The 57,671-nt window shown below is 64.3% G+C and carries 49 protein-coding genes and 2 pseudogenes (1 of these 51 only partly in view); 20 read left to right on the forward strand and 31 right to left on the reverse strand.

Features of this window, described 5'->3' with window-relative positions:
- The first annotated feature begins 318 nt into the window (after nt 1-318).
- Nucleotides 319-558, forward strand: coding sequence for a hypothetical protein (locus tag V7E00_RS18285; RefSeq protein ID WP_333574081.1), 240 nt, complete (start codon nt 319-321; stop codon nt 556-558).
- A 214-nt stretch (nt 559-772) separates the two neighbouring features.
- Here V7E00_RS18285 and V7E00_RS18290 read toward each other — a convergent pair whose 3' ends face one another.
- Both V7E00_RS18290 and V7E00_RS18295 read right to left on the reverse strand, forming a co-directional pair.
- Nucleotides 773-1,354, reverse strand: a complete 582-nt coding sequence (locus tag V7E00_RS18290; protein ID WP_333574082.1) for a hypothetical protein — start codon at nt 1,352-1,354, stop codon at nt 773-775.
- A gap of 234 nt (nt 1,355-1,588) precedes the next feature.
- The gene (locus tag V7E00_RS18295) at nt 1,589-1,864 is read right to left on the reverse strand and encodes a hypothetical protein (RefSeq protein WP_333574083.1); all 276 of its coding nucleotides are present in this window, start codon (nt 1,862-1,864) and stop codon (nt 1,589-1,591) included.
- Between the two features lie 431 nt (nt 1,865-2,295).
- On the opposite strand from V7E00_RS18295, the gene V7E00_RS18300 reads away from it, so the two are divergent.
- A complete protein-coding gene (locus V7E00_RS18300; protein ID WP_333574084.1) occupies nt 2,296-2,541 on the forward strand; it encodes a hypothetical protein in 246 nt (81 codons plus the stop codon).
- A gap of 42 nt (nt 2,542-2,583) precedes the next feature.
- On the opposite strand, the gene V7E00_RS18305 is transcribed toward V7E00_RS18300, so the two are convergent.
- The 5 genes from V7E00_RS18305 to V7E00_RS18325 all read right to left on the reverse strand — a co-directional run bounded on the left by V7E00_RS18305 (nt 2,584) and on the right by V7E00_RS18325 (nt 6,447).
- A complete protein-coding gene (locus tag V7E00_RS18305; RefSeq protein ID WP_333574085.1) occupies nt 2,584-2,739 on the reverse strand; it encodes a hypothetical protein in 156 nt (51 codons plus the stop codon).
- A 591-nt stretch (nt 2,740-3,330) separates the two neighbouring features.
- Nucleotides 3,331-4,362, reverse strand: coding sequence for a DUF2493 domain-containing protein (locus V7E00_RS18310; protein WP_333574086.1), 1,032 nt, complete (start codon nt 4,360-4,362; stop codon nt 3,331-3,333).
- 77 nt (nt 4,363-4,439) lie between these two features.
- The gene (locus V7E00_RS18315; RefSeq protein WP_333574087.1) at nt 4,440-4,958 is read right to left on the reverse strand and encodes a DUF736 domain-containing protein; all 519 of its coding nucleotides are present in this window, start codon (nt 4,956-4,958) and stop codon (nt 4,440-4,442) included.
- A 1,104-nt stretch (nt 4,959-6,062) separates the two neighbouring features.
- A complete protein-coding gene (locus tag V7E00_RS18320; RefSeq protein WP_333574088.1) occupies nt 6,063-6,260 on the reverse strand; it encodes a hypothetical protein in 198 nt (65 codons plus the stop codon).
- Between the two features lie 16 nt (nt 6,261-6,276).
- Nucleotides 6,277-6,447, reverse strand: coding sequence for a hypothetical protein (locus tag V7E00_RS18325; protein ID WP_333574089.1), 171 nt, complete (start codon nt 6,445-6,447; stop codon nt 6,277-6,279).
- Between the two features lie 147 nt (nt 6,448-6,594).
- On the opposite strand from V7E00_RS18325, the gene V7E00_RS18330 reads away from it, so the two are divergent.
- On the forward strand, nt 6,595-7,053 hold the full coding sequence (locus V7E00_RS18330; protein ID WP_333574090.1) for a hypothetical protein: 459 nt from the start codon (nt 6,595-6,597) through the stop codon (nt 7,051-7,053).
- Nucleotides 7,054-7,061: 8 nt separating this feature from the next.
- On the opposite strand, the gene V7E00_RS18335 is transcribed toward V7E00_RS18330, so the two are convergent.
- Nucleotides 7,062-7,256, reverse strand: coding sequence for a hypothetical protein (locus tag V7E00_RS18335; RefSeq protein WP_333574091.1), 195 nt, complete (start codon nt 7,254-7,256; stop codon nt 7,062-7,064).
- A gap of 209 nt (nt 7,257-7,465) precedes the next feature.
- On the opposite strand from V7E00_RS18335, the gene V7E00_RS18340 reads away from it, so the two are divergent.
- From V7E00_RS18340 to V7E00_RS18360, 5 genes are all read left to right on the forward strand, one after another.
- Entirely contained in the window at nt 7,466-7,729 is a 264-nt protein-coding gene (locus V7E00_RS18340) for a hypothetical protein (RefSeq protein WP_333574092.1), read from the forward strand.
- 174 nt (nt 7,730-7,903) lie between these two features.
- A complete protein-coding gene (locus V7E00_RS18345) occupies nt 7,904-9,322 on the forward strand; it encodes an ISNCY family transposase (protein ID WP_333574093.1) in 1,419 nt (472 codons plus the stop codon).
- Between the two features lie 233 nt (nt 9,323-9,555).
- Entirely contained in the window at nt 9,556-10,575 is a 1,020-nt protein-coding gene (locus V7E00_RS18350; RefSeq protein ID WP_333574094.1) for a hypothetical protein, read from the forward strand.
- A gap of 52 nt (nt 10,576-10,627) precedes the next feature.
- Nucleotides 10,628-10,978 carry a PEP-CTERM sorting domain-containing protein gene (locus V7E00_RS18355; RefSeq protein ID WP_333574095.1) on the forward strand — a complete coding sequence of 117 codons (351 nt, stop codon included), beginning with the start codon at nt 10,628-10,630 and terminating at the stop codon, nt 10,976-10,978.
- A 290-nt stretch (nt 10,979-11,268) separates the two neighbouring features.
- Nucleotides 11,269-12,075: a CatB-related O-acetyltransferase gene (locus tag V7E00_RS18360; RefSeq protein ID WP_333574096.1), complete on the forward strand. Its 807-nt coding sequence runs from the start codon at nt 11,269-11,271 to the stop codon at nt 12,073-12,075.
- Between the two features lie 77 nt (nt 12,076-12,152).
- Here the strand turns inward: V7E00_RS18360 and V7E00_RS18365 are convergent, their stop codons facing one another.
- The 3 genes and pseudogenes from V7E00_RS18365 to tnpC all read right to left on the reverse strand — a co-directional run.
- Entirely contained in the window at nt 12,153-12,614 is a 462-nt protein-coding gene (locus V7E00_RS18365; RefSeq protein ID WP_333574097.1) for a hypothetical protein, read from the reverse strand.
- 665 nt (nt 12,615-13,279) lie between these two features.
- A complete protein-coding gene (locus tag V7E00_RS18370; protein ID WP_333574098.1) occupies nt 13,280-13,435 on the reverse strand; it encodes a hypothetical protein in 156 nt (51 codons plus the stop codon).
- 2,102 nt (nt 13,436-15,537) lie between these two features.
- Nucleotides 15,538-16,542, reverse strand: a pseudogene (gene tnpC / locus V7E00_RS18375) (IS66 family transposase); the annotation flags it as partial.
- 52 nt (nt 16,543-16,594) lie between these two features.
- Between tnpC and V7E00_RS18380 the strand changes: the two are divergent.
- From V7E00_RS18380 to V7E00_RS18395, 4 genes and pseudogenes are all read left to right on the forward strand, one after another.
- Nucleotides 16,595-16,780, forward strand: coding sequence for a hypothetical protein (locus V7E00_RS18380; protein ID WP_333574100.1), 186 nt, complete (start codon nt 16,595-16,597; stop codon nt 16,778-16,780).
- Between the two features lie 98 nt (nt 16,781-16,878).
- Nucleotides 16,879-17,433: an ankyrin repeat domain-containing protein gene (locus V7E00_RS18385; RefSeq protein WP_333574101.1), complete on the forward strand. Its 555-nt coding sequence runs from the start codon at nt 16,879-16,881 to the stop codon at nt 17,431-17,433.
- Between the two features lie 102 nt (nt 17,434-17,535).
- On the forward strand, nt 17,536-17,871 hold the full coding sequence (locus V7E00_RS18390; RefSeq protein WP_333574102.1) for a hypothetical protein: 336 nt from the start codon (nt 17,536-17,538) through the stop codon (nt 17,869-17,871).
- A gap of 3 nt (nt 17,872-17,874) precedes the next feature.
- A pseudogene (locus V7E00_RS18395) lies at nt 17,875-18,365 on the forward strand (IS66 family transposase); the annotation flags it as partial.
- A gap of 239 nt (nt 18,366-18,604) precedes the next feature.
- Here the strand turns inward: V7E00_RS18395 and V7E00_RS18400 are convergent.
- Nucleotides 18,605-19,186 (reverse strand): class I SAM-dependent methyltransferase, encoded by a 582-nt coding sequence (locus tag V7E00_RS18400; RefSeq protein WP_333574103.1) that lies wholly within the window; start codon nt 19,184-19,186, stop codon nt 18,605-18,607.
- 1,359 nt (nt 19,187-20,545) lie between these two features.
- On the opposite strand from V7E00_RS18400, the gene V7E00_RS18405 reads away from it, so the two are divergent.
- The gene (locus V7E00_RS18405; RefSeq protein WP_333574104.1) at nt 20,546-22,333 is read left to right on the forward strand and encodes an SLC13 family permease; all 1,788 of its coding nucleotides are present in this window, start codon (nt 20,546-20,548) and stop codon (nt 22,331-22,333) included.
- Between the two features lie 171 nt (nt 22,334-22,504).
- Here V7E00_RS18405 and V7E00_RS18410 read toward each other — a convergent pair whose 3' ends face one another.
- Both V7E00_RS18410 and V7E00_RS18415 read right to left on the reverse strand, forming a co-directional pair.
- Nucleotides 22,505-23,452, reverse strand: a complete 948-nt coding sequence (locus V7E00_RS18410) for a HoxN/HupN/NixA family nickel/cobalt transporter (RefSeq protein WP_333574105.1) — start codon at nt 23,450-23,452, stop codon at nt 22,505-22,507.
- A gap of 486 nt (nt 23,453-23,938) precedes the next feature.
- A complete protein-coding gene (locus V7E00_RS18415) occupies nt 23,939-26,089 on the reverse strand; it encodes a TonB-dependent receptor (RefSeq protein ID WP_333574106.1) in 2,151 nt (716 codons plus the stop codon).
- A 374-nt stretch (nt 26,090-26,463) separates the two neighbouring features.
- On the opposite strand from V7E00_RS18415, the gene V7E00_RS18420 reads away from it, so the two are divergent.
- Nucleotides 26,464-28,824 carry a TonB-dependent receptor gene (locus V7E00_RS18420; protein ID WP_333574107.1) on the forward strand — a complete coding sequence of 787 codons (2,361 nt, stop codon included), beginning with the start codon at nt 26,464-26,466 and terminating at the stop codon, nt 28,822-28,824.
- A gap of 358 nt (nt 28,825-29,182) precedes the next feature.
- Here the strand turns inward: V7E00_RS18420 and cobA are convergent, their stop codons facing one another.
- The 4 genes from cobA to nirB are packed head-to-tail and all read right to left on the reverse strand — an operon-like array spanning nt 29,183 to nt 35,439.
- A complete protein-coding gene (gene cobA / locus V7E00_RS18425) occupies nt 29,183-30,034 on the reverse strand; it encodes a uroporphyrinogen-III C-methyltransferase (RefSeq protein ID WP_333574108.1) in 852 nt (283 codons plus the stop codon).
- Nucleotides 30,027-32,612: a molybdopterin-dependent oxidoreductase gene (locus V7E00_RS18430; RefSeq protein WP_333574109.1), complete on the reverse strand. Its 2,586-nt coding sequence runs from the start codon at nt 32,610-32,612 to the stop codon at nt 30,027-30,029. The genes cobA and V7E00_RS18430 overlap by 8 nt, the downstream gene beginning before the upstream one ends.
- On the reverse strand, nt 32,609-32,935 hold the full coding sequence (gene nirD, locus V7E00_RS18435) for a nitrite reductase small subunit NirD (protein ID WP_333574110.1): 327 nt from the start codon (nt 32,933-32,935) through the stop codon (nt 32,609-32,611). Before nirD ends, V7E00_RS18430 begins: the two co-directional genes overlap by 4 nt.
- Before the next feature lie 5 nt (nt 32,936-32,940).
- Nucleotides 32,941-35,439, reverse strand: coding sequence for a nitrite reductase large subunit NirB (gene nirB / locus V7E00_RS18440; RefSeq protein ID WP_333574111.1), 2,499 nt, complete (start codon nt 35,437-35,439; stop codon nt 32,941-32,943).
- A gap of 244 nt (nt 35,440-35,683) precedes the next feature.
- Between nirB and V7E00_RS18445 the strand changes: the two genes are divergently transcribed.
- A complete protein-coding gene (locus V7E00_RS18445; protein WP_333574112.1) occupies nt 35,684-35,995 on the forward strand; it encodes a hypothetical protein in 312 nt (103 codons plus the stop codon).
- 39 nt (nt 35,996-36,034) lie between these two features.
- On the opposite strand, the gene V7E00_RS18450 is transcribed toward V7E00_RS18445, so the two are convergent.
- The 5 genes from V7E00_RS18450 to V7E00_RS18470 form a co-directional block, all read right to left on the reverse strand.
- Nucleotides 36,035-37,240, reverse strand: a complete 1,206-nt coding sequence (locus tag V7E00_RS18450) for an alginate export family protein (protein WP_333574113.1) — start codon at nt 37,238-37,240, stop codon at nt 36,035-36,037.
- Nucleotides 37,241-37,297: 57 nt separating this feature from the next.
- Nucleotides 37,298-38,545, reverse strand: a complete 1,248-nt coding sequence (locus V7E00_RS18455) for a nitrate/nitrite transporter (RefSeq protein WP_333574114.1) — start codon at nt 38,543-38,545, stop codon at nt 37,298-37,300.
- 220 nt (nt 38,546-38,765) lie between these two features.
- Nucleotides 38,766-39,980 carry a CmpA/NrtA family ABC transporter substrate-binding protein gene (locus V7E00_RS18460; RefSeq protein WP_333574115.1) on the reverse strand — a complete coding sequence of 405 codons (1,215 nt, stop codon included), beginning with the start codon at nt 39,978-39,980 and terminating at the stop codon, nt 38,766-38,768.
- On the reverse strand, nt 39,977-40,561 hold the full coding sequence (locus V7E00_RS18465; protein WP_333574116.1) for an ANTAR domain-containing response regulator: 585 nt from the start codon (nt 40,559-40,561) through the stop codon (nt 39,977-39,979). The genes V7E00_RS18460 and V7E00_RS18465 overlap by 4 nt, the downstream gene beginning before the upstream one ends.
- A 126-nt stretch (nt 40,562-40,687) precedes the next feature.
- Nucleotides 40,688-41,527 carry a metallophosphoesterase family protein gene (locus V7E00_RS18470; RefSeq protein WP_333574117.1) on the reverse strand — a complete coding sequence of 280 codons (840 nt, stop codon included), beginning with the start codon at nt 41,525-41,527 and terminating at the stop codon, nt 40,688-40,690.
- A gap of 173 nt (nt 41,528-41,700) precedes the next feature.
- Between V7E00_RS18470 and V7E00_RS18475 the strand changes: the two genes are divergently transcribed.
- On the forward strand, nt 41,701-42,141 hold the full coding sequence (locus V7E00_RS18475) for a hypothetical protein (protein ID WP_333574118.1): 441 nt from the start codon (nt 41,701-41,703) through the stop codon (nt 42,139-42,141).
- Between the two features lie 91 nt (nt 42,142-42,232).
- Here V7E00_RS18475 and V7E00_RS18480 read toward each other — a convergent pair whose 3' ends face one another.
- On the reverse strand, nt 42,233-43,228 hold the full coding sequence (locus V7E00_RS18480) for a phosphatase PAP2 family protein (protein WP_333574119.1): 996 nt from the start codon (nt 43,226-43,228) through the stop codon (nt 42,233-42,235).
- A gap of 249 nt (nt 43,229-43,477) precedes the next feature.
- Between V7E00_RS18480 and V7E00_RS18485 the strand changes: the two genes are divergently transcribed.
- Nucleotides 43,478-44,032: a hypothetical protein gene (locus V7E00_RS18485; protein WP_333574120.1), complete on the forward strand. Its 555-nt coding sequence runs from the start codon at nt 43,478-43,480 to the stop codon at nt 44,030-44,032.
- Nucleotides 44,033-44,053: 21 nt separating this feature from the next.
- Here the strand turns inward: V7E00_RS18485 and V7E00_RS18490 are convergent, their stop codons facing one another.
- On the reverse strand, nt 44,054-45,499 hold the full coding sequence (locus tag V7E00_RS18490; RefSeq protein ID WP_333574121.1) for a hypothetical protein: 1,446 nt from the start codon (nt 45,497-45,499) through the stop codon (nt 44,054-44,056).
- Nucleotides 45,496-46,230 (reverse strand): ABC transporter ATP-binding protein, encoded by a 735-nt coding sequence (locus V7E00_RS18495; protein ID WP_333574122.1) that lies wholly within the window; start codon nt 46,228-46,230, stop codon nt 45,496-45,498. The genes V7E00_RS18490 and V7E00_RS18495 overlap by 4 nt, the downstream gene beginning before the upstream one ends.
- 115 nt (nt 46,231-46,345) lie before the next feature.
- Between V7E00_RS18495 and V7E00_RS18500 the strand changes: the two genes are divergently transcribed.
- Nucleotides 46,346-46,555, forward strand: a complete 210-nt coding sequence (locus V7E00_RS18500) for a hypothetical protein (RefSeq protein ID WP_333574123.1) — start codon at nt 46,346-46,348, stop codon at nt 46,553-46,555.
- A gap of 114 nt (nt 46,556-46,669) precedes the next feature.
- A complete protein-coding gene (locus V7E00_RS18505) occupies nt 46,670-50,404 on the forward strand; it encodes a LamG-like jellyroll fold domain-containing protein (RefSeq protein WP_333574124.1) in 3,735 nt (1,244 codons plus the stop codon).
- A gap of 40 nt (nt 50,405-50,444) precedes the next feature.
- Here V7E00_RS18505 and treF read toward each other — a convergent pair whose 3' ends face one another.
- From treF to V7E00_RS18525, 4 genes are all read right to left on the reverse strand, one after another.
- Nucleotides 50,445-52,064, reverse strand: coding sequence for an alpha,alpha-trehalase TreF (gene treF, locus V7E00_RS18510; protein ID WP_333574125.1), 1,620 nt, complete (start codon nt 52,062-52,064; stop codon nt 50,445-50,447).
- Between the two features lie 73 nt (nt 52,065-52,137).
- Nucleotides 52,138-54,825, reverse strand: coding sequence for a TonB-dependent receptor (locus V7E00_RS18515; protein WP_333574126.1), 2,688 nt, complete (start codon nt 54,823-54,825; stop codon nt 52,138-52,140).
- A gap of 103 nt (nt 54,826-54,928) precedes the next feature.
- Nucleotides 54,929-55,945 carry a FecR family protein gene (locus V7E00_RS18520; protein WP_333574127.1) on the reverse strand — a complete coding sequence of 339 codons (1,017 nt, stop codon included), beginning with the start codon at nt 55,943-55,945 and terminating at the stop codon, nt 54,929-54,931.
- A complete protein-coding gene (locus V7E00_RS18525; RefSeq protein WP_333574128.1) occupies nt 55,935-56,477 on the reverse strand; it encodes an RNA polymerase sigma factor in 543 nt (180 codons plus the stop codon). Before V7E00_RS18525 ends, V7E00_RS18520 begins: the two co-directional genes overlap by 11 nt.
- Nucleotides 56,478-56,861: 384 nt before the next feature.
- On the opposite strand from V7E00_RS18525, the gene V7E00_RS18530 reads away from it, so the two are divergent.
- On the forward strand, nt 56,862-57,113 hold the full coding sequence (locus V7E00_RS18530) for a hypothetical protein (protein WP_333574129.1): 252 nt from the start codon (nt 56,862-56,864) through the stop codon (nt 57,111-57,113).
- Nucleotides 57,114-57,292: 179 nt separating this feature from the next.
- On the opposite strand, the gene V7E00_RS18535 is transcribed toward V7E00_RS18530, so the two are convergent.
- A protein-coding gene (locus tag V7E00_RS18535) for a tryptophan halogenase family protein (protein ID WP_333574130.1) crosses the window boundary here: on the reverse strand, nt 57,293-57,671 show its final stretch. Its footprint extends 1,112 nt past the window's final position; only the last 379 of its 1,491 coding nucleotides appear in the window; its start codon lies beyond the right edge, outside the window; the stop codon is at nt 57,293-57,295.

Below are 57,671 nucleotides of genomic sequence, written 5' to 3' on the forward strand. Positions count from 1 at the left end.
ACATGTTGATAATAGGGAAAAACTCCAGCACCTCGGTGCGTAGGGTGTGCTCTCTGAAGTCCCAAATTTTGGGTGGAGTTGATCCTGCTGCTGATCGATTCAGATCGATGGGAATGGAACGCGGATTCCGCAGGGCACCTGCTCGCCAAGTGGCGAAACTGGCCATGAAAGCGCTTCGCGCGGGCGGGTTTCATCCGCCGAAAAGCGGTCGACATGTGCGATGATCCTGTAGGGGGATAGGGGGTCTTTTCCGGCCAATCTGGAATGGATATGATGGGCCTGTTCAGAGCCCGATCAGCCTGACCGAAAGGCAAGGAAATGGCGAAATCACTGGACGCTGAATGGGCCGCGATCGAGGCGGAAGAACGCAAGCTGGCGGAGCGCCGAAAGGCGCATCAGGCCAAGCTTCGGGAAGCTTCGATTGCCGCGGTTGAGAGGGCCGGAATGCTACGGCTTCCGATCGACCGTCTTGAGGGCCTCATGAAGGCAGTGAAGAAGCTGGGCTGGGACGAAGTGGAGAAGAGGCTGGACTGCGGCCCGATCTCTGCGGGCGCCTAGCAATGCGGCGGCCGCACGCGACAGGAACCCGCGTGCGGCCGTTTGCTTTTCCGGCGATGTGAGGCAACGGCAAGCGCTATAGGCGCGATGACGGAAGCCGAGCGAGCAGGGCAGGGGCGTGGCTCCGCCGGCGCGGCGGTATCAGGCAAAAAAATGGGAAGCGTGGCCGCCAGGCCAACGCTTCCCATTTTGCTTTTCTGAAGGTGTGCGAGGGTCAGGCCCAAGCGAGGTGCGGAGCTCCATCGAGCGCCCGCACGCGAGCCATTTCATTGAGGTGCGGAAGATAGGATTCCAGCTCCGGCTCACTCGATATTCGGCGGTGAAGGCTCGGATCGGAAAGGCGGCCACGAAGCTCGTCCAGCGGGATCGCGCCAACCGTCTCGGAGCCGTCGAGCCCGAGCATTTCGAGGATCGCGGAGCCGCTCTCGGTGGATACCTCCAGCGCTGGCGCGGCATCGGGATCGGACGAAAGGCCGAGCCAGATGTCACGGTCATCCGAGCGCCACAGACGGATCCTTCGTCCGCGAAACTGGGCTTCTTCGAGCACCACGATCACGCCGGGATAATGGTCGAAGCAGGCCGACACGGAGGCGAGGGCGAGGGGGCAGACGCGGGCACTGAACGAGAAGCTGCGGTCAACGATCGTGCCGTGCTCCGCGATAAGGAGCTGGATATCGAGGCGGGTGCTCTCTCGGTTCAGCAATCGGCATAGTTCGACCAGCTGATCGGGGTTGATGATTGCGGGCGTGATGGTGAGGGGATTGAAGCCGTCGTCGACGCGGAACCTGATGGACATTGCCACCTCCTTCGGTTGAACCGCTTCTCCCTTTCTCCCTCCTCTCTAGCGCCCTGTGGGCGCGCCTGATCGTCGCGGTTTAGCCGGCGATGCGTAGTGCCTCGCGATGCCCGCCAGGGCGTCGCCAGAGGCCGAGCGAGCAGGCGGGAGCGCCCCGGCAGCAGGCATGAAAAAGGGCCACGAGGTTGCCCTCGCAGCCCTGAAAAACAGAGGAGCAGAGCGCTCCCCTCGATGCTACTTCAAGAACGGTGCCACAGCGGCCGCGGACGCACCTACAAGCGCCACGATGCCGATGATGCTCGTGATGATAATCATCCACACCCGCATCTGGTCGACGCCCTTGTTGACCGCGTCCACGCTCATCTTGATGCCGTCGAGCTTCGCTTCCAGCGCCTTGTTTGCCTGACCGATAGCCACGTCGATGTGCTCCTCGAGCGCTTCCACCACTTTGGCGGCAGTTTCCTCATCGATATTAGCGCTCTTCAGAGCACGAAACAACAGAACCTCCATGATGATCCTCCTAGATCGTCGAAAAGACGGTCTCTCGCGTTGAGTGCGGCGGCGAGGGTCAAGGATCGCGCAGCGACCGCGTAAGCGGCGGTGGGGGCAACGATTTTCCCGCAGGGAAAATGGTGGGGCCCCGCCGTCCTTGAGGCTCGCCGCCGCGCCCAACACACTGGGACATCTTTGAGAAAGAGATCCCCACACGCGCCCATGGCGTGGGCCGGGGCTCGATGCCCCGGCTCGCGCCTTTTCGCGGCAATGCGTAGCCAGGGGAGGCCCGAAGGGGCCGTACCGACGCGAGCGAGCCGGATGTTGATCGTTGGGTTAATCCATCGCTGCTTTCGAAGTGCGGATTCCACCCGAATTGTGAGCTGGTGGATCCGCGGATAAAGCCCACGAGACACCGCCGGGGAACTAGCGGGCACGTAGAGGACGCGATGAGTTCGGAAGACGCTAAAGCTGGCCGTGAGATCGTCGATCGGGCCGATCAGGCGCTTAGGGAAGGCGCAAAGGTCTTCCTGCAAACGCGCAGCCGAGGCGAGACGTTCGCCGCCACTCGCGTGACCGCCGGACCCTCGACGGTACGGATCGTTACCGAAAGCGGTACCAGCTATGATCTGGCCTACAGCGCCATTGAGGCGGCGCGGTATGTATGGGGTGAGAACCGCAGGGTCGGTGCTTAACCCCCTGCTTGGGGGACGCGGCCGCAATGTCGTTCAAGGCGCTCACGCCGGAACCGCGGCGAGCAGGAGATGCGGCGGAATGACGAAGCGGGCGAACATCTCGATCGGGCCGTCGCCCTCACGCGCGAGGCGGGAATCGAGGTGCTGCAGGTAGCTCCACGCCTCGGCGGATTCGAGGTCGACCCACTCGTCTGCCATCGAGGTTCGGCGGCAGAATTCGGGTGTCATTTGCGACCAGTCCAAGCCGTCCAAGAACCGCGCTCGGCGCTCGGCATATCGGGCAATGCGGGCATAGTCTGAGGCGATGATGGCGATACAGTTCGAGAGGAGCATGGGATGCCCTTTCAAGCGGTTGAGACCGCCTCTCTCTTCCCCTCTCCACTCTCGGCCGAAGGCCGACAGGAGCGCGCGAAGCGCGGCGACCGGCGAGGCGTAGCCGGCGCGCCCAAGCCGAAGGGCTTGGCCGCGCCGCGAGCGAGCCGAGAGGGCGGCAAAAATTGCCGGGTGTCCGGCTGTTTCTGGCGCGCCAGATCGGCGATCCAGAGTTTGCGGCAGCGCCTTACCGGAGGGGGGAAGGTCGCCGCGCGTGCTGCCGCTTCCGAGCCCCGACGGGGGCGAGGCGGGCGGCGGCGCGCGCGGCGACCTGGCGTGGGGGGAACCAGTAGGGTTCACCCCACTCCCGAAGGCACGACAAAGGGCCAGCGCCGGGAGGAAAGCCCCCGAAGCTGGCCAGTCATTTCCTGCCAAGGAAAACAGGGGAGGGCGGCCCGAGGGGTGCCGCCCTAGACCTTATCCCCACATGCTGCGCTGCGGGGCGGGGGCTTGGTTCGCGTATCGGAATGCGTGGGTCGGGACGCCAGCGGCTTTGAGGCTGTCGAGCAAGTTTGCCTGAATGCCGGAGCCTTCACAGACGATTGCCTCAACCGCGCGAAGGCCTGCAAGCTGATCGTTGCGGACGAACCCCGCGCGGTTGCCATGGCGGGCGCTATTCGGGGCGAACGCGACAACCGGAACCTTGCGGCTTGCGGCCCATGCCGTGGCGATCGCGTCGGCACCTTTCCGCTGTGCGGTGGTGCAAAGCGTCATGCTGGGCACGCGCTCCTTGATCTGATCAAGGCGGGTCCAGATTTGTTCGTGGTCGTGCCACTCCTGCCCGCCCGAAAAGACGACAAGCGGGCCGCTGGGCGCGCGCTGTTCCCGTAGGGCGGTGGCGCGGGCTTTGAGGAAGTCGGCGGCGGCGATCTGGCTTGCGGTGGTGGCGCTGGAAACGCGGGTTCCGCGCGCGCTGCTCCAAGGGCGGCCGGTCTGGGCGCGGTAGCATTCGGCGGCATAATCGCGCATGCACTCGATTGCGGCTCGCTGCTCCATTTTGGTTTGGGTGCGGATCTGCAATTCCTCGACTTCCACCGCATAGATTTCGGAGGAATCCGGGTGGCGGATCATCTCGCCAAGCTCGAGCGAAAGCGCGTCTTCCTCGCGGGCCAGCTTGGCGGCTTCAAAGTGGAAGCTGTTGACGAACCCCCACGCAATCGCCTGCGCGCTCGTCTCTAGGCGGGTATCGCGGAACACGTCGAAAAGGGTGACCATGATTGCGTGGCAATCGTGCTGCGCCTCGGCGGGCTCGGGCATGTCGAGTTCCTGCGCGGGTGCGCCCGCTTCCACGATGGAAAGCGCGCCGACGTCGCCGAACGCTTCGACAAACTCGGCGGCGGCGGTTTCTTCGGTGAACACCGCCGCAATGGCCTGTTCCCGCTCGATGCGGAGGGCTTCGCCAAGCTGGGCAAAGCTGGTAAGGCGCGTGGAAGTCGTTTCCTTCGTCATGGCGTCGATCCTTGGCAGTGGTTGCGATCAGGGTCGGGGGAGCGGTTCCAGCGCTCTCCCCGCCCGTCTGACGGTCGTTAGAAGGGGACTTCTTCGTCCAGCTCGCGCGGGTCGATTAGCTGGCCACCTTCCGTGGCGTTGCCCGCGAAGTCGTCCGAACCGGAGCGGCGCGCATTGCCACCCATGCCGCCCAGCGAGGGGAAGCTATCGTCGGTCGCTTCTTCCTGACGGTTCCGGCGGCGGCGATTGCCATCCATGTCGCGATTGCCGCGTTCGGGGCGGTTCCACACGACGCGGTAACCATCCTCGACGTTGCCGAACAACAGGATGGGGAGCGGTGCCGAAAAGCTCGGATCTTCGAGGCGTCCCTGATAGAAAACCTCGCCGGTGGTGTTGCTTTCCTGCTCCCACAGCGCGCCGACCTGGACCCAACGGCGGGCGACGTTCAGGGCCATGATCTCGAACGCGGGCGCGCACTCATTGTTGCTGTTGGTCGGGCGGAGGCCGAGGCGGGGAAGGTCGATGCTGACCGAGGCGATCGAACCAAGAAGATCACCGTTCGGGGCGCGCTTGAATTCACCGATGTTCATGGTCATTACTCCAGTAGGCGGGGGCTTCTCCCCCCTGTCTGGTCCGGGGCGTCTCCCCTTCCCTTCCGACATCTTCCTTTTACTCTCTCCTCTCTAAGTATTGAAGCGCATTGTTTTCTTGACGAAAACTCATCGTACATGGTGAGTCCGAGCAAGAAAAAGGCCCCGACTAGGGGCCGCAAAGAAAAATGCAAATAACGCATTGGCCGCCCATGCGGCCAATTCTTCTTCTATAGCTGCGTTGAGCGCGGCTCGCCCTTGATCTCGTCGCACCTGGAGCCGTCCTCGCAGGGGCTCAAGGCGCAGGCCTGTTCGGCGCGGGCAACAGAAATGACGGAGGCTCCGACGCGCTTGCGCGTTGGATACCGTAGGGCCTTCAGGCCCGGTATTTCTGTTGAGGGGGCTACCAACAAACAAAAGCATCGGCCGCAGGCCGATACCCTATTGCCCCCGACCGCGGCGGGCAGGGCTGTAACGCGGAGACACTGAGAGGCGGCGAAAGGTGCGATGAGATCATGGGCTCACAAGCAGCCCATGACGCGCCGATGCGCGTCATTCGACAGCCGAAGGCTGCTGGGGATGCACGGTCAGCGGGCGATCAGGTGCGGGGCAGGGGAGTGCGGGCCGCAGCGAATCCCACGATAGGTGGTCGTCACCCGACAGGGCCGAGACCGCTTGCGGGCTCGGTCGGAGCGCCTTCAGGCGCGGAGATAGGGCACCGGTGCCGGCCCAAACGAACAAAAGCATTGGCCGTAGGCCAATTCAAACGCCGGCAATCGCCAATCACAAGGCTCTCGGCACAGGTCTTGCGGAAATCCCGCAAGGGGAAACCGCGCTGACGACCTGCGAGGCGATCTTTGCCAGCGCTAGGGTGCTGACGGCGGTAACGCCGCCGGCGTGCCCTGAGTAGCTCGGCTGTGCAGCTATTCTCAGGAGAAGCACCTTGATCACCGTGTATGTCGATAGCCAGATTTTGAAGGATGCCGCGGTCTTCATCACGGCAGCAGCCCCTATCGTTATCGCCCTCATCAACCGGGGCAGGGGACCGCGGAATTGACCTCCAGGACCGTCTGCTTCAGCCCGGCGCGTGCAGAATTCGGCTATTGAGCGCTATTCGGCGTCGCGCGCCTTGCTGACACCGGAGGTGAGCAAGGGATATGCGGCCACGGTGAGTAGGGCGAGCGTCATGCTCAATCCGAAAAATAGAAAGGCGGCGGGGCGGTCCCCGATGCCAATCGAAAGCCCCGACTCCGCTGCGCTGGCGACGATCGCCAGTGCGCAGATCTTCAGGGTGAAGCTCTTAGGCATTCCGTCCTCCCGTCAGTCACAGGTCGATGTTCCGGATCTCAAGCTCGGCCGCCAATGCGTCCTGCAGCGGATCTCCGGCGTCGGCGGTGTTGCTCAGATACTCTTGGCGCAGCTCCTCGTCGGAGAGCGCAGCGATACGCTCTGGCAGACAGAGCGCTAGGCGCTCAGCATCGTCGGCGCGGCTCATGCTTCATCCTTCCGCAAAACAGATCCTCAACATCGCTGGAACGCTGGAACGCACGAACGTTGCAAGCATAGGGCTAAGCAACGTCAAATAGTGCTAGCGCTTGTTCTTTGTTTGTTCTATACCTCACGGCCGCAAAGGAGAGTAGCCATGGACATCAACGAGGTACTGCGCGACTTCGATTATGATCTGTCGCTTCGTGATGCTTTCGAGGATCGGAAGCTGAGCCATTCTCGTCGTATGCTCGCCGGCGCGTCGATCGGCATCGACCTGGCCACGGCGTACTACTCCGTTGCGCAGCTGGCAGAGGCATTCGTGGAGCTGGCCGCGGATCATCGGAATGGCGAGCGCTTTGGCCCGGGATATCTGGCGATCGAGGACATCCTGAAGGATGGCAGCCCGTTTCAGATGCGGATCTGGCACCTCGTGTGCGACCTGCATCTGTCGCAGGCGATGGTCGATCTGAGTTGGCTGAAGGCCATCCTTTATGCGCGCGGCAGCATGGCCAAGGCGGCATCGAAGCAGGTATTCGCGACCTACATCACGCACGCGCAGACTGTGGAGAGCCCGACGGCGGCGGAGCTGATGCAGGCGAACGCCTTCAGCTGAGACGTTTCTCAAGCGACCAGCGCGAGGAATCTCTCCTGGCCGATCGGAGCAACTTCGGTGACGCGGAAGGGCTGGAACGGATCGCCTGTGGCGACGACGAACTGCTCGGCGCCGCGTGCTTCCCGAATCTGCACGGCGACGGCGTAGGCGTTCTCGAAGGAGGCGAGCTCGCCGCGCAGCGGCGAGAGATTGGGGATGCTCATACGGGGTATCCGTCAATGGAGTTGAAAGGGTTGATCAGGTAGAGCTTGCAACCTGGTTCGGTCGGTCAGCGTTTGGACTGGACTATACGCATTGAGTCTTCCTTGAGACTGGGGTCGCGGATTCTGCCGGTCCGCGGCCCCGTTTTCGTTAATGGAAGTCAATTCGGGGCAACTGGCACGCGACCGCTGCCGCCGTTATATGCACGCGAATGCGGGCATTCATGACCTCGGCGATTGTACTGGGCGGTTATCTGCTGCTGCTGTTCGTGCCGGAGCTGCTCCAGACCAACCTCAGCTTCACCGGCTTCCTAGCACTCGATCTTGCTTGGTTCGCCGTGTCCACCTGGCTGGCGTGGTTGCTCACAACGCCGGCGGTCGCATGCGCGATCACTGGTCTCAGCATCGTTGGAGTGGTGTCGGCGCCGGTCAACATGATCGCCGTTGGCTGCTATATATTTGGTCAATGTCCCTGAACCGGCACCATCGCTAAGTCTTTGACTTTACATAATCTCCATTATCGTTGCGCATCCGTAATTAGCCTTGTAAGCGCAACGTACAAATGTCACTCTTCCGCCAGATAGAGATGTCACAATCTCTGGTCGGCGCCTTTCGAGTGGCATGCCGCCCGAGCAATTGGGGGCACGCTGATGACGGTGGTCGCGATGAGCCGGAGCGAGTTGTCACGGTACGAAACGCTGCAGCGGGTCGAGCGCGGCGAGATTACCGCAAGCGAGGCTGGCGAGCTGCTCAGGCTATGCCGTCGCCAGGTGTATCGGCTGCTCGACCGGTTCCGTGCTGACGGCGCTGCTGGCCTGATATCCCGGAAGCGCGGTCGGCCGAGCAACCGCCGGTTGAGCGAAACGTACCGCGAGCAGATCCTCGGCATCGTCCGCGAGCGCTATGCCGATTTCGGCCCGACGCTGGCGGCCGAGTACCTCGCCGAGCGCCACGGCATCACGCTCTCGCACGAGACGCTGCGGCAGCTGATGATCGGCGCCGGCCTCTGGAAGGCCAAGGCTGCCAAGCGCGCCAGGCTCCACCAGACCCGCAACCGGCGCGAGCGCCGCGGCGAGCTCATCCAGGTCGACGGCTCGGACCATGACTGGTTCGAGGGTCGAGGCCCACGCTGCAGCCTGCTGGTCTATATCGACGATGCCACCAGCGAGCTGATGCACCTCGAGATGGCGGAGAGCGAGAGCGCCCTCTCCTACCTGCAGGCGACGCGGAACTATCTCGAGCGGCACGGCAAGCCGATTGCCTTCTATTCGGACAAGCACAGCGCCTTTCGGAACAACCGAGCGACGGCCGACGGCGACGGCATGTCGCACCTGGGCCGCGCGCTCGACAAGCTGAGCGTCGAGATCATCTGTGCCAACTCCCCTCAGGCCAAGGGGCGGGTCGAGCGGGCCAACAGCACACTCCAGAACCGCCTCGTCAAAGCGATGCGGCTCGAAGGCATCTCCTCCATCGAGGAAGCCAACTCCCTCCTCCCCTCTTACCTCTTGCGCCACAATGCTCAGTTCGCCTGCCCACCTGCGGACCCTCGGGACGCCCATCGGCTCCTCGCTCCGCACGAGAATGTGGAAGCCGAGATGGTCTGGCGTGTCGAGCGCTCTGTCACCGGCGCTCTGGCGCTCCATTACAACAAGGCGATGTTCATCCTGGAGCCGACGCCGCTGGCGCGGACGCTCGCCCGCAAGCGCGTCCACGTTTGCGAATTTCCCGATGGGCGCATTGAGGTGCGGCACGGTGAAGTGGTCCTGCCCTACCGCGTCTACGACAAGATGCAGCGGGTCAACCAGGCCGAGATCGTCGAGAACAAGCGGCTTGGCGCTGCCCTGGCCATGGCGCAGGCCTTGCAAAGCGCCAACCCGCACCACCGGCAGCGGAACAACAATGCGCCAGCTCGCAGCTCACAGTCGGTGAGCGTTTTCGCTACGCCGCGCGTGGCTCTGGATGACGGTCGATTGGGGAACGAGCGCCCAAAGCAACGGGGAAGACCGCCCCTCCCCCGCGTTAAGCGTCAGCTGGACACCGCCGCCGGGGAAAAGCAGACTGTCCGCTGATGATGGAAAAGCTGCCGGTCCGCTCCCGCCCAATAGCGGACGTCCGCAAGAGGCCTCTCCGCCGCATCGGGATATTCCACAGAGAGCGCTGCCGTTTAGTTGCGTTGTACCCACACGATTACCGACGTTGCGCCCTGCGAAAAGGCCATCCGTATCAAGGTTGAGTACGAAGGCTGCGACGCTTGCGCCACAATCATCTCTTACGTTAAGCATCACGAAACAAGGGGGACATTATGAAGCTGCTGATCACTTTACTGGCAACCTGCGTTGTCTCTGAAGCTTCGTTCGCACAATCCTGCGATCCACGCGCTTACCTCGCACAGGTAAGCGTGCAGACAGACGAAGTGACTAACCTCTCGCTTGCGATCAATATCAACGAAGCCGATTATAATACTAAAAAGTCCGGGGGAGGGTTGAACGCTACCATTTATGGAGTACCGGCAGGCGCGAACTACAGCAGCTACAAGCAAAATGTGAAACAACGAGCAGAGACTTTGGGGCTGACAAATTTTGAAAGCCGTTCTCTTTCGATCGCTACCAGCTCTCTTGATGCAAACGGTCTCGCAGCATACAAGTCATGCCTCATGGCACAGGGGGGGCTTACCCTTGTAACTGATCAGATAACGTCAAGTTCGTACACGGTTTCTATTGGCTATTCTCCGAGTATCGGAGCTCCACCCGCAGGTGTACAAATATTGTCGGTAGCAAACATTGAGCCAGCCATCATAACTACGATGAAGGCATACCTCGCTTCTCTTCAGGCGGCAAAGCTCGATGTCCAATTGGCTTTAGAACCCGTCGATCCGAAAAAGGAAGCCAGGTTGGTGGTAGCCGCTGGCCCAGTGACACGCGCGCTGACTCTTGCGCCAGTTGATCGGCCGGTCATTGCTCCTCCGCCGCCTCCGCCGCCTCCGCCGCCTCCTCCGCCGCCCCCGACACCGCCGACTCTCACCGAACGCATTCGTGACGGAGCGCCGTTCAACATCTTCTACGACGTCGCGTCTTGCTCTGCCCTGAACTTCGGGACGATCGCTTGCGGGCGGATATACACCGGCACATATAACGTAGCTCAAAATGCGTGGAGCATATCCGGCTACAGCCTGTCCAAAAAGAAGGCTGTAGCTGATATACCCCGCACCAACGCACCGGCGGCACTAGGTAACTTGTCTCACTGGGGATTAGTTGCTACTTTTAGTAATGATGGATCGGTGTATTATGGCGGCATAAAGGTAGGAACTATAACCCTTCAGTAACCCCGCGAAACCACCGACCTAAGCCTTTGGCCGCACGCAGCAGGGGTTGACGGTGCACGCCTTCAACTTCCCATATGAGGTTTGGTACTCGTGGGATGGCGCCAGCATCTCGATTGGCGAATATCCGGTGGATTATGACGGGTGCGAGATTGTCGCCCAGTCTTTCTGCACGATGATCGAAAATCCCTTCTCCGATAACCCGACCGTGCCCTTTTTCTTCTATGCCGATGGAAAGGGGGATTGGACGGCCGCGGATGTCTCGGTGACGGCGACGTCTGCCGTTCCCGAGCCGGCAGGATGGGCAACAATGCTGGCCGGCGTTGCCGCTCTAGGCAGCGCGATCCGATATTGGCGCAGACGCAAAGCCCTGAGCTTTCCATTCGAAGTGCGAAAACGACTGTAACAGCAGGGGCTGCACGGAGCCATCCTACTAGCGCAGCGCTGCCCCTGCTGGGTCCTGGATTCCCGGCTCCTGACCCTGGACCCCGCTGCGCACGCAGCGGGCCCGGTCACACCCCGATAGCGATGCCACTCGTGCGACCGGGTATTGCGTGGGCGGCCGCTTCGGCGAAGAAAGCGGACAGGCAACTCCCGCCCACTTGCGGACGTAAACTTCTTCGCCTTCGCTTTAGCGGTTGTTAACCACCCTCGATTAACCATTGCCGTTTCCATGGCTAGCCGCGGTAATTCAGCATGACATTCACTGTTTCTGAGCGGGTGCGAAACGAGTGCCGGCAATATGATGTCGACATCAGGATTGGCGCGAGCTTTGGTAGTGCTGGTCAAACAAGCATTCTGGTTGAGTCGCCGATTTGCATCAAACCAGGGCTGTTCGACATAGATGTAGTGGGTGCATTCACCTATTTCGGCGACCATCAGGCTTTCCAAGGCTCGTTCTACCGCGAAGTAAATCTCATCGGGCGCTTTTGCTCGATCGCAGGTCGCGTCGCGATTGGCGCTCAGGAGCACCCTACCGACTGCGTCTCGCCCCATATTCTTTTCGGTGGCGGCTGCGCGTGGAAAGCAGCTGACGAATTTCGCGCCCGCAATGCCGTGACTACCCAGCGACATTTGGCAAAGCAGAGCGGTCTGACGGACACGCTTGGCAAGGTGCGTATCGGCAACGACGTCTGGGTCGGCGAAGGCGTCTATATCAGGAAGGGAGTGAGCATCGGCGACGGTGCGGTGATCGCGTCTCATGCTGTCGTCACCAGAGACGTGCCTCCCTATGCAATCGTCGGCGGGGTCCCAGCTAAGGTCATCCGGTACCGTTTCGCACCTGAGATAATTTCCGAGTTGCTACGCCTGCAGTGGTGGAAATACGGGTTAAGCGCTCTCGAAGGTGTTGACATGACAGATGCCGAGGGTGCCGTGAATAAGATTAATGAGAACATTACTTGTGGTGCAGCGCAGACGTACAAGGCGCCTGTCTTGCAAATCTCCACAGACAATATTCAAGTTTTTCGTTGGGATCATGAGGCTCAGCAACTGGTAGCTTGATTTGGAGATGGTCTAAACGGCCAGCGAGCGCCATGGTGGAGGGTTGCGGGACGTCCGCTTTCCACCAGAAGCGGACGTCACTTATCCCTCGGACCGAGAAGAGCATCACGGAGCCGCACCACCCTCTGGAACTGGCGATCACCTTCGGCAAAATGCTCACGCAACACTTCGTCTTGGCTGCGATGGGCTTTGGTCGCTGATGGTTGTGATGGCTTCATGCCGGGAGGAGGAGGCGGAGGCGGCGGGGCTGGTAGCAAAGTGCACTCGTAGACCGTTCCCGCGTCGCGAGCCGCACGATCAGCGACCGCCTGTTTGTAGTCGCCGTCTAAACTGGTGCCGCGCAACGATCTAAAGAATGCACGATCGCGTTTGGCTCGAGCCAGCGCGTACTCACGCACCACATCAGGCGCGCAGTGAGGAACAACAAACATCTGGTAGTCGCCGACTGCTTGACGGAAGGCCGCGCGAATCTCAGGGCTCGGTCTTGCAGCAACTTGTGGGGAGAGCAACAAAACCGTTAATAAGGCAAGCGATATCATGATGCTTTCGATACTCCAGGCACCGACGTTCTAACATCAGAATGGCAGCTTTCCACCACTTTCCGCCGTTCCGGCCCCGACCGCACCAAATGACCGGAAGCGCCACTTGCAGACATTCATTGCGGAGGCGATAGTCACCGGATGACATGGCCTACACTTCCCACAATGGGCTTTATCGCTGGCCGCCCAGCGACTGTTGACGATGTGGACAGGGGCAACTCAGTTTTTTGCCAGCAGTCCGACGATGCTCAACAAAGCGAGCCGTTCGAGGTCGCGGTGCTATCAATTGTCCAAGCGCATTCCGGGTCAGAGTTCAACGCTGACCGCGCCCGCTAATTAGCAGCTGATTTCAGTTTATTATAACACTCAAGTCTGCTACAGTCGTGAAGGTGAATGGGAACACCTGCCCCCAAGGAACTAAGTTCGAGATATTCCATCGGAAGTCAAGCATCCTCTTACAGGCTGATCTTCCATCGTCCTTCTTTAGACCCGGGCCAAGCCGAAGCACCTTACACGATTGCGTTCTACCATCCTCATCAATAGAAACACTTACTAGCACTGATAGATTGTTGAGTCCCATTGTGGACTCTTGCGACGCCGCTTCAGCAGCACCAATCATCAACATCGTGAGAAGCGCAATGTGCATGCGCGTATATTGCCATGTTTCAGTGAGGCTTACAACTATGACTCAGGTCGATCCAGCTACCGCGAACATCTTCGCGTTCATTCACTTCGATCGCCAATGCGAAATCAAGACGGGCGGCTGCCTGGGTCAGGTCGTGAAGCCACAAACCACCGCTCTCGATAAGCAGCAGGCCCATGGACCCTGCGCCAACAAGCGGTTGATACCGGTGATCGCGTCTAGTCGCTACCGGACTATAAGGCGTCCGCCTACAGCAACCGCCTCCTGCAAGCGGACTGTCCGCTTTCCACTATTTTCCGCCATGGCGGCTCCCGCGCAAAACCGCACGTTCCGATGGGCGACGGGCAGTTTGGGAAGCAGACATGGCTTCATTACGTCGATGCCAGCTCGGTCATTCCTCGAAGCAAAAATCAGAAGCTTTGCATGATCTTTATCGTGACGGAGAGCGAACACGAGTAGTCTGCTATGCGGTAGGCACAGGGCGTAAGATCGGAGGAACGTGACCATGCTAATTCTTATGAGCCTTACCGCTGCAATAGCGGCTCCGCCCCAACTGCTTGGGTGTGAGGAAATCGATCAAGCGATTGAGACCTCCATAAAAGAGCCAGTGCCGGTCCCCAGTACCGCTACTGATATTCAAATAACTTCCCATCATTCTCTTTGTGGAGGCTGGGAAATCGTTGATCTCTGGAGATCATGGTCGGATAGAAAGGTCGTTTGGAGCGCTAGGCGCAAAATAATGGACCGTCAGGGGCATCTCAAAGAAGACCTACTTAATTCCGATAACTGCCTAGCACTTATCTCAGTTCTTGAAGGACTAGATAAATTCAAGGTTGGTCTCTCGGTCATTCCGCCGAAATTGCAGGCGAGTGCGTCGCTAATGCCGCCGCTGCCACCATCGCCTGATGGAACGACATTTACGATCCGCGTTTCAAGCGCCCGGCAAACAGACGGATCAACCTCAAGGGTTACAGTGTCGGGCAGCGAGGGCACTGTAGCGGCGTGGGTAGTTAGTGTGCTAGATCCTTTGAAGGGATGCTGGCGACCACGCGCTTAATCGATGAATTTCGCCCGACGAAGGCAATCAGACGAGCACTCTGATGCAAAACTCACCTGTTCTGCATCTACCAAAGAACGGCAGGAAACTAGCTTTCCGCCGATGCAAAACACTGATGCATCTGGGTTCCCCGTTCGTAAGCGTTCCCCAGCACCGTCTAATTGTACAACCGACCTATGCTCTCGTCCGATACCGAGGATAAAGATGTCGCCGGAGGCTTTGGGGTAGGTCCTGTAGGGTTCATCCAGCGTTCGGTAGCAGAGGTGCAAGCTCTGCTAGAAAGTTGATGGGGATTCGATTGACGTCGGGACACACATCCGAGAACTTCACTCGACATCCACGCTGCACTTGAGCCTGGATGATACGCCAGGCTTGCGGCAACTGCCCAACGCGAACGGCATCAGCCGCATAGCCAGCACATGCGCCTTGCGCCTCATTCTCAGCGTGTTCGCAAGCATGGCGTGCTCTGACCATGTCCGCTCGAAAAAGGGGTATAAGCACCGGGTCTGCAGAAACGTCGATGCCCCTTTTCCCGTCGAGCGCGATTATACGAGGAGGGTACCAGCTTCCGGCACAACTCGTGAATCGACAACGGAACCTAGTGTCCCGCAGCTGGAACTCGGGATGACCATGTCCGGTCAAGTCCTGCGGCCACGCCAGATGAGAAGGCTCGACCCTACAAAGGGTGCCGTGATCATGCTCGTCGGCACTGAGCCGGACACGCCCATAACCTGCCGACTGCGGCACGGCCAAGTCGATCTCAACGCAGCCAGCGCTCCCTCCGTTCTCTGAAATCAGAATCAGCGAAGCGCGGGCCGCACTTGGAGTGAGCTTTCCAACGCCCACAAACGCGGCAACACCGGGTTCGCCCTGTATCGTAATTGGCTCCATCCCCGGTGCGCCGACCGTTGCCACAAGATAGGCATCACCTTTGGAGCATCCTTCCGACGCCGGACGATCTTTCCCGCACCGCTTGATTTCGATACGCGCAACTAAACCTGCCGCGTTAATTGTCTGGGTTCCCCATTCCGGCTGCCATTTCAGGTAGCGCTGGACTGGCCAAAGTTGAGGTGGAGCTGGAGGGCGAGAAGCTCCGATACCGAGCAAAGCCAGGGCGATCAACGAACGAATCACAACCAGCACCTATATGTGTAGATTGCAGATCGTGCGCCCTTTACCGGCAGCTAGCAAGCAGATTAGCGTCTACTATCTGCCGTTTGCGCTTAAGTGCTCCAATTAAAAGGCAGCAGTTCGTCAAGTCGATTGATGGGGTGACCTCTACCGACGCGGTCGAGCACATCGGCGAGCCAGACTTGCGGATTGATTCTATTCAGCTTCGCCGTTTCCAGTAGGCTGTAGATTGCGGCTGCCCGCTCGCCACCGCAGTCGGCACCGGCGAAGAGCCAGTTCTTCCGACCCACGGCGATACCGCGCAAGGCGTTCTCCGCCAGGTTATTGTCGATCTCCAGCCGTCCATCCTCGGTGTAGGTGAGAAGCGCCGGCTTCAGACGAACGGCATAGCGGAGCGCCTCCGCCAGCGGAGATCGGGCTGACACCTGGGCGAGCACGCCGTCTGCCCAATGAAAGAAGTCGAGGGCCTTCAGCTTGGAGCATTTGCGTGCCTTCCGGCGATCGTCATGCGGATCCCGGATGATCTGCCGCTCGACCTCGTATAGGTCGCTTATCAGCACCAGCCCTTCACGTGCGACGGAGCGGGCGTCGGCGTCGAGCACATCGTGCAGCTTGCGGCGCACATGCGCCCAACAAGCAACCGGCGTGATCAGCCCCGGCTGCCGATCGGCCGCATAGAGCTTCTCGAACCCGGCATAGGCGTCAGCCTGCAGGAAGCCGGCGAACGTCTTGAGGTGCTCGCGCGGGCGTTCTCCCTTGCGATCCTGGCTGTAGCGGTAGAGCGCCGCGGGTTTATCTCTGGAGCGCCATCGTCGATTGTCGCGCACGTACACCCAGAGTCGCCCCGTCGCCGTCTTGCCGCTACCCGGCGCCAGCACCGGAACCGGGGTGTCGTCGGCGTGGAGCTTGGGGCTGGCCATCACATGCTCGGCGATACGGTCGACCAGCGGCTGGAGAAGCCAGCTGACCTGGCCCATCCAGTCCGCCAGCGTCGATCGACTGATCTCGACACCCTGACGCGCGAAGATCTGTGATTGGCGGTAAAGCGGCAGATGGTCCGCGAACTTCGACACCACCACATGCGCCATCGACATGGGTGCCCTGAACAGTCGGGTGCGTTCCTATCAGGTGGGAGGCGAGCGGGTTGCAATGTCCAACCAGTTTTTCGGCCTGCGCACCAGCACCAACACGGTTCGCCTCGACTCGCTCGAACTTGGCTGGTCTGCTAACGACGGCCTCAAGGTGCATGCGGGATCTTCGGATTCCCACAGCATGACCGCGGTACTTGCTGGAGTGCTGGACGGAATGGTTGCGGCGAAATCGGCGAGGCGATGAGGCGCATGCGGTTGTTGGTCTGTGCCGGGACTGCGCTGGCGCTCGCCGCTTGCGGGGGGGGCGCAATCGGATCGACAACAGGCAACGGGGAATGTCGAGTGGCGGACGTGCAGGATCGGGATCGGATCGTCGATGCGCTCGGTTATTTCCCCGATCGCCTGTCGCCGCTTGGTGCTGCCGTGCTGTGCAATGATGCCTCTGGTGTCGAGGCGGCGCTGAAGGGCGGCGCCAGTCCGAATGCGCGTGAGCCAGGCGGCGAAACGCCGCTGCTAATCGCCGCGGCAATTCCGCGCACCGATTTGCTGAAGCGGCTGCTCGCTGCGGGCGGCGACCCGAACAGCTGGGAAAAGGACGCGCGGTCGCTGGCGCTGCACTATGCGCTGTCGGCCGGCGTCCAGCATGACGATTGGAGCGCCTGGGACGCGCTGCTGGCCAGCCATGCCGACATCAATTTTCGGCCCCCCGGCGGCGCGACGATTGCCGAGGATGCGGTGAGTCTGAGCGCAGTGGACAAGCTTCTGGAGCTGCTGGATCGCGGCTACCGTACCGATCTCGCGCGGCTCGTCCGCAACTTGGAGGCAGTGCATTATGATGCCGAGACCGAACCCCTGCGGCTGCAGGCGATAGAGCGGGTGCGTGCACTGATGCACTAGCCGCACGGCTTTGCAGTTCCTGCGCAATCGCTTAGGCGTGCGGCAACTGCAACGGGCAGACGGGCGTGAACGCACTGGCGAGAGCGAGGGAAAGTTCTTTAGGTGGGTCATGTTGATCGAGGCGATGCCCGTGGTCTGTTTCGCCGAGGGGAAAAAATTGCGCTTGCCGCGCTGGCTACCGATCAGGCGGCTCAAGAACAGGGGGCGTACGGTGGCATCCGTGATCCGCACGCGGAACACATGGTTCTGATGGATGCACTCTTCAATATCGCCATGCCAGATACCGCCGCGCCCCAACTTGTCCAGGCCGCCACCTTCTGTGAGTACGAGGTCTCTCGGCAGCAGTCGGTAGCGGGCGATCTCCGCTCCCGTGGCGTCGATGGTCTGACGACATCGAGTCGAACATGGCTGTCTTGCACGTTCGACATGGCGAGATAGGTGCTGATCGGCGATCTCTATGAGGTCGAACGACGGATCACTCGAGATCCGCACGACGATCGCCGAAAGGCACGCAAATACTCCAAGCTGAAGGCGCTCGACTTCTTCAAGTGGGCAGACGGCGTCCTCGCCCAAGTGTCGGCCCGATCTCCGCTGGCGGAGGCGCTCCGCTATGCCGTTCGTCTGAAGTCGGCGCTTCTCACCTACACGGAAAATGGCCGGCTGGAGATCGACAACAACCTGGCAGAGAACGCCTTGCGCGGCATCGCCGTGAGCCGGAAGAACTTGCTCTTTGCCGGTGCCGACTGCGGTGGCGAGCGGCAGCAGCGATCTACAGCCTGCTCGAGACGGCGAAGCTGAATGGCATCAACCCACAGGCCTGGCTCGCCGATGTGCTTGATCGGCTTGGACGAGGTCACCCCATCAATCGGATGGATGAGCTGCTGCTCTGGAATTGGGTCGACCTTGACGCCTCTTCGTCTGAAAGTGCGTGAAAAGCGGACCGGCAGCTCGCGCCCAGTTACAGACGTTCAGATCTTAGAATCGCGATCCCAAAAGCTGCCGGTTGTGGAGCGGGGTCAGTCCCGATTTCTCATGCCTGAGGCGCTATTTCGGGAAAGAGCAATCGGGAACATTTTTTGGGAAAGCGAACGGACTGAACGGCTTCCGAATTGAACGCCGTGGGCACTGATCCCAAAAACGGTTCCTTTTCGGGGGAGCTAACAGAGGCGCGTCAGATGGGTTTGACCGCCTCGTAGTAGTTGTTCCCGCCTTCGTCGGATCGGCAGTCGTCTAAACGCAGCCCGACGCTGGTAAGATGCGCAGCATATGCGTCCGCTCCCAGCGACATTGATGCACGGCCCGTTAGCGTATCATTCCAACGGCAGACCTCACGTGGAGCGCTGAACAGAAATCGTCCGGCGGGTTCCAGTACATTAGCGACGTTGGTAAGAAGCTTCCGCTGGTCGCCCTCACCAAGCAGAAAGATGAGCCCGATTGAGATCACACCGACGAAGGTTCTGTCGAAGAAGGAACTGTCCTGGGCCGGTTCGCAGACCGCAGGCATGTCGGGAAGGTTGAGCCTGTATGCCGAAATCAGCGAAGGTGATGCATCGACTCCCCATACGGAAAAACCAACGCCCACCAGCCCTTGAGCGATTGGCACACCGGAGCCGCATCCAATGTCCAAGATTGCAGCCGATCGCGGGAGACGAGCTGTTGCCCATCCCAGAACCAACGCCGCCCCGACTTCAGAGCGGACGGCTATGAACTGGTCAGAGACTGCCTCCCAGCCAGCGGAGTGGTCCGTCGTCATCCGTCACCTCGTGATGGATCGCCTTTTAGCGGATCAGGCAATGGGGTGCACAAGTCCCATATCTCGATCCTTTTCGGGACGGCAGCCATAGCCGGTGCCATCCCAAAAGCTGACTGTCCGCTTCCCACCAATCTCGGCCGTCGCCGGGAGGGTTCGAGCTAGAAGCGGACGTTCCCTGGGGCGAGCAGCTAATGGCGGCTTTTGGCACGACTGCTCGCCTGAACGGCCGAGAATGGTGGATAGCTGCCATGGCGGAGAATGGTGGAAACTGTCATCCTGATGTGAGAACGTTGATATCGGGAGTATCGAATGCCTCATGATCAGCTTGCCATACTAACGGCTTTGTTTCTCTCCCCACAAGTTGCGGCAAGACCGAGCCCTGAGATCCGCGCGGCCTTTCGTCAGGCAGTCGGCGAATACCAGATGTTCGTTGCTCCTCACTGCGATCCTGATGTGGTGCGTGAGTACGCGCTGGCTCGAGCCAAGCGCGATCGTGCATTCGTTAGATCGTTGCGCGGGACCAGTTTAGACGCCGACTACAAACAGGCGGTCGCTGATCGTGCGGCTCGCGACGCTGGAACGGTCTACGAGTGCACTTTGCTACCAGCCCCGCCGCCTCCGCCTCCTCCTCCCGGCATGGATCGAGCACAACCGTCAACGACCAAAGCCCATCGCAGCCAAGACGAAGTCTTGCGCGAGCATTTTGCAGAAGGTGATCGCCAGTTCCGGAGCGTGGTGCGGCTCCGTGATGCTCTTCTCGGTTCGGGGGACAGGTAACCTCCGCTTCTGGGCGGGAGCTGCCTGCCCGCTTTTTTTCGCCGAAGCGGCCGCCCACGCAATACCCGATAGCACGAGTGGCATCGCTATCGCGATGTTACCGGGCCCGCTGCGTGCGCAGCGGTCCGGGGACAGGAGCCGGGAGTGTGGGGCATCAGCGGGGGCAGCGTTGCGCTACGAGGAGGGCTCCACGCAGCCCCCGCTGCCTCGAGCGGGTTGTGCCATTTCTATCTGGCTGCGGAATGTGCCTTTTCTAACTGGCGGCAACAAGCCGAAACTAGCCTGTAAGCGCAACGTACAAATGTCACTCTTCCGCCAGATAGAGATGTGAACGTGCCGCGCTGCTATACTCGCCTACAACCGCGCTCGCTGCTACCGTCGTCGGTCGCTTGTGAAGCGGAAGAAATTGCCTCCAATAGCTTCGCGCGGGGCGCGGCCCGGCACCGCCGCCAAACCTTGCACCGCAGTCATCGTTTGGTGCAGGTGTTACGTTCTTGTGGTCGCTGGCGTTGTATCGTTCAACACGTACCACCACTGTATGCGTCAACCAGGAGGTCCCGGATTTCTCATCCTTTCGCACCGATGCTGGCACAGCACGGCGACGTTATCGGCCTGATCTTTCTGGTAGTGCTGTTCGCGGCTTTCGCCGCGGAGCGATTGCCGCCGGCCGTGCTGGCAGTAGTCGGCGGCGTCTCCATGATGGCGATCGGCTTCCTGTCGCCTTCAGACATGCTGCGAGTGTTCAGTAACACCGCCCCGATAACGATCGGTGCCATGTTCGTGCTTTCAGGTGCGCTGCTTCGTACGGGCGTGCTCGAAGAAGTCTCGGGCTGGGTTATGCGCCGCGCGGCCCGGCGCCCGCGGCTAGCCATGGCGGAGATTGGCATCGGCACCTTCGTCGCATCGGCATTCATGAACAACACACCCGTGGTCATCGTCATGATCCCGATCATAAAGCGGCTGGGCAAGATCATGGGGCTTGCCGCCACCCGCCTGCTCATCCCGCTCTCCTATGTTACGATCCTGGGCGGAACGCTTACTCTGATCGGCACTTCCACGAACCTGCTCGTCAACGGGGTGGCGCAGGAACACGGGCAACGAAGCTTCGGCATATTCGAGATTACCGGCGTGGGGCTGGTGACGGCGATCGCCGGCATGGCGTTCCTGCTCGTTGCAGGACCATTGCTGCTTCCAAGACGGGACGAGGCTTGCAGCAGCAAGCACGGCGAGAGCGACAATTTTCTATCGAACCTCGTTCTTCTCGCGAGCAGCCGGATGGTCGGGGAGCGGCTGGGCACAACCGCTCTGTATCGTCGACAAGGCGTACAGGTGGTTGCCGTGCGGCGCGGATCCAACGTGTACCGCCGTAGTCTGGAGGCGATGACGCTGGAGACGGGCGACCAACTGGTCGTAGCGGCCAGTCCAGCGGAACTCGCCTCTTTGGCAGAAGCGCGCGATTTTCACGTAGGTCTTACGGGCCTGGGCGGAGGGATTGCCATGGCAGGGGCGGACCGGCCAGAGGATGCCCGCCTGATAGAAGCGGTGATTTCGCCTTCGCATCCTGTGATAGGCCGGCGTTTGGCCGAGATCACAATGCTGTCACGATTGCGAGTACGAGTGCTCGGGCTGGCTCGTCCTCGTCACTTGGCCGGGCCCGACCTCGCGAATGTCCGGGTGCGTGCCGCGGACCGCCTCCTCATCGCAGCTGGCAGCGACGCGGCGATTGCACTGTCCGCCAACGTCGGGCTGGCGCACGTTGCGGCGGCGCCGGTCCGCGCCTTCAAACGCAGAAAGGCCCCATTGGCTGCGGCAGTGCTGGGTCTGGTGGTGGCAGGCGCCGCGGTCTTCAATCTGCCGATCGAGGCGCTGGCGCTAATCGGCGTGGCGGTGGTGCTCATCACCCGCTGCATCGAGCCGGAAGAAGCTTGGAGCGCCATCGACGGCAACACGCTGGTGCTGATCTTCGGAATGTTGGCGTTTGGCGCCGGCCTGCAGGCGGCCGGCACAATCGAGCTGATCGTCCGCGTGGTTCGGCCATTGCTGGAACACGCCTCTCCACTGATGCTGCTTATCGGCGTGTATGCCGTGACCAGCGTGCTGACAGAAACCGTCACCAACAATGCCGTCGCCGTTATTATGACCCCGCTGGTCGTCGCACTCGCAGACGCGATCGGCGCCGAGCCGCGTGCGCTGATCGTTGCCGTGATGTTCGGTGCCAGCGCCAGTTTTGCGACACCAATCGGTTATCAGACCAACACGCTGGTTTACGGCGCGGCGAATTACCGGTTCACCGATTTCGTTCGAATCGGTTTGCCCATGAACGTAGTGGTCGGACTCGCGGCCTGCGTAGCTATCGACTGGTTATTTTGATGGCTGGGCTACGCAAATGACCAAACCTTGTGGTCAGATCTCTGGACCACTCTTCGGTCCAGAAGACCTGAGGCTACGTTCCAAGCTTGAAGACGAGGATTTAGCTGCCCCACGATCGCGTCGAGCTGAGTCTGGCTGAAGGCAGATCGGTCGATACTGTGAGCTAGGCTTTCAGGAAGAGTGTCTCCCAATTCTCCTCTTCATCGCTGTGAGCCGCGCAGTTGCCCTTCCGTGCCCGCAAGCGAGTAGTAGCAGCAGGATGATGAAAATCGACAACCCTACTCCAATTACTGTTGTATCGATGGTTGACAGCGCTACCTCCAGTCCCGCGAGATCGGCCAAAGCGAACCCCGCGGTGCCGAAGCTAAGCACCACCACTAGCCAACCCACGGATCGGCGATAGCGGCGGACAGTTTCCGTCGAATCCAAGCTGGCGCGCAACAACCGAGCGACGATCTGGCTGTCCAGGGTGTCCGCCAGTATCATTCCGAAGGCAAAGGTCAGCGCAATCGCCAGCGCCGCGCCGGTTCCGCCTTTAGCGGTTGCCGCGGCACCCCAGGCTGCAGTCTGGGTGACCGTGTCGAAGACCAGGCCGAAGAGAACCCCGGTGAAAATGACCGCGAAAGGATGGGTGCTGAGTCGCAGTCGGCGTGGGATAACCCTGCTACGCAATCCGACCGGAGTATAGCTCGCGTGGGTCAGGAGCGCCCGCAGGTTGAGTGCTCCTACGATCAGGAGCAGGAGAATGACCGCCGCGTCGATCAGCAGCCCCGTCCAAATCGGCAAGTCCAGGGTCCCGGCTGCCAGCGATACCCCCAATGCCACGGCAGTGACTGAAAAGCTGTGCCCCAAAGCGAACAGTGTACCGATCCAAGGTGCAAGCCGCGGCTGTACTTCGACGGTCCTGAACACGACGTTGTCGATCACGGCAACGTGATCGGGATCAAACCCATGCCGTACGCCCAACACAAACATCAGCCACAAGGCAGAAAATTCAATCATGCTTTTTCTCTTTCGCCCGGAGGGCAGAGACGCCGGGCCGGCCAGCGGCGACAGCAATAGTTTGACCCCGACGATGGCGTCTCGAGTGCAGTTCTTTTGAATGCGCTGTGTGCGCATCGGACGCGCTTCCACCGTCGGGCAGCGAGGTCCGCTTTACCTCCCTTTCTTACGAAGGCCCCAACGCAGTTGGCGGTGGCAAGCCGAAGAGACATCGCCTTTGAGGTTCGTGCGCGACGGGCTGAGCAGCCGTGGTTAATGAATGATACATTGTATCATCGCCATTGAAGAGCCGGGTTCCGAGACGCAACCCTTTTTTACCGAAAAGCAGGCGCTGTCACCAAGCTGCGTGCAGCCAGCGCCGGGCTTCCATTGCGCAGATGCAGCGTTGCAACCGGTTGTGCTGTCCCGCCGCCGGCGCTGCGCTCGCACGACCGCCTCCTAGGGTTGGCAAGAAGCGCTCCTCCGGTCGAAGTGCGCATCACGCGCGCCTGGCGACGGCGCAGATCATTACCTTCCAGGAGGAGGTGCCGGAAGCTCAGTTGCGAGGAGAGCGCGCGCGCCTTCCTCGCAGGAGATGTTAATGAAGTTCCAAATGCTAAAGCATTAAAAATGGAAGCGCGCGGAGATCCTGATGTCACGCCCCGCCAGCGGCGCATAGTCCTTCAACACACTTGCATGCCGCCTTGCTTCGACGTCGGACAGGTTGTTGGCCGACAATATCAAGGTCGTGGCGTTATCGGCGATCGGCTGCCAGGTGACCGACGCATTCACCATGGTGTATCCCTTCGTCAGGGTTTCGTAGGCGGCGAGCCTGTCCTGCTTGAAGGCGCGCTCCACCTCCACACGACCGCCGAACATGCCCGTGCGTGCTTCGAGCCCGCCCAGGAGACGCAGGGGTGGGATCCGCGGAGCCGGGCCCGAGCCCTCTATCGTTGCATGAACATAGTCGCCGAGCAGATCACCGCGGATCAGTACCGACCCAATCCGCGCCAGATCGGCGGAAATCTCGCCTTCGACACCGTAATACCGTGCGTCGGCTTGCGCATACCGGAACACGGGCAGCCCATCGCGAACGGCGCCGCTCTGGTAATCGTAAATGTAGTTGCTGAACCAATTGTGATAGGCTGCCACGGAGAATGCATAGCCTTTGCCATTCCCCTTCAAGGTCGCTTCCAGGCCCCAGCTCGACTCCTTGCGGAAGTCAGGATTCCCGATTTCGAAAGCCTGCGTTCCTAAGTGCGGGCCGTTGGCAAACAGTTCTTCTGCTGAAGGCGCACGCTCGGTCCTCGACGCGTTGAGACCGAACCGTATGCCCTCGCTCACCGCAACGCCGCCGCCCAAGGAGAACGAGAAAGCATCGAATTGGCGTGACCGAGCGGAATTGCCGAGATCGCGATCGGCGTCCGCAGAAACACTGCTGTGCTCGTATCTGGCGCCCGCCTCCGCCTTGATCAGCCCAAACTCCATAGACTGGAGCGTGAACAGACCGAACTGACGCGTCCTGTTCTCAGGCAAAAACTTCTCTTCGCCGTCCACGCGGAAATTGCGGACGAAGAATTGGCCGCCGATGGCACCATTCCATCCGCTCCGTTCGCGTTGAACCGCCTCGATGCGCCCCTCATACCCGCGGTTGAAGAAGCTGGTACCGATCACGCCGGCCTCTTCGATCTCGTCGTGACGGTAGTCAGCGCCTGCGGCGCGCAGGCGCAGGCGCTCGAAAAAGCCTGCAGTTTCCAGTTCGCCTCGAACGTCGATCCGAGTCTGCGCAAGATCGAGCCGCACACCACCGTGATCATGGCCGCTGGTTGAAGGCGTGGTACTGAAATCCAGACGCTCCGGAACACCGTACTGGCTATCGTACCGACTGACGGACACGCCGAGCGATCCGGTTGATCCGATATAGGAAAGACCGCCAGCGATCTCGGATGTCTGTGCAGAGCTGTTCGGCAGGCGGCCCTGCTCGTACGCCTGTGCCACGAGTTGCGCCCGGCCTCGCCGCCCTGGGGGGAGCGCATCCGCCTCGGCGCGAACGGCTTCCGAGTTGATGTAGCCGCCAACACGCATGTCGCCAGTGTTCAGATAGGTGCCGTCCGCGTGAAAGACGATGTTGCGGGTCACCGGGATGTCGACCGCGCCCGTCACCGAGGTCTCCTGTGCCGCCGTTGCATAGTTGGCGAGGACATCGAAATGAGCTGGCGCTTCGGGAACCGCGCGTGGGATCCGGCTGTCGATCACGTTCACAACGCCGCCGATGGCAGAAGAGCCATACAGCAGTGCAGCAGGGCCTCGAAGCACCTCGATCCGCTGGGCGTTCAGCGGATTGACGACGGGGGCGTGATCGACGGAAGTATTGGACACATCGATGCTGCCAATGCCGTCGGTGAGGACGCGGATGCGTTCGCCCTGGAAGCCGCGAAGCACCGGCCTAGAGACGTTGGGGCCGAAGCTGGTGCCGGAGACACCTGGTTGGCGCGCCAGCGTTTCACCGATCGTGGGTCGGACCTGACGGGTCAGCTCCGTCCCGGACAGAACGGACGTGCCGGAGAGAACTTCAGTCTGCGGGCGCCAGTAAGGAGCGCTCACGATGATCTCCTCACCAGGAAGACCATGCGCACGGTCGCGATTGGCGTCCTTGTCTCGTGTGGCCGATGCTTGAAGCGCCCGCGCGTCAGGCGCCTCCTGCGCCGATGCCGCACTCGCCGCACTCGCCGCAGACAGCAGAACGGTCGAACTGAGCATTATGATGCGGAACATTCCAAAACCCCTTGTCTGATTTCGGAGCCGCGCTTAGAGGCGACGTTATATCATTTCAACATGTTTCATCGTTGCAATCGACACGGACACGCCGTGCGCAGCGGTCGCGCGGTGAACGAATAAGGGGAGCGGCTTTGTCGCAAAATACGTTACGGTACAACGTATCACGGAATGGTACGTTCAATGATCAAGGACGCCGGACCTCTTCGCCTGCGCCGCAGTGGATGGGAGCGGGCCACGGCTTCTTGCGGACGGTAGGAGTTTCTGGCTTTGCCCTGGCAGCGTCGATCGCTGCCTCCGCTGCTGCTGCGCAGAATGCCCCCGTTGGCACGCCTCCGCAGGTTGCCGCTCCCACAACAGACGCTGGCGCAGACATGATCAACCGTCGCGGCCAAGGTCAAATTTCGGGGCAGGTCACTACCTCTGCTGAAGGAGGTGCAGGCGCCGGGGATGTGAGCGTGGCTCTCGAAGGTACGGAGTTCACGACAAAGACGGATGCGGCGGGGGGCTTTCGGATCAGCAGCGTTCCCGCCGGCGAGTACACGGTAGTCTTCCGGCGTAGCGGCTTTGCGGAACGCCGATTTCAGGTAACTGTCGCGAGCGGCGCCAATGTCATGATCAACCATGCCCTAGACGCCATCTCGGGTGCAGAAGCCGATGCGATTACGATAACGGGGTCCCGTCCCTCGGCACTCCGATCAAGTTCTGCGCCTATCTCAGTGCTGACGTCGCAAGACATTGAGCGCAAGCAGATCCGGAACATGACAGACCTGCTTCGGGGAGAGTTTGCGGGCGTCTTCGTCCTAAACTCGGGGCTTAATGATTGGACCACCCAGGTCATTACGCGAGGTGAGACCGGCTGGAATTACAGCACAAGTGATCTCAACGGCGATTACATGAAGATCTTCATCGACGGAGTGGAATTGGCGCGCCCCACGCTCCTATCGACGCTGGACCCCAGATCGATCGAACGGATTGAGATCGTCCGAGGGCCTCAGGCAGGCACGATGTACGGCACCGATGGCGCAACCGGCCTGATGAAGATCGTGACAAAAAAGGGTTCGAACGGAGGGACCAAACCGGAGATCGTGGTGCAGGCTTCTGCCGGTATCATGGACAGTGCCTATACACCGAATGGGGTGACTCCCATCGTGCAAGACCATTCCGCCCAGCTTTTCGGCGGGGATGATGATTTCGGGTATCGTTTGGGTGCAAGTTACCAATCTACCGGCGAGTGGGCGCAGCGCTATGACTCTTCCGGCCTGGCATTGTCCGGCGGCCTTCGCGCCCGCCGTGGCCCGTTCACAGCTAGCTTGAGCGCCTTCCGAAATACACGCGACCTTTACACCGCTAGTTATTCATATGCCTGCACCCTACCGGGCCGATCGCAGCTACCGAGCTGCCTCCGATACAAGGAGAAAGGCAACAAAGATGTGGGCTTGCATTATCCCATGTCGGAAACCCTGGTGGCACTCACGCTTGGCTATCAAGCGTCGCCCAGCTGGCAACACACCCTTACTATCGGGCAGGACAATAACTCTTTTGGCTATGAGGGGGCGTATAGCCCAACCCGCAACTATTATCAGCGAAGTGAGAATCTACGCCGCACAGTACGGTACTACACAACGTACGACGCCAAAATTTCAGACGATCTTACCGCAACGGTCACAGCAGGAGCGGACACGGTATTCTACCGGCGCACGAACGCCGAACTCCAAAGCTATAGCCTGATCAATGGCCGTCCTGACGTCGATTCCGCCCAAAGTGCCCACACGGACGAGGATAGCTGGGACCAGTATGGCTATTACGGCATGGTCGAGGTGGGGTATCGCAAGCAGCTCTATCTCACGCTGGCGAGCCGTGTAGACGGCGGCATTCGCTTCGTGGCGGAGAACAAAACGCAGCAGTTCCAACCCCGAATTGGCGCCGCCTATGTCGTCGATCGCGGGCCTGCGACTGTGAAGTTTCGCGCGCAGTGGGGTAACAGCGCGCGTTCTCCAATCGACGAACGCGCTATCCTAGGCGGTCGGGCAACCAATGCGAACTATCTCGCTAATCCGGCGATCGGGCCGGAGCGCAAGGTTGGCTGGGACGGTGGCGTTGATCTCACCTGGGCCGGAATCGGCAGCCTGTCGGTGACCCGATATGATGAAGAAGGGCGAAATCTCATCATGCCGGTGGTGATCAACCCGACACCGCGACTGCCGGTCTGGCAATATCAAAATGTCGGCGTCGTGACGAACCGTGGATGGGAGTTTGAAGGGAACGTTTCGCGTGGGCCAGTTTCCCTGCGCGGGAATCTCACGCTGATCGACAACAGGATCAAGACGTTGAGCAACGCGCTCCAAAATGCCGCAGACCGCATGTACCAAGAAGGGGATCGGCGCCTGAGCGTGCCCACATTTACGGCGGGTCTAACCGGCACCCTGGCGGTGTTTGGTGGCACCTTCAGCGCCAACGCGTTCTGGCTGGGACCACGCCGCCAGCTTGATGGCGCGGCACAGACGCGAGCCGATTACGGGTTAGAACCGCGCCGCCCGTCGACCCGCGATTATTACGTCAACGTGCCCACACTCTGGCGCCTCAATCTGCGTGCTGACCTCCCGGTCACCAACGGGCTCGATGTTTTTGCCCGGGTCGACAATGTTTTGAAGCGACAGGATTCCGATCGTTCCACCACAACGATCTCACCTGGCCGCACCAGTATGCTCGGGCTTCGCGGCACGTTCCGCTGATCATACCCCGCAACTTTTACCGTCACGCCGTGTGACCGGGCCCGCTGCGTACGCAGCGGGTCCAGGGCCGGAGCCGGAAGGTCGGAGCATCAGCGGGGGCAGCGCTGCGCTAGAGGAGGGCTCCACGCAGCCCCCGCCGCCAACGGCGTTGTGCCATTTCTATCTTGCGGCGGAATGTGCCTTTTCTAACTGGCGGCAACAGTGAAGCCGATACTTGTGTACGCGCAGCTTGCAATTGAGCGCCACCCGATCACGGCTCACACCAGGCGGCCGGGCACCTGCCCGAGCAACGTGGCACCTCCCGGCACGAGAGCTGTAACCGCTGATAATGATGTCCTCGGCGCCGCGCGGGAAGGCATCAGAGCGCACGGGATGCGAAGGGATGGAAAGCGGCCTGAGGTTTTGGGGCCGGGCTCGTGCTTTCCGGCACCACGGTGCCGATAGAAGCGGAACAGGAATCCGCAAGCGGTGCGCTGCCCCCTGCCGCCAGCGCCTCGCCCACCAGGATGAGCGTCGGCTGATCGTTGGAAAAGGCGGAAACGGCGACGTGCAGAAGATCCAGCCGGGTGTGGAGCATCCGCTCGCTTGCCAGGCTGATGTCGCAGGCGATCATCACGGGCGTCGCACCGGGCAGGCCCGAAGCGACGAGGTTGCGGCCGATCTCCGCTGCTGCACTGCGCCCCATGTAGAAGACGGTCGTGCAGTGCGGGTCCGCCAGCGCGGCCCAGTCCAAATCGAGAGGCGCATCGCCGCGCTTGTGCGCGGTGGCGAACTGCACCCGCCGCGCGAGCCCCCGCAGCGAAAGCGAGACACCGGCGGACGCCGCCGCCGCGCTCGCGGCGGTGATACCAGGGCAGATCCGTACCGGCACCCCGGCCTGAAGAAGTGCGGAACACTCCTCCATCGATCGCCCGAAGATCGACGGGTCGCCCCCCTTCAGCCGCACGACGCGTTCGCCAGCCATGGCGGCGGCGACGAGCAGGTCGTTGATCGTCTCTTGGTCCTTGGAATGCCGGCCGGCACGCTTGCCTACCGGTACTTTCCGCACCGATGCAGGAATCAGCTCGAGAATGCCCTTCCCTACCAGCGCGTCGTAGAACACCACGCTTGCGGTACGCAGCAGCCGCTCGGCCTTGCGGGTCAGCAGATCAGGGTCCCCGGGTCCTGCGCCGACCAGCCAGGCGCTGCCTGCGGGAAATTCGTCAGCCATGCACGGTCTCCTTGGGAACATCGGTGAGAATGCGGGCCAGCGCCGGGCGGCAGGATCCGCAGTTGGTGCCGGCCCCCAGCGCCGCGCCGATCGCCGCGACGTCGGCAAGTCGCCGGTCCCGTATCGCGGCCGTGATCGTATGCAGGCCCACATCGAAGCAGGCGCAGACCACCGGCCCTTGATCTGTCCTGCGGCCGGGCGCGCGGCCAGCGAGTACCTGCGGCCCTTGCGGCTGGTTGAGCTGCGTGATCAGCCAGTCGCGGCTCGGCAGTTCGCCGGCGCGTGTGACGAACAGCACCGCTGCCAGTCGCCCCTCGCGCAGCACCGCCACGCGCCGCGTGCCGCGCGCCGGATCGCTCGCCTCGATCCGGTCACCATAAGGCAGCCCCCGATCGAGCCCGGCGGCATCGCCGGTCCCGGCCAATTCGTACAGCGCGCCGCCGGGTACGGTAACCCGCGTCGCCCACAGGCAGTCCGGCGCCGGCGCCTCGGCCTGCACGATCAGGAAGCCGCGCCAGTCGACGACCAGCGGCGCGATCCTTGCAGGCGAGAGCTTGAAGCCGGGCTGCCCCGAATGCGGGTCGGCAAGGTCGCGCGGCAACAGCCCGGTGCGGCCGCCGCTCGACTGACGGTCGGTCCAGTGGATCGGCGTGAACAACTCGCCGCGACGCTGCCCCCGGTGATGCGCGACGCGAAAGACGCTGGCGCCCTGCGGGGTCACCACGCGGGCCAGCGCGCCATCGGCCAGCGCAAGCGCCGCCGCATCCTCGGGATGGATCTCGACCAACGGCTCCTCCCGGTGTCGGGAGAGCCTTGGCGACAGGCCCGTTCGCGTCATCGTATGCCAATGGTCCCGGTAGCGGCCGGTATTGAGCGTCATTGGCCATTCGCGCAGCGGCGCCTCCAGCGAGCGCTGCGCAACGGCAATCAGACGGGCGCGACCGCTCGGCGTTGGATAGGCGCCATCGGCAAACGGCGCCGCGCGCCACTGGAAGGGCGCCATGCTGTCATAGGCGTGATTTCCGATCGCGGCCTTCGCCGCCAGATCCAGCATCCGAGCGCCGTTGTTGCGATACGCGGCGAGCCGGGCATGCTCGCGCCAGATCTCGGCGGGCCGATCATAGGGAAAGGCGGTCCGAAAGCCCATCCGCCGGGCGACCTGGGTGACGATCCACCAGTCCGGCCTGGCCTCCCCCGGAAGCGGCAGGAAGGCGCGCTGGCGGCTGATCATGCGCTCGGAATTGGTGACGGTGCCGTCCTTCTCCCCCCAGGCAGCGGCGGGAAGGCGGACATGGGCGTACACGCTGGTGTCGGTCTCGGCAATCACGTCGGACACGACCACGAAGGGACAGGCCGCCAGCGCCTCGCGCACGCGCCCGGCATCGGGCATGGATACAGCCGGGTTGGTCGCCATGATCCACAAGGCCTTGATTCGCCCCTCGCCGACGGCGCGGAACAGATCCACCGCCTTGAGACCCGGTCGGGTTGCCATCCGCTCGGCGGCCCAGAAGCGGCCGACATCGGCCACGTCCTGATCGTCAAAGCCGCGATGCGCAGCCAGCGTGGATGCGAGGCCGCCGACTTCACGCCCGCCCATCGCATTGGGCTGGCCGGTGATCGAGAAGGGCGCGGCACCAGGGCTGCCGATCCGGCCGGTGGCGAGGTGCAGGTTGAGGATTGCATTCACCTGGTCGGTGCCGCGGATCGACTGGTTGATACCCTGGCTGAACAGCGTGACGGTCCGCAGGGTTGCCGCGAACATCTGGTAGAAGCGCTGCAGGTCGGCGGGCGCCAGGTCGCAGGTCTGCGCGGTGGTCCAGAGATCATGGCCCTCCGCCAGCGCTTCCCAGAAGCCCGCAGGCACGTCGAGGTTCGCCGCATCCGCCAGCCCCTCGGTACGGCAATGCGCCAGCAGGCCGTTGAACAGCGCCACGTCGCTGCCCGGGCGGAGCGCCAGATGGAGGTCCGCCTCTTCCGCGGTCTCGGTACGGCGCGGGTCGATCACGACCAGTTTGGTGCCGCGCTCCGCCCGCGCGGCCATGATCCGCTGGTACACCACAGGGTGGCACCAGGCGGTGTTCGATCCCACCAGCACGATCAGGTCGGCGACGTCCAGGTCGGCATAGCTGCCCGCCACCACGTCCTCCCCGAACGCGCGCATGTGCCCCGCCACCGCGCTCGACATGCAGAGCCGCGAATTGGTGTCGATATTGGCCGAGCCGATGAAGCCCTTCATCAGCTTGTTGGCGACGTAATAATCCTCGGTCAGCAGCTGGCCGGAGACGTAGAAGGCGACGCTGTCCGGGCCATGCTCGGCGATCGTCTGGCGAAAGCGGCGCGCGACGAGATCGAGCGCCTTGTCCCAGCTCGCCCGCCGCTCCCCGATCATCGGGTGGAGCAATCGCCCCTCCAGCCCGATCGTCTCGCCCAGATGCGTGCCCTTGGAACAGAGCCGCCCCTGGTTGGCCGGATGCTCTGGATCGCCTTCGATGCGCACCGCGCGCTCGCCGGTCACCGTCGCCCGGATCCCGCAGCCGACGCCGCAATAGGCACAGGTGGTGCGGACCGCCTCGTTCACGCGGCCGCCCGCACCGGCATTGCGAGCAGGATGCGTTCGCCCTCCGCCCGCACCGGCACCACCGGCGTACACCCCTTGTCCTCGCCCAGCACCATGCCGGTCCCGAGCGCGATCCGCAGGTTGTGGAGCGGACACGCCACCGCATGGCCATGCACGATTCCCGCGCTCAGCGGCCCGCCCTTGTGCGGGCAGCGGTCGATCAGCGCGAAGACCTGGTCGTCATGGGTGCGGAACACCGCCACCGGCTCCCCGGCGAGCGTAAGCGTTCGGCTGCCCCGCAGCGGCAGGTCGGCAAGGGTGCCGATATCGATCCAGTCGGTCATGGCGTTCACTCCGCTGCGGCGAGAAGGGGCTGGTGGAGGCCGGCATCGGCGCCCGCCACGCGCTCGGCCCAGGGATCGTCCTGGCTGAAGGACTGCGAATGCCAGAAGCGGGCGGCGAGTGCGTCCCGGCCGGCCTCGTCCTCGACGACGCGCGCCTTGAGGTAGGCCAGCCCTACGCGCTCGATCCAGGGCGCAGTGCGCTCCAGATAGCGTGCCTCCTCGCGGTAGAGCTGCACGAAGGCGGCAGCGAAGTGCATCGCCTCCTCCTCGGTGCCCACCTTCACCAGCAGGTCGGTGGCGCGGACATGGATGCCGCCGTTGCCGCCGACATGCAGCTCATAGCCAGAGTCCACGCAGACCACGCCGAAGTCCTTGATCGTCGCCTCCGCGCAGTTTCGCGGGCAGCCGGATACCGCCATCTTGAACTTGTGCGGCATCCAGCTGCCCCAGAAACCGCGCTCCAGCTTGATGCCAAGCCCGGTCGAATCCTGGGTGCCGAACCGGCACCATTCGGAGCCCACGCACGTCTTCACCGTGCGCAGCGCCTTGGCATAGGCATGGCCGGAGACCATGCCTGCGGCATTCAGGTCGGCCCAGACTGCGGGCAGATCCTCCTTGCGGATGCCGAAAATATCCAGCCGCTGGCCGCCGGTGACCTTCACCATCGGCGCGTTGTATTTCTCCACCACATCGGCGATCGCGCGCAGCTCGTTCGGGGTCGTGACGCCGCCCCACATGCGCGGCACCACCGAATAGGTGCCGTCCTTCTGGATGTTCGCGTGCAGCCGCTCGTTGACATAGCGGCTCTGCTGGTCGTCGACATATTCCCCGGGCCAAGCGCAGAGCAGGTAGTAGTTGAGCGCCGGCCGGCACGAGGAACAGCCATCCGGCGTCGACCAGTGCAGCCGCTGCATCACTTCGGGAATGGCGCGCATCCCCTGCTCGACGATCGCGCGCCGCACCTCGTCATGGCCGTAGCTGGTGCATTTGCACATCGTCTTCGGCCCGGTCTGCACCTGATCGCCCAGCGTTAGCGCCAGCAGATTCTCGACAATGCCCGTGCAGGATCCGCAGCTGGCCGAGGCCCTGCACCCCGCGCGCACCCCATCGAGGCTGCACGCGCCGCCTGCGATCGTCGCCACCACCTGGCCCTTGCTGACGCCGTTGCAGCCGCAGATCTCGGCATCGTCCGAGAGCGCCGCAACGGCCGCCTTAGGGTCCGCCAGCCCCCCTCCCGAGGCGAAGGCCTGGCCGTAGATCAGCACGTCGCGGATCGCGGCGACGCTCTCGCCCTTCTTCAGCAGATCGAAATACCAGCCGCCGTCGCCGGTATCGCCAAACAGCACCGCGCCGATCACGCGATCGTCCTTCAGCACCACCCGCTTGTAGATGCCGCGGGCGGCGTCGCGCAGGACGATGTCCTCGCAGCCATCGCCGCCGGAGAAGTCGCCGGCCGAGAACACGTCGAGCCCCGCAACCTTGAGCTTGGTCGAGGTGACGGAGCCGCGGTAGGGATTGGCGCGCGCCACCAGACCGTCGGCAAGGCTGCGGCACATGTCCCACAGGGGCGCCACCAGCCCGTAGCATTGCCCGTCATGCTCGACACATTCGCCCACCGCTAGCACATCGGCATCGCTCGTCACCATGTGATCGTCGACCTGGATGCCGCGCCCGACCGCGAGCCCGGCGTCGCGCGCCAGCTTCACCGCGGGGCGGATGCCCACCGCCATCACAACCAGCTTGGCGGGAAGGACGCGCCCGTCCTTCAGCTGGACGCCCTCGACCTTGTCGTCGCCCAGGATGGCAGCCGTGTCCGCACCAGTGAGGATCGTCTGCCCGCGCGCTTCGAGCGCAGACTTGAGCAGCCATCCCGCCGCCTCGTCCAGCTGCCGCTCCATCAGCGTCGGCATCAAATGGAGCACGGTGACCTTCATGCCGCGCAGGGCAAGGCCGTGCGCGGCCTCCAGCCCGAGCAACCCGCCGCCGATCACCACGGCGTCCCCGCCTTCGCCCGCCGCGGCCAGCATCGCATCGACATCGGCCATGTCGCGGAAGCTGATCACGCCGGGCAGGTCATGCCCCGGCACCGGGATGATGAAGGGATCGGAGCCCGTGGCGATCAGCAGCTTGTCATAGCCGGTGGTGCGGCCAGACCGCGCGGTGACGGTGCGCGCCGCGCGGTCGATCGCGACCACGGGATCGCCGGCCACCAGCTCGATGCCGTGCTGCGCGTACCAGGCGTGATCGTTGATCACGATTTCCTGGAACGTCTTCTCACCCGCGAGCACCGGCGACAGCATGATGCGGTTATAGTTCACATGCGGTTCGGCGCCGAAGATGGTGACCCGAAATCGCGTTCCGTCGCGGGCCAGCAGTTCCTCCACCGCGCGGCACCCGGCCATCCCGTTGCCGATCACGACCAGATGCTGGCGGCCCTCCGCCGACGCGCCCGCCTCGGCGGGGCCCTCGTCGGCCGGGGTAGCAATAGCTTCGAGAAACTCCATCCGCTTCGCTCCAGAACGAAAAAAGCCGCCATCCGGCGCCCGGTCTTGTGAACCGAGCGCTGGATGGCGGCTTTGCCATCAACAGGACCACGTTGCGCCCATCGGCGGGCTGGCGTGGCTATGTAGGGAAGGACAGCCTTGTCCTTCGCATCGCAACATAAACTGATTCGTTGGTCAGCTCAAGCGTTTCCGCGGTCTCAGATCACGCTGGCGGCCATTTCCGTCAAAGGCTAAGGACAGGCACATGCAATCACCTGTTCCAGGCTGGGCAAGACCGCGTACGCCAAAACCCACGCCGCAGGCCGAACGAAACGACGCGCCGCCCTTACGTTCGGACCATGACTTCTACTTATGGATGCATTGGGGCCGGATCACCCTTCCTTTTACCGCCGCTTGCCTGGGGGCAATGCTGCATTTTGGCGTGCCGTTCGACTACACGCCGCTTGCGACGGTTCCGGCGTTTCTTCTCTACATCTTTCTGCGGCTCCGGGCTTGGCGGAGACGGCAGGCTGGCCAGCGCTTCATCGACTATGACGACAAGGATGTATCCTGGTGATCCAGCGAGCGGCGTCGCGAACGCCGCGTCACTCAAGCGTCAATAGGTCCAATCCACCTGCAGCCAGAATTTGCTCGTATCTGTGGCAAGCCGATCGGCGTCGTACCGGGCGTAGCGTACCGAGAACGCCGTCTTCTTCACCTTCGCCGTGGCGAGCAGGTCGATCTCGTCGCCATAATGCTGGCCCAGCCGGTAGCTTTCAAAGCGGTGCCAGGTCGCCTGCAGCGTCAGCGCATCCACCCTGCCCAGCTTCTTCCAGCCATAGCCGCCGCCCGCATAGAGATCGCGCACGCCGTTGGCGGGCGTGGCCAGGAACTTGTCGGCCCAGCCCTGAAACTTGAAGTTGGTGCCAAGCGGCGTCTGGAAGCTGGTGAGCGTGGCGCCCTTGTCGGCGCCCAGCACCTCATAACCGGTGTTCAGCTTCCAGCCACGAACGTCCAGCGTCGCATCGGCCAGCCAGTAATCTGCGGTGTAACGGTTCGGATTGCGGTGATAGTCCGACTGGGTCGCCCAACTCAGCTGATAGCTCAGCTTCACCTGCCGCCCCAGCGCGCGACTGCCCGCCAGCCGCCCGCCATAGCTCTGGCTGGCGAGGCGATAGCCCTGCACCTCCGGTTCGTCCTGGTCCACCAGATAGGCGAAGCCGGTCAGCGACCCGATCGGCGTCGCGACGGAAAGATTGGCGAACACATTGTCGCCGCCCACACCCCGCTGCCGCGCGCCTCGCCCATCGCTGCCCCAGATGGTCCGCACGTCCCATGCATAGGCGACATCGAGCTTCACGCCCTTCACCGGCACCAGTTCCGCGCGCACCGCGTCAAAGGTCTGCGCGTTGTTGCGGAAGCCAACATTGCCGACGAAGCGCTCTTCATCCAGCGCGATCCGCTGGCGTCCGGCAGTGACGGTCAGCGGCCTGGTCCGGTATTGCAGCTGTGCGCGATAGATTGCGACATCCTGCGGATCAGCGATCATGGGCCGGGTCGCCGCACCGTGCAGCCCGTCATAGTACTCGCCGACGAGCGCGAGATTGCCCTGCGCCTCGCCCAGCACCGCCCAGGCCCCCGTGCGGATCTCCGCACCGGCGCGCACCCGCAACGTCCACGCATCGGCAGCCGTATCGAGCCCCTCCTGGTCGACATGTTCAGAGCGGCTGCGCGCCTCGATCAGCGGCTTTACCGAGATGTCCTGGGCACAAGCCGGCCCGGCAACCGCCAGCGCGGCCGCCGCAGCGAAAATGGTTCGCATGAGATTTGCCCCCGAATGGAGCGGCGGGGTCCGTGCCGCGCCGCTCTCCCTCTCCGATCAGATGCGTGCGCCGCTCGTCCAGCGGGCGCGCCACGAAGCCTTGATGAGCGTAAGCCCCGTCAGCGCCACCAGGGACAGCCCGGCGAAGATAAGGAAGCCGGGGGCGAAGCTGCCCGCCAGCTGCTTGGCGAGGCCGAGCGACGAAGCGAGGTAGAACCCGCCCACCCCGCCGGCCATGCCGACGAGCCCGGTCATCACGCCGATCTCCGCCTGAAATCGCTGCGGCACGAGCTGGAACACCGATCCGTTGCCAGTACCCAGCGCCAGCATCGCAACCACGAAGCAGCCCAGTGCCATCGGCAGCGTCGGTGCAACGCTGACGCCCGTCAGCGCGGCAGCGGCGACCAGGAAGACAACCGAAAGCGTCTTCACGCCGCCGATCCGATCGGCCAGCGCGCCGCCCAGCGGCCGCACCAGCGATCCTGCAAACACGCAGCCACCCGTGCAATAGCCAGCGACGATGGTGCTGAGCTTGAACTGGTCGGTGAAATAGATCGGCAGCGACGCCGCCAGCCCGACGAACCCGCCGAAGGTGACCGCGTAGAAGCCCATCAGCCACCAGGCGTCCCCGGATTTCAGCGGATGGAGATACTCGACTAGCGTCTTCGGCGCGGGCGCATCGGGTGCATCCTTCGCCATCACCAGATAGAGCACGAAAACGACGCCGAGCGGGATGCATGCCAGCCCCAGCACGGCGTTCCAGCCGAACAACTTGGCCAGCGCGGGCGCGAACAGCGCGGCCAGCACCGTGCCGGAATTGCCCATGCCGGCCAGGCCCATCGCCTTGCCCTGGTGCTCGGCCGCGTACCAGCGGCTGGCGAGCGGCAAAGCGATTGCGAAGCTGGCGCCCGCAAAGCCGAGGATCACGCCCAGCGCCAGCGTGCCGCCGAAGCTGTTCACGCCGAGGAGCCAGGCCGAAAGCAGCCCGCCGATCACGATCATCTGGCTGATCGCGCCCGCACGCTTCGGCCCGATGCGATCCACCAGCAGCCCGTTGACCACACGCAGAAAGGCACCGGCCAGCGTCGGCGTGGCGACCATCAGCCCCTTCTGCGCAGCCGTCAGGTGCAACGTCTTGGCGATCTCCGGTGCCAGCGGGCCCAGGAGCACCCACACCATGAAGGCCAGATCGAAATAAAGGAACGCGGCGATCAGCGTCGGCCAATGCCCGCTGCGCCAGAAGCTGCCATTGTTTGCATCGGTGGCCCCCATGCCCACGCTTCGATCCAAGAATGCCGTTGCCATGCTGATTTCCCCGATCCCGATCTGAAAAGGACAAGAAAAAAGCCGCTCGCCGGACGTTCGCCTGCGCGAAATCCGGTCAGCGGCTTTGCTGCGTTCAGAGGGGGAGGCAGGCCCCGGCGTTGGGGTGCCCTCCCGATGGGCGCGCATCCTTGCGCGACTCCGGGATCATCGCGCGAATTGCGACGTGCTGCAAGTGCGAAGTTGGACCCGCCAAGAAGGGCTAGCCGCTCGCCCCACCAAAGCTCGCCAAATACGCGTCCAGCCGCTCAGGATCGAACACGCGGCCGTCGAAGAACCGATCCGGCCCGAGCGTCAGCGCGGCCCGATGCGTGCCCACGCCGATCGGCGCGGTTACGGCGCCCTCCAGCTTCATGCTGGCGCCCGGCATCGCTTCGCCGCTGGCGCCAAGCGCACGGCGGTACACATCGGGGCGGAACACCGCGCCGGCTGCGGTCTCGGCCTCGGCGCTCGGCTCCGCCTGTCTCCAGCGCACCAGCTGCGAATAGATCCACAACGCCTGGCTCCGCCACGGAAATGCAGTTGCCTCGCGATGGAACAGCAGGAAATCGGGTTGCTCCACCGCCGGCGCATGGCGGCGCGGGATCACCTGTCCCGCCAGACCCGCCTCGATCAACTCGGGCGGCTCGCCCACATAGGCCGGGCGCGCCAGCAACGCCGCCAGTTCGCCGCGGTTGGCCGGATCGTCGCACCAGCGAGCCGCCTGCGCCAAAGCCATCAGCAGGCGATCGACCGTGTCGGGATTGGCTTCCATCCAGTCGGTGCGGAGCGCCAGCACCTTCTCCACACCGCGCTGCCAGATTCGCGCGCCGATCGCGACCGTCTCGGCCAGTCCCTGCGCGATCGCCGCCGCCGGCCACGGATCGCCGGCGATGAACCCGTCAATCTCCCCCAGCCGCATCGCTTCCACGGTAAGTGAGGGGGGCAGCACGCGCAGCACGACGTCGCGATCGGGATCGACGCCCACACTGCCCAGCCAATAGCGCAACATCAGTGCGTGGCCGGAAAAGCGGTGCACGATGCCGATGACCGGCTTGCGCCGGAACAGGCCGATCGCGCTGGCGAAGTCATGCCCGGTGCCGAGCGGATCGGCCAGGCGCGCCGGCAGATCGGGTTCCAGCGCCGCGGCGAACTCGCCCGACATCACGAGCATGTTGCCGTTGCTGTTGAGCTTGAACGGCGCGGACAGCCCCGCCGGCTGCTGGCTGAGCCCCAGCGTGACCGCGACGGCAAGCGGGGCCAGCATCTGCGCCGCCTGCACCTGCCCGTAGACCAGCCGGTCGCGCAGCGTCGCCCAGCTGGTCGTCCGCACCAGCTCCAGCGCGATCCCCTGTGCTTCGGCAAAGCCCCGCGCATGCGCGGCGACCAGCACCGCACTGTCGGTAAGCGGCAGGAAGGCAATGCGGAGCGGCGTCATGCGGCGCCTCCGCCCAGAAGGCTGCTCGCGGTGATCAGGGCCTCGGCCACGTCGACGAGCCGGCGGCCCTGGTTCATCGCCGTCGTGCGCAGCAGCGCATAGGCGTCGGCTTCGTTCAACTCGCGCTGTGCCATCAGGATCGCCTTCGCCTTGTCGATCGTCTTGCGGTTGGCAAGCGCGGTGCGCGCCTCGTCCAGTTCAGTCTGCATCCGGGAAAAGGCCGTGAAGCGCCGCACGGCCAGTTCGAGAATCGGCTTCACGCGATCCTTGCGCAGCCCATCCACGACATAGGCGGAAACGCCCGCATCGATCGCCGCGCCGATCATCGTCTCATCCGACTGGTCGACGAACATCGCGATCGGTTTGGCGAGGGCGCGGCTCACGAGCAGCATTTCTTCCAGCGTGTCGCGGCTCGGACTGCCCAGGTCCATCAGCACGACGTCAGGGGCCATGCGCTCGATCCGAGCGACGAACGCGCCGCGCGGCGGCACGAAATGGATATCGTCATAGCCCGCTTCTCGCAGCCCGTCTTCGAGGACCGATGCGCGGGCCCCGCTGTCATCTACAATGACGATCCGCACACCAGCGCCTTTCGCAGTTGCAAAAGGAATTGGCAGCAAAGCGCGAGCCGGTCAAACCACCGCCGGTCAATGAGGTCGCGCGGGGGCGGACGTGGCATATGCAAAACTGGGGCTTGCACCCAGCAGCTACGCGCCGGCTCCCTTGTGCGCGTTCCACTGCCGCCCATCGAATTCGAAGGCGACCCGGTCTCCGTCCTGAAACGACGTGCCGTTCCAGGCAACCACCTGCAGGGCGCAGCGATCGTTCCGGCGCACCTGCAGCCAGTTGAAGCTCTGAGGCTCGGCATTTCGCAACCGCGTCGACGTGGCGGTGCCGGCCTGGATGATGAGTGCAGACCCGGCTTTCTCCGCCATTTTCCTCGCAGCTTCGGCATAGGTCCTGTGGAAGTGCCCTGCCAGCGCCAGGTGGACGCCGGCCTCGCACGCGCCCTGCACCGCTTCTTCGTGCCGGCCGACCGCCTCGCTGAGTTCACCGCCCTTGCCGATGGGCATGGCAAACAGCGGGTGATGCGTGACAAGGATCCGCGTCTTGGTCGGGCTCACGGCAGCGAAACGGCGCTTCATGAGGGCGATCTGCTCGTGATTGATCCTGCCATCCTTGATGGTGAGCGACCGAGCGGTGTTGATGCCCAGGACGGCGATCTCGTCATTCTCGAACCAGGGGCAAAGGTCGCTCGAGATGAACCGCTTGTAGCGCCGCAAGGGTGCAGCAAACCGCCGGACCACATCGTAGAGCGGCACGTCGTGATTTCCCGGGACCACCAACAGCCTGTGTCCTGCCGCCCGGAGGCGGTTGATGTAGGCGGAAGCCGCTCGAAACTGGCCGAGACGGGCGCGCTGCGTGAAATCGCCACTGACGATGACCAGGTCGGGCTGGCGCGCCTGCAGCCAGGCCTCGGTTGCCGCGACAATCTTCGGGTCATGGGCGCCGAAGTGGATGTCGGAAAGATGTGCTATCCCTGCCATCGGCGCTCAACGGCGCGGGAGCGAAGCGGTTTCATCCCGGCATCACTCGTCTGGGCTCGCAATCCCAAAGGCGCTGTAGCTTTTGGGTGTCGTTCGGCCCACAGCGTACGCCCGCTGGTACGGGCACACCCCGGGAGCATGGCGGGGGGCGTCGCAAGGGAGAACATGCGGTGATGTCGATCAAAGTGGCGCTATTCGGCTCGGCGCTTGCCGCCGGCACGCTTGGCGCCGCGCGCGTGCCGACGCAGGCCAGCGCCAAGCCGCCCGGACCGCTTCTTCCGCTCAGCGATCAGGACGAACAGGCCTCCCAGGAGACCGGATGCACCTTCACTTTCAGCAGCGGCAGACACGACTATCTCCAGCTCGTCGGTTCGGAACTCCTGCTCCGAGATGCGCATGGCTTGCGTGCCTGCCGCCTGACGACAGCTGCAACGGAGGATCTGGAGGATGGGCGCGGCGCCGTTTCCTGCTCGGGCTACCGTCTGCGCATGCGGCCGTTCGGCCGAACCACCTCGAACGCCGCTACGGACAGCAGCAGCAGACGCGCAGTGTTGACGGCCGATCGCGACGGTGCGGCAGTCCGCATGGACGGCGTGTGGGGGGTAGCATGCTGAAGACCGTCGCAACTTGGCTCGATCCGCTGGTCGAACAACCCCGAAGACGGGCGGCGGCGACTGAAAAGCGGCGGGTTCGAGCGGGCGGCTCTTAACAGCCCTTCCCTGCGGCCGTCCGCACCCGCCAGCGGACGAGCAGCGTCGCGAAGAACCAGGCGATCAGCGCAACGCCGGCGCCGAGGATCAGGTCGATCAGATAATGGGTGCCTTCCACCGGCGTGGAGAGCAGCATCGCGCACGGGATCGCCGTGAGCCACCAGCGCAATGGGCCGCAGCGCTGGGCCGCAGCGATGTAGAGCGTGGCCGAGGCGGCATGGAAGCTGGGCGCCGAAACCAGCCCGCGCAGCTGGCCGACGTCGACCACGGTCAGCGTGTGGTCGCGCAGTGCCGGGATCAGGTCCGGCTGCCATAATTCGCTCACCGGCATATAGGGAATCGGCCCGTGCCACAGATAGGAGAAGGGGCCGACTGCCGGCATTTGGCTGTAGATCGCCAGCGTCAGCACCGCCGCGATCGCGAAGGCGGCGAGGAAGCGGTGCGCTTCGCGTCGCTGCCCGGTCACCGCGAACCAACCCAGCAGCAGCGCCGGCGTGAGGAAGATGCTCTGATAGGCAGCGATGCCGAGCAGCTGGAGCGCGCGATGCGCCGCAACCAGGCGGTACCAGGCCAGCCAGTCGAACTGGAGCAGCTCGTCCATCCGCTGCAGACCCGCATCGGCGAAGCCCTGGCTCATCGCCGCAACCGGATAGGAACTGACCGCCCCGATCAGCGCAAGCGCCATGAACAGCGTGTAATATTCCACGACCTGCGCGAGCACCACGCTCCAGCGCCGCCCGTCGCGCAGGCACCAGAGCCGCAGCAGTGGAGCGATCGCGAGGATGGCGTAATAGGGAATGTTGCTGCGCGCGAACGGATCGATCGTCAGACCGGCCATCCACAGCAGCAGCGTGCACGCGGATACGGCGGCGATCACCGCGACACGGACCTGCCCGCCCGAGAAGCCGATGGCGGCGCGGGCATCGTACCGCGCCTCGGGAAGCAGGATAGCCGGTGCCGGGAGTGCGGAAGAACGGTGCGGGTCGGTCAAGGGCGTGCTCTTCGAGAGTGCGGGGGCGACCCGCCTGCCATTGCTGTCCGCGCGCCGTGCCCGATCCTACCGCGACGATACGCCCCCGGCTAGCCCCCGCCGCCCTGCCATGCGTGGCACTTTACCGCCGGGCAAAGTGCCACGGGCGGGTGTCTGCCGCCGCCGGCAAAGTGCCATCACTGGTCCAATTGCCACATCGGGGCACAGAGGGGATTCACAGGCGAATCACGATGTGCTTAGATTCCTGCTATGTTCCAGCCCGATCTCTTCGCCGCCGCCCCTCGCGTCCGGCCGGATGCGGCCTCCCCCGCGCCCGCGCTGGACCTGCCTGCCGTGCTGGACCGGCTGAGCGCAACCTGCGAGCGGCCACGCTACAGCTTCATGGTCCTCCAACTGATCGCGCAGGCGAGCGACCGCACCGGCTGGGCCGGTCCGTGGATCGAACGCGAAGGCCGCCGCCTGTCGGTCCGTGACTGGCTGAGCGAGGCGCTCTCCCCGGTCGCGCGGCGCGATCCGCGGCGGCTGGGGCTGGCGGCACGGGCGCGCGCCGATCTGGAGAAGGCCGGTAGCCTTCCCGCAGATCCCGAGGCGGCAAAGGCGGCAATCGCAGCGGAAGTGCAGCACCGCATTCGCCTGTCGGGCCGCACCAATGTGAGCCGGGCCGTCTCCGAACTGGTGCGCGCCGGGCTGGTGCGGCGGCACTATCAGGGCTTTCGCGTCGATCACCACAATCGCGGCGCCCAGCGCCACGCCGTCTACGCAGTGACCGAGGAGGCACGGCGCGCGCTGCAGCCGGGCGGCTGAGGGGCGGCTCCGTGCGCCAGCTTAGAGGAAATAGACGATCACGCCCGCTACGAGCCCTAGGATCAGCGCAATCACGAACTCGACGAGATTGCGCACGATGCCCCCGCCCTTCTGCCGGCGCTGGAAGGTGGAGCGCGGTGCCGGCTGTGCATGGGCGACCTCCAGATAGCCCACTGCCCCGCCCGCACCTGCGGTGAAGAGCAGCGTGACCAGCGCCCCGGGCACGGTCTCCATGGCAATCGCGATCGGCAGCAGCACGCCCAGCGGCGCGGCCAGCGCCATCGCCGCCAGCAGCTTGGCGAGATCGAGCTCATCCCTGGCGACCGGTGCCACCTTCAGCAGATCGGGCGCATCCTCGGCAGAGGCTGCCAGCCAGGCGAGGCTCGACACGAGCTGTCCGGCGATGACCACGCTGGTGAAGGCGAGCGTGGGCGCCATCGGTAGCGATCGTCCGTCGCGGAAGGCAACCAGAAGGATCGGCGCGAGATAGACGATCCGCAGCAGCACCTGGAAGATCAGCGCCGGATCCCGCAGCAGCAGCCGCAGCTCCTTGGCGAAGGTCGTGGCGAACAGGCTGCGATGGAAGTGGCGGGCGATGCCTCCCTTTGCCGCGCGCTTCGCTGCGGGGCGCGCGCCGCCTGCGCGATAGCTGCGCAGGAAGCTGTGCCGCATTGCCCAGCCCGCCAGGGCAAACAGCCCGAGCGCCCCGCCGAGCAGCAGCAGCATCGCCAGCGGATCACCGAACGCGGCGCGGCCTGGAAGGCTGCTCAGCCCGCTGCGCCCATAGCCGCGGTCGCGCAGCGCTTCGAAAAGCAGCACCGTGCCGGTTTCGCGGCGATCGTCGTGCTGGTTGAGGACCTGCGTGGCCAGGAAGACGCTTGCGCCGGTCAGCGCCGCGAGGATCTGGCCGAGCGTCCTCGCCGCCCGCGGCCCCACCGTGCGGGCGAGCAGCAATGTCACGCCAAGCCCCAGGCAGGCCGCCGTCGACGCCAGTGCGACAAGCAGCACCACCGCCCCCAGCAGCTCGGGATGGCCGAGCAGTGCGACCGGCAGCAGGATCGGCAGCAGGAAGATCGAGAAGGTGAGCATCACGCCGCCGGCGATGCCCAGCAGCTTGGCCGAGACGACCGTGCGCGGATCGAGCGGGGCGGAGAACAGCAGGTCGAGATCGCCCGCCTCGTACAACGTCCGCTGGCTGGCGAGCAGCGCCTGGGTGGTCATGAAGGTGAACAGCAGGATCGCGGCGATCAGCACGATCAGCCAGGCGAGCGCATCGGCCCGCCACTGCTCGCCTGCAAGCAGCAGGCCGAGGCCGACGCCAAGCCCGGTATAGCCGAGCAGCACCAGCGCGAGGAGGATCGTCCCCAGCTTGCTGCGTCCGGCCGCGCGCAGGTTGCCGCGCAGCTCGTGCAGCGTCAGCCAGGCGAGGCTGCCGGGCGGCAGCCGCCGCATTGCCCATCCGATCACGGGCGGCTCGTCAGGCGGATGAAGGTGTCCTCCAGCGTCGCCTCCTCGGCGCCGGCGAGCGCACGCAGCTCCTCCAGCGTGCCCTCGGCGAGCAGCTTGCCCCCGGCGATGATGCCGATGCGATCGGCCAGCCGCTCGGCGACTTCCAGGATATGGGTCGTCACGATCACCGTCTTGCCCTGGTCCACCGCCGCTCGCAGCGCGTCCTTCACGGCGCGCGCCATTGCGGCGTCGAGGCCGGTCAGAGGCTCGTCGAGGATCAGCAGCTGCGGATCATGGATCAGCGCGCCGGCCAGCGCGACCTTCTGCTGCATGCCGCGGGAGAAACCCTCGCAGCGCGTGTCGCGCACGTCCCACAGTTCCAGCCAGCGGAGCAGCCGCTCCGCTTCGGGCGCGGCCTGCTCGGGCGGAATCCGCCACAGCCCGGCGACGAAGCCGAGATATTCGGCCGGGGTCAACTTGTCGTAGAGCATCGGCTCGTCGGGCAGCCAGGCGGTGATCGCCTTGGCGTCCTGCGGGCTGGTGCGCGAGTCGATGCCAAAAATCTCGATGCTGCCGGCATCGGGCTCGGTCAATCCTACTGCCATGCGCAGCGTCGTCGTCTTGCCGGCGCCGTTGGGACCCAGCAGCGCGTAGAGCTGCCCCGCCCCCACCGTAAGGTCGAGGCCGGTGATGACGGGCTTGCCGAAGGATTTTTGCAGGCCGGCGATGCGAAGCGCGGGGATGGACATCGGCACCGATCCTAGCGGCCGCGCGCTTCGTCGCAAGCGCCCCGTCATGGACCTTTTTTCGCTCTCGTTCGTCCCCAGCTTCCGCCAAGGACCGGGAGGGGTAAGGATGTTCGCAATGCCAAGCACGATCGCGCCGGAAGTGATCGCCTGCATCGCCGAAGGGCGGCCGCCGACGCCGCACGAACTGGAGCGCGTCGCGCAGCGGGTGCGCGCGGATCTGGGCGCGGCACGCCCCGCGTTCGCCTGGGGCGATGCCGACGCCGCTGCCGCGGACCAGCTCAGCCTGCGCGTGGCCGAAATCGCACTGCTCGGCAGCCGCCGCTGAAGCCGTCCATCACCTGTTGGCAGCGTCCCCACGAATTGCTACCGGTGTCAACAACGGTACGCATGGGACGGTGAATCGCATGCGACCTGAGGACAGGATACTCGGGAGGATCGCATGCGGCATTGGGGCATCTCGGCATGGGCGCTCATTGCCGCCGCACCCGCGCTGGCGCAGCCCGCCCCCCCGGACGACGGCCTCCTCTTCCACCTCTCCGCCGACAAGAGCCTGACGGCAGACGTCGCGCAGGGCGATCCGGTCCCCAACTTCCGCTCCGCCGTCACCATCACGCCCGATGGCGCCGTGGGCGGCGCGGCGCGCTGGGCGGACGAAGGCTATGTCGCCTGGAACGCGCCGGGCAACATGCGCGCGGAGCGCGGCACCCTCGCCTTTTTCTGGCGCGCCCGCACGCCGCTGGGCGAGGCGCCCTTCGTGATCTTCCGCGCCGGCTTCGCCGACCATTCGAGCTGGGACATGGCTTTCCTGCGGATCGACTGGAACGGGCACGGCTTCGACGCCTTTGTAACCGACGCCAACCTTTCGCGGATCCGCGTCTCGTTCGCGCTGGACCGCGTGCCGGCGCCCGAGGAGTGGCAGCACCTCGCCTTTGCCTGGGACGAGACGCAGGGCGTGCGCCTGTTCCTCAACGGGCGTGAAGTTGCACGGCGCAACCAGGTCGCCGATCTCGATTCCGGCCTCGACCAGTTCGGCATGGCGGGCCGGGTGATCAGCCCCCACCAGGTACAGAGCCGCTACAATTTCATGCGCGGCAGCGATCTCGACGAGATCCGCGTCTATGACCGGATGCTCCCCGCGGCCGACATCACGGCGCTGGCCGAGCGCCGCCTGCCCGGCACCCCGCCGCCGCGCGATACCGCCGCCGAACGCGCCGCCTGGCTGCACCGCTATGGCTGGGACAAGGCGCCGCCGCCGGTTCTCGCCAGCAAGGTGACGCGCGTCCGCAAGGTCGAGTTCGCCGACGCGCGCGACCAGAAGCAGTGGATGTGGAAGGGCGTCGACGGCATCGCCGAGACGACCTGGCCCGGCGTCTACAACCGCTCGCGCCTGCCCGGCCGCGACGATTATTTCGAGCTGCCCGACTGGAACACCTATGTCGAAGGCGGCAAGGCCTATGCACTCACCGTGCCGGCGGGGGAGACGTTCAACCGGGTGGAAATCCGCGGCGCCGCTTACGGCGAGCTTGCCTGGGCGAAGGACGGCGCGGGGTTCGCGAAGCTGGCGGACCGGGCGAAAGGCACCGTCCGCTCCGTCCACGCGATGCCCGACCGCCAAGGCGGCGTACTGCGCTTCACCAACCAGATGCAGGAACAGCCGATCCAAGAGGTCTGGGCCTATCAGGTGGACAACGCTCCCGAACCGGAGGGCAGCTTCAAGCTCAGCTACCGGGTGAACGCCAAGGCCGCGGCGAATCTTGCCGCGCTGGATGCCCTCAACGCCTATATCGCCGGCCGCTTCGCGCCTGAGGAGCGCAGCACGGTGCTCGCCCTGCCCAAGTCGGGCGTTCGTGCCGCCGTGGGCGCGGGGGCGGCCGCCGGCAGCGGCGCCGCAGTGCGGCCTGCCGGTCCCAAGCCGATCGTCCACATTCTGATCCCCTCCAACCTCAACCAGGCCCATGCGGACCAGCCGCTCGCCCGTGCGTTCAACTATGGCTGGCGCAACCTGCATGACGGGCTGGACGGCATCGCGATCGACCTGCCCGCGCTCAAGGCGAAACCCACCGCAGAGGGGCTGATCCCGCTCAACATCCGGGTCCATGATCCGATCTGGCCGCAGCGCGATCTGCTCGATCTCTCGGTCTCGGTCCGCCCGGGCGAAGCACGGACGCTGTGGCTTGATCTGCGCGACCGCATCCTCAGCGATGACAGCCTGTTCCTGACGATCGCGTCCGCCGCGCCGGATTTCGACGCCGAGGCACTGGACGGTGCGGAGATCCGCCTGGTGTTCAAGCCGCGTGCGGAGGCGCTCAAGGAGCATGTCGCCGATCGCTTCAACCAGGTGAAGGACAATTGGGGCTTCCTCGTCGAGGAGCACACCGCCTCCGAGCGCGCCGCGCTCTATCGCCGGGTACGCACGGATGCGAGCGACCTGCTCCGCGTCGACCCCGAGAACAAGGAGATGCGCGCCTATTGGGCGGACATCGACTACCGCCCGGAGAACATGCCCGCCGAAGCGTTGCCCCCGATCCCCGCCGGCGTCCCGGCCTGGGCCGCCCGGCAGCTGCAGGACCTGTCGCTGACGCGCCGCTTCGTGGAATGGTGGATCGACAACCGCCAGGTACCCTATGGCGATTTCGGCGGGGGGATCAGCGACGATTCCGATCTGATGCAGCAATGGCCGGGCCTGGCGCTGATGGGCGTCATTCCGGACAAGGTGAACGCCTCGCTCCGCGCGCTCGATGACGCCGCCTATCGCAACGGCATGATCGTCGACGGTCTCGGCTATATCACCACCGACGAGTTGCATGCCTATGAGGAAGGGCTGAACGCCGATGCGGCACGGCTCTACCTCAACTGGGGCGAGCCTAAGACGGTGGAGCGGCTGTTCGCCACCACCCGGGCGCTGGGCAAGGTGATCCTGCCCAACCCGGCGGGCCATCTCCACTTTGCCAGCAACTGGTATGGCGCGCGGAAGATGTACCGCGAAGGCGCGTTCGAGTGGCAGAAGCCCTATAGCTATGTGGTGATGCACGCGCCGATCCTGCTCGGCGTGTTCAACGCGACGCCGCAGGCACGCGGGCTGGTGACCGGTCTCGCCGATGGCTGGCTCGCCCATGGCAAGCAGGATGCGGAGGGCCGCTGGAGCTTTCCGAACGAGATCAACTGGCGCACCGATGCCACGCGGGCAGGCGACGGTGGCGGGGTGAGCACGCCGCTCCAGACCGCCTGGTCCGCCTATCGCTTCACGGGTGACGCCAAATATCTCCGGCCGCTTCAGGCGCGGCCCGGATCCGTGGGCGAGATCAACGAGAATGGCGCGCTGCTCCCGGAGACGCAGGCGCTGGTCACGCCCAAGGGCGACGGCGAAGCGGCGCGCATCGCCGCCTGGACCCGCAGCGGCGACCCTGCGCCGCTGGTGGCGCTGCACGAAGCCGCGATCCTCGAAAAATCGGCGCGTCTGTACATGATGACCGAGGGGCACTGGTGGAGCGACCGCGTCGAGAGCGAGAACCAGTGGCTGCAGCGCGCGCGCCTGGGCGGTATCGCGCTCCGCCGCAACCAGACCTTTCCCGGCAACGCGGTAAGCTGGCGCTTCGCCAATGACGCTGCCGCGGAGCAGGTGGCGCTGCTGGTGCCCGGCGCCACGCCCACCGGCTTTACCGTCGAGGCGTTCAACACCAGCACGACGCCGCAGGACGCGACGATGACCACCTGGAATGTCACGGCGGGCCGATGGACGATGCGCGGGCCGGACGGGCTGGTGAAGACGCTTGAACTCGGCCGCTCGAGCGACGTGGCGCTGCGCTTCCCCGTGGGTGCGGGCAAATGGGTCTTCACGCTGGAGCAGGCCGGTGATCCGGTGGAGCTGCGGCCCGATCTTGGCATCGGCCGCGATGATGTGGTGGTGCGCGGCCGGTCCATCACGGTGACGGTCCACAGCCTCGGCCATGTAGGAGCGCCGGGCGGGACGGTGATCGTATCGGGTGCGCAGGGCGAACTGGGCCGGGCTGCCATCCCGGCGCTCCCGGCGCCGAACGATCTTCAGCCGCGCACGGCAACGGTCCAGGTGCGGCTGACCGGCAGCGCCGCGCCGACGGAGGTCCGGGTGGCACTAGCCGGAAACGCGGCCGAAGTGACGCTGCACAACAACCGCGTGCAATTGCAGGAGCGCTAGGAGCCCGGCAGCGAGTTCCGGCACCCGCCGCCGCGCCTCGTCAGGGCGCGGCCGCGGCCTGCTCTTCCGGTCGCGTTTCATGCTCGGCGCCCTCCAGGACGCCTGGCTGGTGATGAAGATTCAGCAGCGCGCTGGTCACCCCGTTCGTCCACCCGAAGCCATCCTGCAGCGGATACTCGCCGCCGCCCCCCGGCACCTGCTCCTCTACGTCGTATTTCTCCAGCATCTTGCCCGTCGCCCGATAGGCACGGTCGACCGTGGTCAGCCAGCGCCGCGCAATCTCGTCCCCCAGATCCCGATGCCCATAGGCGGCAAGACCGTCGATCGCGACCCACTGCAGCGGCGCCCAGCCGTTCGGCGTATCCCATTGCTGGCCGGTGCGGTTCCCCGTCGTGCGGAGCCCTCCCGGCGCGACCAGTTTCGCCCGCACGGTCGCCGCAACGGCGGCAGCCTGCTCCGCGCTCGCCGCCCCGACGAACAGGGGGAACAGCGTGGCTGCCGACAGGACCGGCGTCGCCTGCTGCGCGCGCCAGTCGTAATCGGCATAGCGCTGCTCGGCTGCCCGCCACAGATAGGTGTCGATCGCCTTGCGCCGCTGGGCCGCCCTGCGAGCGAAATCGGCGGCGCAGTCCGGATCCGCCAGCGCGGCGCAGCGCTGGGCAATCCCGCGCTCCGCCGCCAGGAGCAGGCTGTTGAGGTCGACCGGCACGATGTCGGTCGTGTGCACCGTGGCCAGCGTCCGTCCGTCTGCAAGCCAACGGGAGCTATAGTCCCAGCCGCTCTCGGCCCCTGCACGCAGATCGCGATACACGGCGGTCAGCGGCCGGCCGGCCGCAGCCTTCGCAGTAGCTACGTCCTCGCGATAGCTTTCGTCACGCGGTGTTTCCCGCGCGTCCCAATAGCGATTGAGCAGGCTGCCATCGGCCATCCGCACGACATGCTCGCACGCCGGCTGCGATGCGGTGATGCAGCCCCCCCCGCGCATCCAGTATTCATATTCGCTGCGCAGTGCCGCCAGCCGCGTACGCAGCACCGCCGGATCGCGGGCATCGGACAGGTCGAGCATCAGCGCGAAGAAGGGCGGCTGCGACCGGCTGAGATAATAGCTGCGTGTGCCGTTGGGGATGTGGCCGTAGCGCTGCACCATGCTCACGAAGTCGTCGAGCATGTGATCGATCATCGCCTGCTGGCCGTCGACCTTCAGGCCGAGCATGGTGAAGTAGCTGTCCCAATAGTAGATCTCGCGGAAGCGACCGCCAGGCACGACATAGGGCGCCGGCAGCGCCAGCGCCGAACTCCCCCGCTCAGGGGCAAGCGCCGGGCGCGACAGCACCGGCCAGAGCGCCTGGACATGCGCGCGCAGACCGAGCTTCTGCTGCGGTGCGGGCGCGCCGTTGCCTTGTGCGGCCAGCGTGAAATGCGCCTCCACGAACGCCTTCAACGCTTCCCGCGACTTCGGCTTGGCCTTGCGATAGGCCGCCAGGATCGCAGCCGGCGCCTCCTTCGGCACCGCGTCGACAAAGGTCTTCCCGTCGGGGAAAACCTGCGCCATCTGCACCGCGTCAAACAAGGGCCCGAACAGCTGTGCCGGGCTTTGCGGCTGGGGATCGGCGGCGGCGACGCACAACAGGGCGGCGATCGGAAGCAAGCGGCGGATCATTGGCTAGTCCTCATCGGGGGCATAACGCACGAAGCCGGCCGAGCGCTGCGCCCGACCGGCTCCCAGGGGGTGTTCAGAAGCGGTAGGAGGCGCTGAACAGCGCCGACCGGCCCAGGATCGGCCGCGCGAGAATCACTCCGCTTCCCTGCGATCCGATGGTGCGCGGATTGCCTTCGGTCAGCCCGATCGTGTTGGTGATGTTGTCAACCGTAGCCTGCAATGTGATCCGCTTGGTGACGTCCACCGTCAGCCCCGCGTCCCATTTGTAGTAGTTGGGCAGCAGCTGCGCGTTCTGCACGTCGGAGAAGCGATCGCCGATATAGGTGACCGAGGTAAACAAGGTCGCCTTGCTCTCCGACCCGAAGTCCACCGAATAGGCAGGCGAGACACGCCATTGCCATTTGGGCTGGCGCTGCACCTGATTACCGGTCAGGTTGGTACGGCCGTTGTCGGTGAAGAAGTCGCGATACTTGCTGTCGAGATAGGTGCCTGAAAAGCCGATGGTGAAGTTGCGCACCGGCCGCAGTTCGCCCTCCAGCTCGACGCCGGTCGCACGTGCGCCGCCAATCGAGGCGATGGGCGCGCCGCTGGTGATCACCGTGGTGGCGAGCCCGTTGAAGTCGTTGTGGAACACGGTGAGATAGGCGCTCGCCAGATCCGTCGATACCTTCAGCCCGCCTTCATAGGTATCGACGCGCGGCGCCACGGTGATGCCGTCGCGCAGATTGTCGAAGAAGGGGAAGCTGTTGCCCCGGCTGTAGCGCAGGAACAGCCCGATCGAGCGGGTGAAGTCGTAGTTCGCCCCGGCCGTCCACGACCATTTCTCGCCGCGGTAGCGGATCGTCGAGAAGGTGCCGTTCAGCACCGCATCGCCATTGTCGTAGAGCGTGTTCGGATTGCCATCGAGGCCGCCGGCCGGCGCCGAGCCGTTATTTTCCAGCGTGCCATCGACCGAGTGATCCTGGTAGCGCAGGCCGGCATCGAGGCGGAGCTGCTCGTTCACCTGCAGCTCGTCCACCGCGTAGACTGCCGCGTCCTTGCCGTCATAATCGGCGTTGACGTTGAAGGTCGAGCCGCTGGTGAAGCCGTTCCGGGTGACAATGCGGCCGTCCGCCAGCGTCAGGTTCAGGCGGCGGGCATTGGGCTCGGCGGTGAGCAGCTGGCTGTTGCCGAGGTTCCAGTGGTCGCGCGACGAATAGGCCGCGTAGTAGACGCCGGCGGTGAAGCTGTTGCTGCCCTTCTTCCATTCGAGCGCGAGGTCGTTGGAGAAATTCTCGATGCGCTTCTGCACGCGCCATAGCCCGGCCTCGACCACCTGGGTGGTGCCCGGCACCGCTTGGCCGCCGTTCACGAATGTGAGGCTGCCGATCGTGCCCGCCCTGCCCGCCGCAAAGGCAGCGGCGCTCTGCGGCGGGGCGCCACCCGGAACGAGGCCGGTGGTGTTGGCGTCGCCCTTCAGCCAACTCAGGCGGTCGCGCAGCTTGAAGCCGTCGCCCAGGCGATATTCGAAGTTGCCGCCGAGATTTACCACGTCCGCCCCGCGTCCGTCGGCCAGATCGACGCGGGTGCCGTCGTTGAGCACGCCCAGTCGTGTCTCGCCACCCGCAAGCGTGCCGCTGCCGGCATCGAAATTGCCGTACTGGCTGATCTTCTTGCCGTTCTGGACCACCGGGATCGGCAGCAGCCACTGACCTCGGTCGTTGAGATAGCGGCCAAACACCAGCACCGAGCCATTGTCGAAGTCGTGGCGCACATTGGCGGTGATCTGTCCGCCCTTCTCGGCCGTGAAGCGCGGGTTCCGCACGCCGTTGCCGGCCGAATAATAGCCGCCGACCATATAGGTCGTACCGGCGCCCAGCGGCCCCGAGAGGTAGCCGTCGGCGCGGACGTCGCCATAGCTGGCGACGCCGAGCTTGAGCAGATTGTCCGGCGTGGCGCCACCCTCGCGCTGGACGAAGTTGATCGTCAGGCCCGGCTGGCCCGAGGAGAACAGCGCCCCGGTGCCGCCGCGCACGGCCTCTACCCGCTTCAGGGTCGAGTCTATGCGAATCAGCTGGGAGTTTTCGAGGAAGGACAAGGTTGGCGGCGAGAAGATCGGCACGCCCTCTGACTGAATCGTGACATACTCGGCGTCGCCGCCCGAGGGGTAGCCGCGCACGAAAATGTTCGCACCGTTCTTGCCGCCCGAACTCTCCACGCTGATGCCGGGCACGACGCGCAGCACTTCGGCGGTGCTGGCGGGTGCCAGTCGTCCAATGGCGGCATCGTTGATCGTAGTGACGGCGAACGACGCATCTTGACGGCGCGTACCCGCGCCGGCGGTGCCGGTTACGACGATTTCCAGGTCCTCGGCGGCTGGATCTTCCTGCGGGCCCGCCGCCGTGGCTTGCGCTTGCCTGACCCGTGGCGCGGGTGCCGTTCCCGCGCCTTCGGTTCCGTGCCCTTCCACGACGAAGGTGCCGCCGGCGGTGGTGCGGTAGCGCAGGCCGCTGCCGGCGAGCAGCATGGCGAGCGCGCGGTCGACGCCGTAGCGGCCGCGCAGCTCCGGCGCACGCTTGCCGCGCACCAGATCAGGCGCGAACAGTATTTGGCGGCCGCTCTGACGGGCAAATTCGGTGAGCGCGCTGCCGAGGTCCCGGCTGCCGATGGCGAGACTGATGGTTGCTTCGGGCGCAGGTGTCGCGAAGGCAGGCGTGAGGGCACAAACGGCGACGCCAGCGAGCGCCAGGCTACGAACAAGCGTGGAAAGGTGGCGAGACATCAGGATCCTCCCATATCGGTTCACGAGGCGCCATCTGCTGCAGCGCTTCTACCTCCCTTTGACGCAGCCGTGCGGCAAACCCGAACCGGGCATGTAAAAAAGGTCAGCGGCGGCTGGAAAGCTCGATCGTGCCGTCGGTGCGCGTCACCGCCTGAATTGGGAAGCTCGCCTCGAGCGCCTCTGCGAAGGTGGCGCTCTCACCGGTGCGGAAGGCGCCGCTCACCCGCACCGCGCCTGCACGGGAATCCTTCACCACCAGGGGATGAGACGCATAGCGGTTGAGTTCGGCCACGGCTTCAGCAAGCGACGTATTCGCGAACACCACCAGCCCCTCGCGCCACGCCTCGGTCTGGCGCACATCGCCGTCATGCCGCAGCGTGAAGCGATCGCCGTGTGCGACCAGCACGTCGTTGGGGGCGAGCGCGACCGCGCTGTGACCGCCTGCGTCCCTGCCGCCGACGGTCACCTTTCCGTCAACCAGCAGCACCGTGGTCCGATCACGGTCCAGGCGCACGTCGAAGGCAGTGCCGTGCGCAACGACGTCATACCCGCCGGCGGTGACGCGGAACGGCCGCGACTGGTTTTTGGCGACTTCGAACCAGGCCTGGCCGTGCTCCAAAATCAGATGACGCTCGGTCGGCGTGTAGGCAACCCGCACCGCGGTCGCGGTGTTGAGCGTCAGCCGCGAACCGTCGTCCAGCATCATCGACAGGGGCTGGCCGACCCCGGTGGTGAACGACCGGGTCTCGGCGCTTGCCAGGTTCTGCGCCGGATCCCGATATTCTGCGAGGTACCACCCGGCCAGTGGCAGCACGACCAGTGCCAGCGCGGCAAGCGCCGCCCCCGCCCGCTGCTTGCGTGCAGCCGACCGCGCACGATGCACCGCGACGCGGGTCGCCGTCGCCTGTCGCAGCGCCAGCAGTTCAGGGTGCGCGGCGAGTGCGCGGGCGCAATCACGCGCAGCCTCGATTTGCGCAAAGGCCTCGGCGTTGGCCCGGTCCGCCGCACGCCACCTTTCGAAGGCTTCGGGCGGTGCGGCGTCAGGATCTCTCGCCAACCGTTCATGCCAGAGCGCCGCCTCGGTCGCGATTGTCGCCGCGGCGGAAGGGTCAGTCGTCACGCCAGGCCTCCAATGCTGCGGTCACGTGCGCCATCGCACGCGCCACTTGTTTCTCCGTTGCCCGCGTCGAGATCCCGAGCAGCCGAGCGATGTCGCCGATCTTCAGCCCCTCCAGCACGCGCAACACGAAGATGTCCCGAGTACGCTCGGGCAGCTCGAGCAATGCGTCGCGAAGCCGCAGGACAGCCTCTCTGCCTTCCAAGACGCGTTGGGCGGAAAAATCCGAACCGGGATGTGCCTCGTCATCCCAGCTTTCGTGCACGGCAGCGCAGCGTGCAGCCTCCCGGCGGGCGCGATCGCGCAGCGTATTGGCGGCCGTGACGAAGAGAAATCGGTCGGGTTGATCGATCACGCGGGGATCGGGCATCCGGCTCAACTTGAGAAAGACCTCCTGAACCAGATCAGGTACGTCGTCGCGAATGGCCACGCGACGCTCGAAGAAGCGCGCCAGCGGGCGCGCATACCGGCGCGCGAGCTGATCAAGCAGCGCGCCACGTTCGCCTTCCACGCCTCTCATCTTGCCCGGCCGCATTGTTGTCGTGCTCCCTGGCAGCCCATTTTGCGCAGAGACGGGCGACGAGACAAGAGGCCAGCAGCGATGTCCGGCGGAAATCGATCTGACGCGAGGTGCAAGTCTTCGTCGCGGCGGTGATCTTCTCGACAGCCCGAGCCGGCCGTACCCGGATGATCCTGCAGGGGCACAACCTGCGCGAACGATCGTTTGAGCTCTAGATCGATGAACTAGTCCACGCAATCGCGTGGCATTTATGACTCGCCAGCGGCTGCTACGACGCCAGACATGCTTCGGCTCGATTAACCATCAATCCGGCGTACGAGAAGTTGTTGCGTTGCATCATGTTGAGCTAATCGGCGTTCGTCGGTACCATATCCATTATGAACCGAAGGGGACTTCGCAATGAGCGTAGATGACGGCGCAGCCGGCCAAGAGATTATAAAGAACGTGGAGCTAGCTCTTGGCGATGGTTCTACCGTCACGGTCTACCTGCGGGGGCGCAACGAGCCTGTGCCGGTGGTGCGGGTGCAGCGCGACGCGCTCATCGTCCGCCTGGAGGGCACAGGCAACGCAGTGCACGATGTGGCCTACAGTGCCATTGCGGGCGCAAGATACGCGCCGCGCGCACTGCGGCGTATCGACGGGCTCGCTTGAACAGCGCCCGACCGGGGACGATCGCAACCGCCGGCCATCGATGGAAAAAGCGCCTGCGCCTGCTCCCCGCATGATTTGCAACCAAATATCGGCCCTGCCCTCGCCGGCACAGCCTGCGCGCCGGATCCGCTTCCGAGTGCCTGAACATGGCGGCCCGGTGAGGCGAGCGCTTGTCGCCGCTACGCGGCGGCGGGCACCTTCGCAGCCGCATAGCGCGCGATGAATTGCGCGTGGCCCGGCAGCTTGGCGAGCTGTGCCGCGATTCCCGCGCGCAGGTCCCCCAGCGCCCGTTCCAGGTCCGCATCGGGAATCTGCGCCGGCATGTGGTGGTGGTCGCGCGGGCGGACGCCCTGGCCCAGCATCACCGCGTTCCAGCTGTCGATGCGGAACAGGTCGGTGCCTTCCTGGTAGGCCGCGGCGCCTTCCTCGAACAACGCGATCCGGGTCGCAAGGCTGTCCGGCACCGCCCGCGCGGCATGATCACGCCAGAACGGCTCGGGGCGATCGTTGAGCTTGTAGTGAAGAATGATGAAGTCGCGGATATGCTCCGATTCCGCG

The sequence above is a fragment of the Sphingomonas sp. genome, from assembly GCF_036731925.1.
Lineage (GTDB): Bacteria > Pseudomonadota > Alphaproteobacteria > Sphingomonadales > Sphingomonadaceae > Sphingomonas.

Coding starts and splice junctions, on each gene's coding strand:
- V7E00_RS18285 (WP_333574081.1), top strand. CDS start 319: ATGGCGAAATCACTGGACGCTGAATGGGCCGCGATCGAGGCGGAAGAA.
- V7E00_RS18290 (WP_333574082.1), bottom strand. CDS start 1,354: ATGTCCATCAGGTTCCGCGTCGACGACGGCTTCAATCCCCTCACCATC.
- V7E00_RS18295 (WP_333574083.1), bottom strand. CDS start 1,864: ATGGAGGTTCTGTTGTTTCGTGCTCTGAAGAGCGCTAATATCGATGAG.
- V7E00_RS18300 (WP_333574084.1), top strand. CDS start 2,296: ATGAGTTCGGAAGACGCTAAAGCTGGCCGTGAGATCGTCGATCGGGCC.
- V7E00_RS18305 (WP_333574085.1), bottom strand. CDS start 2,739: ATGGCAGACGAGTGGGTCGACCTCGAATCCGCCGAGGCGTGGAGCTAC.
- V7E00_RS18310 (WP_333574086.1), bottom strand. CDS start 4,362: ATGACGAAGGAAACGACTTCCACGCGCCTTACCAGCTTTGCCCAGCTT.
- V7E00_RS18315 (WP_333574087.1), bottom strand. CDS start 4,958: ATGACCATGAACATCGGTGAATTCAAGCGCGCCCCGAACGGTGATCTT.
- V7E00_RS18320 (WP_333574088.1), bottom strand. CDS start 6,260: ATGCCTAAGAGCTTCACCCTGAAGATCTGCGCACTGGCGATCGTCGCC.
- V7E00_RS18325 (WP_333574089.1), bottom strand. CDS start 6,447: ATGAGCCGCGCCGACGATGCTGAGCGCCTAGCGCTCTGTCTGCCAGAG.
- V7E00_RS18330 (WP_333574090.1), top strand. CDS start 6,595: ATGGACATCAACGAGGTACTGCGCGACTTCGATTATGATCTGTCGCTT.
- V7E00_RS18335 (WP_333574091.1), bottom strand. CDS start 7,256: ATGAGCATCCCCAATCTCTCGCCGCTGCGCGGCGAGCTCGCCTCCTTC.
- V7E00_RS18340 (WP_333574092.1), top strand. CDS start 7,466: ATGCGGGCATTCATGACCTCGGCGATTGTACTGGGCGGTTATCTGCTG.
- V7E00_RS18345 (WP_333574093.1), top strand. CDS start 7,904: ATGACGGTGGTCGCGATGAGCCGGAGCGAGTTGTCACGGTACGAAACG.
- V7E00_RS18350 (WP_333574094.1), top strand. CDS start 9,556: ATGAAGCTGCTGATCACTTTACTGGCAACCTGCGTTGTCTCTGAAGCT.
- V7E00_RS18360 (WP_333574096.1), top strand. CDS start 11,269: ATGACATTCACTGTTTCTGAGCGGGTGCGAAACGAGTGCCGGCAATAT.
- V7E00_RS18365 (WP_333574097.1), bottom strand. CDS start 12,614: ATGATATCGCTTGCCTTATTAACGGTTTTGTTGCTCTCCCCACAAGTT.
- V7E00_RS18370 (WP_333574098.1), bottom strand. CDS start 13,435: ATGGGCCTGCTGCTTATCGAGAGCGGTGGTTTGTGGCTTCACGACCTG.
- V7E00_RS18380 (WP_333574100.1), top strand. CDS start 16,595: ATGTCCAACCAGTTTTTCGGCCTGCGCACCAGCACCAACACGGTTCGC.
- V7E00_RS18400 (WP_333574103.1), bottom strand. CDS start 19,186: ATGACGACGGACCACTCCGCTGGCTGGGAGGCAGTCTCTGACCAGTTC.
- V7E00_RS18405 (WP_333574104.1), top strand. CDS start 20,546: ATGCTGGCACAGCACGGCGACGTTATCGGCCTGATCTTTCTGGTAGTG.
- V7E00_RS18410 (WP_333574105.1), bottom strand. CDS start 23,452: ATGCGCACACAGCGCATTCAAAAGAACTGCACTCGAGACGCCATCGTC.
- V7E00_RS18415 (WP_333574106.1), bottom strand. CDS start 26,089: ATGTTCCGCATCATAATGCTCAGTTCGACCGTTCTGCTGTCTGCGGCG.
- V7E00_RS18420 (WP_333574107.1), top strand. CDS start 26,464: ATGATCAACCGTCGCGGCCAAGGTCAAATTTCGGGGCAGGTCACTACC.
- cobA (WP_333574108.1), bottom strand. CDS start 30,034: ATGGCTGACGAATTTCCCGCAGGCAGCGCCTGGCTGGTCGGCGCAGGA.
- nirD (WP_333574110.1), bottom strand. CDS start 32,935: ATGACCGACTGGATCGATATCGGCACCCTTGCCGACCTGCCGCTGCGG.
- nirB (WP_333574111.1), bottom strand. CDS start 35,439: ATGGAGTTTCTCGAAGCTATTGCTACCCCGGCCGACGAGGGCCCCGCC.
- V7E00_RS18445 (WP_333574112.1), top strand. CDS start 35,684: ATGCAATCACCTGTTCCAGGCTGGGCAAGACCGCGTACGCCAAAACCC.
- V7E00_RS18450 (WP_333574113.1), bottom strand. CDS start 37,240: ATGCGAACCATTTTCGCTGCGGCGGCCGCGCTGGCGGTTGCCGGGCCG.
- V7E00_RS18455 (WP_333574114.1), bottom strand. CDS start 38,545: ATGGCAACGGCATTCTTGGATCGAAGCGTGGGCATGGGGGCCACCGAT.
- V7E00_RS18460 (WP_333574115.1), bottom strand. CDS start 39,980: ATGACGCCGCTCCGCATTGCCTTCCTGCCGCTTACCGACAGTGCGGTG.
- V7E00_RS18470 (WP_333574117.1), bottom strand. CDS start 41,527: ATGGCAGGGATAGCACATCTTTCCGACATCCACTTCGGCGCCCATGAC.
- V7E00_RS18475 (WP_333574118.1), top strand. CDS start 41,701: ATGTCGATCAAAGTGGCGCTATTCGGCTCGGCGCTTGCCGCCGGCACG.
- V7E00_RS18485 (WP_333574120.1), top strand. CDS start 43,478: ATGTTCCAGCCCGATCTCTTCGCCGCCGCCCCTCGCGTCCGGCCGGAT.
- V7E00_RS18495 (WP_333574122.1), bottom strand. CDS start 46,230: ATGTCCATCCCCGCGCTTCGCATCGCCGGCCTGCAAAAATCCTTCGGC.
- V7E00_RS18500 (WP_333574123.1), top strand. CDS start 46,346: ATGCCAAGCACGATCGCGCCGGAAGTGATCGCCTGCATCGCCGAAGGG.
- V7E00_RS18505 (WP_333574124.1), top strand. CDS start 46,670: ATGCGGCATTGGGGCATCTCGGCATGGGCGCTCATTGCCGCCGCACCC.
- treF (WP_333574125.1), bottom strand. CDS start 52,064: ATGATCCGCCGCTTGCTTCCGATCGCCGCCCTGTTGTGCGTCGCCGCC.
- V7E00_RS18515 (WP_333574126.1), bottom strand. CDS start 54,825: ATGTCTCGCCACCTTTCCACGCTTGTTCGTAGCCTGGCGCTCGCTGGC.
- V7E00_RS18525 (WP_333574128.1), bottom strand. CDS start 56,477: ATGCGGCCGGGCAAGATGAGAGGCGTGGAAGGCGAACGTGGCGCGCTG.
- V7E00_RS18530 (WP_333574129.1), top strand. CDS start 56,862: ATGAGCGTAGATGACGGCGCAGCCGGCCAAGAGATTATAAAGAACGTG.